We start from the raw sequence: 57671 nt of genomic DNA, 5'->3' as shown, positions 1-57671 counted from the left end.
GCCACCGGTGCTGGACCGCGAATAGAACTGGATTAGAAAGGTAATGCCTCCAGTGAAGGTGCTTCGACCCCAGCCTGACCCCGATGCGGTCAACCGGCGAATCACCAATGGCACTGAACTGGTCTTGATGCTCGACTATGACGGGACTCTCGCCCCATTCCAGGCTGACAGACATCTGGCGTACCCGTCACCCTGGGTGCTGCCCGTCCTCAAGTCGTGGATGAACGCCCCGGCCGTCCATGTGGCTATTGTCAGCGGGCGACCAGCCGATGAAGTGGCTGCACTGCTCCGCTTCGATCCCCTTCCCGATATCTGGGGTGCCCATGGGTGGGAGGTCCGCCGTTCCAGTGGACAACTGGACCGGCGGAAGCCCCCCGCACTCGCACGGGCCGGCCTTGACCTGGCCATGAAAGTCGCCAGCGATGCCGGCTTTTCCCCGCAGATTGAACGGAAAGCCGCCTCGGTGGCGATCCACTGGCGTGGGCTCTCTTCCGGAGAGATCGTCCGTATCCGGCACTGGACTGCTGCGGCATGGGGAGAGATCGCACATAACCATGAACTGCTGCTGCACCCCTTCGATGGCGGACTGGAACTGAAAGCAGGGGAAACCAACAAGGGAACGGCCGTCTCGCAAATCATTTCCGAATCTCCTCCCAATACCTTCGCCATTTATGCGGGCGACGATCTGACCGATGAGGACGCCTTTGCAGTGCTGCCGGATAATGCACTGGGGATACAGGTTGGCCCCGCCACCCGGCCTACCGCCGCCCACTGGCGCCTGGAATCGCCCGAAGAGCTTCAGGGATTACTGGAAAGCTGGCTCAGCCTCCGCTTGGGTACCGGAAAAATATCCAGGGTAACAGAGTAATGAAAAGGAATACTCAAAGGCTGGTCATCGTGGCCAACCGGCTGCCAGTAACCGTCGAACAGACCGGGAACCGCTGGCAGGCAAAACCCAGTTCAGGGGGCCTTGTGACGGCGCTGACGCCGCTACTTAGGAGCCGTGGCGGCATGTGGATCGGATGGCCCGGCACCTCCGATCCAAAGGCCAACACCGAGCAGCTCCTCAGCGACTATCATGACGACACCGGCTTTTTCCTGAAACCGGTACCACTCAGCCAGAACGACGTGGACAGATTCTATCTTGGCTTTTCCAACGAGATCATCTGGCCCCTGTTCCATGATTTCATTACACCCTGCAATTTCGACCCCTCGTACTGGGAAGCCTACCGGCGTGTGAACAGAAGGTTTGCCGACGTGATTATCCACTCCCTTGAGCCAGGAGACTTTCTGTGGGTGCATGACTATCACCTGATGAACGTAGCCCATGAGTTACGTAACCGGAAAGTACCCAACCGGATTGGGTTCTTCCTGCACACGCCGTTTCCGTCTCCGGACAACTTCATCAAGCTACCTTGGCGAGCCGATGTCCTGCGGGGCCTGTTGCAGTTCGATCTGGTTGGTTTCCAGACCATCCGTGATCACCGGAAGTTCCTCCAATGCGTCCGGATGCTGGTGGATGGAGTGAGGATCAAAACCCGTGGCCCGCTCTCCGACATCACCTTTGGCAGACGAAAACTTCGTGTCGGTAGCTTCCCTATCGGTATCGATTTCCATGAATTTTCCAGAGGTGCGCAGGAACCATCTGTTATTGCCCGTTCGGAAAAAATCCATCGTGAATTGCCAAACCGGCAGATCGTTCTCGGCGTGGACCGCTTGGATTATACCAAAGGGATCCCCCACCGGCTTCGGGCGTTTGAGGAAGCCCTGAAAAAGCATCCTGAACTGCAGGGGCACGTCACTTTCGTACAGGTCGTAGTTCCCAGCCGCCAGATCATCCCTCAGTACCGGCAACTCAAGACCGAAATCGAGCAGCTCGTCAGCAGGATCAACGGTCAGTTCAGCCAGCTCGGCTGGGTGCCGATCCACTACTTCTACCGGAATCTCAACCGGGCTGAACTGCTCGCCAACTACCGGGTCGCCGACGTAGCCCTGGTGACGCCGCTGAAAGACGGTATGAATCTTGTCGCCAAGGAGTATTGCGCCTGCAAGTCCGACCTGAATGGAGCACTGATCTTAAGTGAATTCGCCGGTTCGGCCGGCCAGCTCCAGTCCGGGGCCCTGCTCGTCAATCCCTTCGATATCGAAGGGATGGGTGCAGCTATTCACCAGGCGATTATCATGTCTCCGGAAGAAAGACGGACGCGTATGCGTAAGCTCCGCCGTATCGTCGAGCGGGATAACATCGGTCGCTGGGTGAACGACTTTCTGCAGGCCGTCATCGACCGGGATTTGCGCCATTTCCCGATCCGCGGGCCCGTGCCGGACTATACGCCCGGCATTTCAATCTGAGCCATATGACTTAAATCAGTTTCGCCCACCACGCGGCGCGGCATGCTGTTTCCAGAATGGCTATAAAGGACTCCACACGGACAGCCCTGACTATTGGCGCAGGTTGCGCCCTCATAGCCGGTGCAACGGCATGGCATCATTCGCCGTGGGCGCCGGATGGTGCGGCGATTGATGCGGCGCTGGTTTTGCCTGTGGTCATAGCCGTCCTGCAGCCGTACCGGGCCGTCACCTTCCTGCTGGCCCTGCTCTCGTCACTAGCGGCCGTCATTCTCCATGCTCCGGCCAGTGGAGAAACTCTGGCCGCCTCGCTCGCGGCCATGCTGCTGCCCCTCACCGGCATCTGGCTCACGGCATACATCGTTCTGCTCCGCCAGCGTATCGAGCCGGGAGCAGCGGCGAGTGCAACAGAACTCAAAAACTATCTGGACACTGCGGACATCATTTATGTCGTGCTCGATCCCGCAGGAACCGTCCTGCGGATCAATGAGGCGGGCAGCCGGCTGCTGGGTCTGCCCGAAGCAGAGATCATCGGAAAAAACTGGATCGAATCATTTATCCCGCCCAGCCACCGCGGCCAGATCGCCCTCGTCCACAGCATGAACCTGAGGAGCGACGGTACCCGGATTGAACGGTTTGAAAATCCGGTGCTTACCGGCACGGGCGAAATCCGGACTATTTCCTGGCGAAATACCGAGTTGAGGGACGGTCGCGGCCGCATTGCCGGGACCATCAGTTCCGGCATCGACGTGACCGATTCACGCCGCGCCCAGGACCAGCTCGCCCGGTCCCGCAGCGAACTCAGCCGTTACCAGGAAGACCTGCAGCAGTCATTTAAGAACCTGGAGGATTATAAGTTCGCACTCGATCAGGCCGCCATTGTCGCCATTGCCGATAGCAAGGGGCTCATTACCTATGCCAATGACCGGTTCTGCGAGATATCCGGTTACTCGCGTGACGAGCTACTTGGCCGCGACCACCGGATACTGAACTCCGGTCTGCACCCCAGGCCCTTTATGGAAAATCTCTGGAACACGATCCAGTCAGGGAAAACCTGGCGTGGGATCATTCGCAACAAGCGGAAAGACGGAAGCTTTTACTGGGTAGCCACGACCATTATCCCGTTTCTGGGGCGGGACGAAAAGCCCTATCAGTACGTGTCGATCCGGTTCGACATCACTCCGATGGTGGAGGCCGAAACGGCCCGGCAGCGCACGGTCAGGCAGATGCAGGAACAGGCCACACTGGCAAGGCTTGGGGAAATGTCGGCCGTCGTGGCCCACGAGGTGAAGAACCCGCTCGCCGGAATCAGCGGGGCCCTTCAGGTGATCGCCCGCCGGATGCCCGCCGACAACCCCGACCTCAAGATCATCCAGAGTATCCTTGACCGGATTGATACCCTCCATAAGACCATGACCGAGCTGCTCAACTATGCCCGGCCACGAGTGCCCCGGTTTATGCCACTCGATCTGGTTTCCCTCTTTCAGGAGACTGTCAGAAACGCATCACAGGATGCCGACTTCCGGCAAGTCCATGTCGAGTTATCCGGGGACCAGGCCCGCTGCACAGGCGATACGGAGCTTCTCCGCGGAGTGTTCCTGAACCTGCTCATCAATGCCGCGCATGCAATGAACAACTCGGGTACGATCCGCACACACATTGCCTGCGACCAGGAGTGGTGCCGCGTTACCGTAACCGATACCGGCAAGGGGATTCCGCCGGAAATGCAGGAGCGTATTTTTGAACCGTTTTTTACGACCAAGAACCGGGGAGCAGGCCTTGGCCTCGCCATCACTCACCGATCGGTCGAAGCCCATGGCGGCCGCATCGAGGTGAAAAGCGCCCCTGGTGAGGGCACGACAATGACGGTAATCCTGCCGGTCCGGCCCCCGTCCTTGGGATGAGAGGCCCGCCTATTTGTTCTTCATGCCGCGTCTTGGCTTCGCTGTCTTCGGTCCTTTTGACCGGGATGGTCCGTTCATGTCCCACTCGATATCGAGGAAGGCGCCGGGATTTTTCAGGAAATCCTGCCAGAACTGCCCGTAACGGGTGATCTTCCAGCCATCCACAGCGCGGTGATCAAAAAATGCCATGAGCGGCAACCGGTGCCGGATCACCACCTTTCCATTTTCGGCGACTGGCTTAGGCTCGACCCGCCCCACGATCATTGATCCCACCACACCCATGCCGGCAGGCGGCATGAGGGCGAGACCCGTGAACGTCGCTGCCTCATTCATGCCGAGTGAGCTGACTGAAAAACTGCCGGGGCTCATATCCATGTTCGGAACCAGCTCGGCGATATTGAAATTTGTCACGGCAAACTTCGCCACCCGAACGACCGCTCCCAATATGAACGGAGGAACGGCATCGATAATTTTTCCGATCTCGTTCTGGTTTTCCAGCTTCGAACTGGTCTCCTTTGTCGCCCTGACCCGTCCTTTCAGGTCAGTGGCGATTTCATCGAGCGTTTTTTTGTCCGCGTCCCGGATCAGGATCATCGCCGTCTCGCCCTGGCCTCCCAGGTTCACCGGCGCGGCGATATCGATCGTGGGAAGGTCGTAAAGACGTCCAGCCACAATCCGCCGGTTCAGTTCCGGGTATTTCTGGATACTGAGCGCCGCTGCCTTGATAAGCAGCGCAGTCATCGTGACGTGCGTTTCATGGGCGCTGTTGTACCAGTCCAGAAACCGAATGGCGTTCTCGACATCGTAGTCACGGGTCGCGCAGATCGTGGGCGACGTGGGCTCGCCCCAGACATGGAGTGCGATGCGCCTCCACAGCGACAGTTTTTCAGAGGGAACGGGTGTCGGGCGCTGGGCCATGCCTGAGGTCCGCCTTTCCTTGATGCATTTGAGGCAGCGACTCTATCACATGGAAGCGGGAGGTTCGCCGGAACCTTCCGGATCGTACCGGTACCCAAGGCCCCGCACCGTAACAAGATACTGGGGTTCCACCGGGTCTTTCTCGATAAACCGCCGGAGCCGGACGATGAAAGCGTCCGCCGTTCGGGTATTGGTGTCCGGCCGCAGATCCCATACCTTTTCCAGCAATTCGGCGCGGGGGACCAGCCTGCCGGGGTTGGTGGCAAACAGCTTCAGCAGCATCGCTTCCTTCATGGTCAGCGTATGATGCTCTCCCTCCCGGACCAGTTCGTGCCGGGCGAAATCCACCGTGGCTACCCCCATCCGGACCGGGCCTCCTGTACCGGTCGAACCATTCCCTTTCAGCCACTGCTCCCGGCGAAGCAACCCGTTGATATGTGCCAGCAGTACCCGGAAATCGAACGGTTTGGTAAGATAGTCATCCGCTCCGGCTTCGAGGCCTCGCATATGGTCATCCGGCAGGGAACGGGCCGTGAGCATCAGCACCGGCGTATAGTTATCGGCCTTGCGCATGCTGCGTACCACTTCGGTACCGTCCATTCCCGGCAGCATGCCATCGAGCACGACGAGATCGAATTTTTCCTTCTGCACGCGGTCACTCGCCACCCGGCCGTCATCCACGACCGTTACTTCGAAACCCTCCTGGTCCAAGTTGAACTGGAGTCCCCGCGCGAGTGCCGTATCGTCCTCCACCAGCAGCAGCTTAGGCATGGGTCTGCTCCATCTGCACACCGGAAACGGCGGCGAGCGCGGCCTCGTCCATCACAGGCAGAATGACCCGGAACGTCGTCCCCTTACCCTCGCCTTCTGACAGTGCCTCGATCTTTCCCTTGTGCAGGCCAACGGACCGGGCGGCGAGATACAGGCCAAGACCAGAACCAGACCGTCGTTTCACCTGATCGTCCGGGGCGCGATAAAACCGGTCAAACACATAGCCCAGCGCGGAAGTCGATATCCCGACACCTTCGTCGGATACCGTGACAACCGCCTGTCCGGGAACCGTGCAATCCATCGCGATCCGGATACGGATCCGGTCGCCGCTATACTTGACTGCGTTATCCAGCAGGTTGCGGAACAGCACCCGGAGCAGTTCCATGTCACCCCATACGGCCGCGTCTCCGGTCCGGCTCCAGTCACACTGCTCCGCAGCCAAACCGTACCGCTCCCTGGCATCCCGTACGCATTCATCAAGCAACTGCCCCAGTCCCACCGTCTGGAACCGGTCCCGGTAGTCAAATGCATCAATCGTCTGGACTTGGAGTACCTCGTCGATAACCCGGTTCAGCCGGTCGAGTTCCTTGCGCATGGTCCCGTAGAACTCGTTTCGTATTGGCGGGTCCACGTCACGGCTCTGCAGCGTTTCGAGATAGAGCGACAGCGACGCCAGGGGTGTCTTCAGCTCATGGGTGATCGAATCGATGAACGACTGTTGCTGCTCGTTCAGCCGTATCTGCCGGACCAGCCGGATGATGAACAGGATGAGTCCGGTGATGATAAGGGCGAAAAAAAGCGACCCGAACCCCAGCACCACCCAGTGCGAGGCTCCGATCCGCTCCTTAAGCTGGCGCAGGTGCAGATAGTCCCGCACCATCAGGATATTCCAGCCCACAGTGAGCGTCACGGCCGCGATGGTCAGCAGTACGCCGAACGTGACCGTCCGTGCGACACTTGCCCGCTGTTTGGTGCGAGGGATCAGACTGCTACCTCCGGCACGTCTGGACGTCCGGCTTGCTGGCCGAAACGCCCCATGACAGGCTAACGGTATTATGGCCGTACCGTTCGAGTCTATTCGAATCAGAGGTGAAGTCGCCGTCATACGGCTTCAGGGAGAGGCCGCACGGCTGACAGCCCGCAAACAGGATCGTTTCCCCCTGAAACCCGGCGATACCCTCCCGGCTGGTACCCGCTTCCGCCTGGAAGCCGGTGCCGTCATGGAGCTCCGTGGAGAACATGACCCGGCGTTCATCCTGAGCGGCCGGGAACGCGGGCAAATCTACTTTCTCTCGTTCCTTGATGAAAATGAGCTGGGTCACCGGCTGATGAAATAGTGCAGCCTCAAGTCCACCAGAAGTCAGTCTGCGTCTGGGCCGTACCCCAAGCCTAAAGAGGCCAGCCTCACTCCAGATTCGGCCAGGACAATCCTATCTTCCGGTGGCCTTGCCCTACCGAGTGAGGGGGGCTAAACAAGGCCCGGATTTAACGGCTCAAGGCCGTCAAGCACCCGGGATTCGCCTATGCCATCACCGCGCAAGAACCCTCCGGTTATTCAGGCCCTGATCCAGGCACACGAGCTGTCCTGGACGGCCGAAGACTGGTCAGTCCGGCTTGACGTGCTGGACCGGCGTTACCGGGAAACCGGACAGGAAAACGATTTCCGGCTCGGTTTGTCCCATTTCCTCGCCTCTGCCCGGCTCAAGCGGCCCGAGTTCGCCGACGAAATCCGGCGGCGTATCTGAGATACCAGTGACCGTAGCCAAGCGCGTTCTCGTCTGCGATGACGACCCCAATCTCTCGAAGCTCCTCAAGACAACGCTGGAGCGGATGCTGGACGTCTCCGTTACGACAGTGCCGTCAGGACTGGATGCACTGGAACTGCTCGAAAAGGAACAGTTTGACCTGATGGTTCTGGATCATCTGATGCCGAACATTGACGGTCTCGAAACGCTCAAACGGCTCCGGAACAGCCCCGCTGGGAAGGAGATGCCGGTACTTTTCTATTCGGCCATTGACCTCCGCATCGTCGCCGTCCGCGAAGGCGCAAACCAGTTTTTGCGCAAGCCGTCCAACGTCACCGAGATTTCACGCACCTGCGCCGGTTTGCTTGGAATCGGGATGAACGGGGCATAGCACTTCTTTTGTCCGTGATTCGCGCCGGCGTGTCTTTTGCCTGAATCCGGTATACTGGGCTCCACGATGAACCCTGACCCCTTGAACATCCCCGAGCGGCTCACCCGGGCTGGCTATTCCCGGCTTACCCAGCTTTCGCTCGAGCACGAGGCCCGCTACCGCTTCGCCGCCCAGCTCGCGCCTAGCCGCCGGGTTCTGGATGTGGGCTGTGGTGAGGGGATTTTCCTCGGTCTGGCGCGGGACACTGGTGCCACCGAACTATTCGGGCTCGACCGGTCACCAGAGGCCATTACCGCCGCACGCGAGCGGCTGGGCGAGAACGTTCATCTCCAGCAGGGTATGGCAGAAACGCTCCCTTATGCCGACCGGTCCTTTGATCTTGTCTGCGCCATGGAAGTGATCGAGCATCTGGAAGAGCCCGGCGCCGCCGTGGCCGAGTTCCGCCGTGTGGTCAGGCCAGACGGGCATGTCATTATTAGTGTGCCCAATGACGAACTCCTGACCGGTTCAAACCCCCATCATCGCGTGAAGTTCAGCCAGGGCCGTTTCATGGGTCTCCTTCGCCAGCACTTTCCCCACGTCCGGCTGTTCCGGCTCGTCACCTATGCTGGAGCAACCGTGCTGCCCGTCGGACACGAGGAAATGTCTGTCCGGCTTCCGGACCTTGAGCATCGTGGCTGGACGGCGGTCGCCTCCATGCGGAAACTCGGTGCCGGCATCCAGAACACCAGTGCACTGGGGCCCTTGTCCCGTTTTGAGGTAGAAAGTACCAGCGGATACCGGCAGGTGATCCACCAGCTCACGCAGGAGGTAACCGGGCTCAAGGCCGGCCTGAGGGACCTGCGCCAATCGGTTCTCTACCGGCTTCTTCACCAGATGGCGCGGGGAGCCTCTCGCCTCGACCTCGCCGTGCCCGAGTGGTTGCTCCCCGAAGGTTTCCGCCGCCGTCCCGGCGATACACCGGGGCCGGACGGCGTTCCGGACAGGACGGAATCCCGATGACCGGCGGTTTAAAAGCCTCGGGGCTTTCCAAATGGTTCGGGCGGGGAGTTCCGCCCGCCGCTACCAATAACCCGGCGGGCGGCATCTGGGCCCTGGCAGACGTGAATTTCACGATCCAGCCGGGCGAATCGGTCGGTCTCGTCGGCCCCAATGGGGCCGGGAAAACCACCCTGCTCCGGCTCGCTGCCGGAGTTCTTACTCCCACACGCGGCACAATTGCCCTGAGCGGCCGGGTATCAAGTGTCCTTGAGCTCACGGCCCCTTTCTCGGCCGTTCTGTCGGGCGCCGAGAACCTCCGTCTTGCACTCCTGCTTCGCGGCATCCCCGAAGATCGCATGGAGATTGCATGGAACGAGGCGGCCAGTTTCAGCGGTCTTGGCGACCGGCTGGGAAAACCACTCGCCACCTATTCACAGGGAATGATCCTGCGCCTGGGGTTCGCCGCCGCCACGGTTGAGACGGGTGACATCCTCCTGCTGGACGAAGTGCTGCTCGTGGGCGATGAGGAGTTCCAGATCAAGTGCAACCGCAAGATCGCCTCGATCCTTGATCGTGGCACATCGGTCATCTTCGCCTCCCATGACCTATACCGCGTGGAACACATGTGCCGCCGGACCCTGTGGCTGGAATCCGGGCGCCTCATGGCGGATGGACCCAGCGGCGAAGTAATCGATACCTACCAGCGTTCGGCCGGCGACCGGCGGCAGGTCGCCATGGGCATATGGGGACTTTCGGGCCAGTGGGTGAACTATCAGCCACAACATATCCCGGTACAAATCCGGAATTTCCGCCTGTTCGGACGCGACAGGGTACAGGCACGCCAGTTCCAGACCGGAGGCTGGTTCGGCTTCGAACTGGACTCGGTCGCCGACGGGACCGTGGCTGATTACGACCTCTTTTTTTACGTGCACCGGGAAGACGGTATCATGATCAGCCAGTTCGCCTATCCCGTACGTGGAGCGGCGGGCCGGACAATGCATGTGGAAGGCTGCATAGACAGCCTGCCGCTCGTTACCGGTAATTTTGGTCTGAATGTTGCTGTCATTCCTGAAGGGCTGCTGGTTGGCTACCACGATCCCATGCAGAACCGGCGGGTATTTGCCGTGAACAACAGCAAGGGCGACCGGGCCCATCGCTCCGGCGTCGTCACGCTCCCGGTCATCTGGAACCCGTTTCAGCGGGGCGGGAGCCAGCCCGGAGAGCCCCAGCCATGAAGGGTATCTGGCGGATTTACCGCAACCTGGTCATCACGGACCTCAAGATCCGCTATGGCGGAAGCTTCGCCGCCAAGTTCTGGGTGCTGTTCCAGCCGATGTTTTACCTGTTGTTCATGACCGTGGTCTTTTTCGGGGTTCTGGATGTCCGGTTCGGTGGCGGCGGACTGACTGGCTACGTGTCGGCCCTGTTCCTGGGCCTGCTACCCTTCCTGGCGCTGCAGGAGTCGCTCGTCCGGGCGAGCGTTTCCATGTTCGAGCGCGCCCAGCTCATCCGCTGCTACCCGGTCAACAAGTATCTGGTTCCGCTGGTCCCCTGCGGGCCTGCCCTCATCACCCAAGGGATCGCCACGACTGCGGGCATCCTGATTCTCACCGTCGTGGGTCGCGGACATCCCACCATGCTGCTGGTCCCCGCGGTGATCGGCATACAGATCGCCGGCCTGACCGGCCTGTCGCTACTGGCAGCCGCCTTTTTCATCGAGCGGCGCGAACTCCAGCCGCTCCTGCACTGGGCATTGCAGGGATGGCTGTTTCTCTCGCCTGTTTTCTATCCCCAGGAAAAACTCCCCGGCTTTCTCGGCACCGCCTCCCTTGGGTTCAACCCGCTGGCGCAGTGGGCGGTGCTGGGACGTCTCGTGGTGATCGAAGGGCGCGTGGGGCCGCCGGAAGTATGGGGTGTGGCCCTGCTCCTGAACCTCGCCCTGCTGGCGGCAGGGGTATTCTGGTACAGCCACCGCTACCCGGTGCTGGTTGACCGGGTCTGAATACAAGGTATCCCTTCCCGTCATGCCCACCCTCCGTTACCAGAGCCGGATGATCGAACTCACCGATGACGGCTTCGCCGCTGTCAAAAACGCACTGGATGCTTTCGTGCGCGGTGTCTCCATGGATACCTATCTGGACACGATCCCTCCGGAAGCAGCGGAGATGGTGAACAGTATCGTCAAGGATCTCTCCATGCAGGCGTTCGCCGGAGGTACACCCGGTGGCTACACACACCGCTGGCGCGGACTCGTCAAGAACTTTCTCGAAAGCCTGGGCAATCCTTGATGCCGGAAACTCCCGATAACACCGGTCCCACCCTCACCTGGCTCGGTACGGCCGGGCTCCAGTTCCAGATGGACGGCCATGTGCTGCTGGTGGACCCCTACTATACCCGGCTCACGCTGGCCGAATTCGTGACCGGCCGGGCGGCGAGCCGTGATGAAATCATCCGCCGCCACCTGCCCCTGGCCGCCGACGCCGTGCTCATCACCCATAGCCACTTCGATCATCTGCTTGATGCGCCCGTGGTCGAGAGGCTCACGGGCGCTACCATCGTCGGCTCCTCCACGACCTACAACCTGTGCCGGGGGCGAGGTGTTCCAGAGGACCGGCTGGTCATTGTCAGAGGGGGCGAACTCCTCGAGTTCGGGCCGTTCCGCGTGAAGGTCTACCGGTCACGGCACTCGCGGTTCCTGTTCGGGCGCGTTCCGCTGGAAGGAGAAGTCGATCATCCGATTACCCCCAAACGGGCATGGGACTACCGGGTGGGCCCGGTGTTTATCTACCGAATCGAGGCCGGGGGTGTGAGCACGCTGGTGCTCGGTTCGGCCGACCTGGAGGACGAGGCACTTTCCGACGCCCGGTCGGATATTCTCTGCCCCTGTGTCGCCGGACACCAGAGCACACACCAGTTCCTGCCCCGAATCCTGAAGCTATGCCAACCGAAAGCCCTCATGCCCATCCATTATGACAACTTCTTCCTGCCCTACGAGACAGGTGTAAAGGAACTTCCCGGCGCATCGTTCCGGAAGTTTGTGCAGCTGGCCCGCGAGGAAGCTCCCCTGCTCCGGGCTTACCGGCCGGACTTTTTCGAGCCGCTCGATTTGCGACGGATGGCTGAAGGCTGAACCGTCACATCTTCCGGATTGCAGGGTGGTAGTCCGAGCATCCACCTTGACCCCTGTCCCTCGTTCGCATAGTAAATGGGCAAACACGGTGCCTTTCAGGCCGAAACAGGAGATTCCATGCGCAATATCTTTTTGAGTGCCGTCACCGGCCTTGCATTGGCCCTATCAGCCGCAGCCTGCGGCAGCAACGGTGCGGCTCCCGGAGCAACATTCCTTCCCGGTGACTATGTGGCGGGGTTCGCCGCCGGGTATGAAGACAACTATGTGGATTGCAGCGGTTTTCACTATGACGTCGCAATGGAGACCTTTGGCCTCCTACAACTGACCGTGGATGAGGACGGCACCATCACCGGGACCTTTACCGATTATTACGGTGTTCCCCTGTCCTCCCTGCCGGGTGAAGATGACGGCTATGGCGATGAGTATGAGGTGGAAGGCACGGCTGTGGGCACCGACTTCGAGGCCGAAATTCTCGATCATGATCTGGAGCTGAGCATCACTGGCACAATCAGCGGAACAGGTGTGCTTCTGGGGAAAGGCTCCTCCGGAGCCGAAAGCGGCCTGCTGGCCCATGCCGCAGGCCTCGAAACCAGTGATGCCGATACGGCCATTGCCCGCGGGTATTTCAGTCTCTACAAAACCGAAGAGAGCCACCACGGACGCGTGGCGCTCATTTCCAGGGACAACGAACTCCACGGGGTGTTTCTGAGTTCGGAGTTTTTCGGGATTCTGGACACGGACCTCTCAGCCGCCGCTTGTCCGCTCTTTACGCCGAACAACTGCAGTGATGATGCAAAGCTGACAGGAACCCTGTTCGGTGATACAGATGTGGAGTTCGAGCTTGACGTCCTTGAGGTTGACGTGAACTACGCGTCCGAAATGAGCTATTTGTACGTGTTTAACACCGGCTTCTCAAACGCCGACTATGATGGTTTTTTAAACGCCGAAACTTCGTACTGCTATAACTGGGACTATTGACCGCTCCTGTTCTGGTTGACCTTCGGGGCCGCCTGACTCAGGCGGCCCTTTCACTTTGCTATGACTGGAACTCCTAGAAATGCCGCCAGCCGCCGTGGCCCCCAACAGGGAGCTTTCGCCCCTTCCCGTCAACCACCCGGATGCCACTCGAATGAGTGATCCTCCCGATACGGCTCACCCGGACGCCTGTTTCGGCAGCGAGTGCGCGGACCCGGCTGTCATTTGACGGCGGGGCGGTGAAAAGGAGTTCGTAGTCCTCGCCCCCGGTGAGCGCGATACGGAGAAGCCGGCTGGTACCTGACGGCCCTGCCGCTTGCCGGTAAAGAAGGTGGGCGACAGACGACGGCAGTTTATCCGCCTCCATGATCGCACCTGGAACACCGGACAACTCAATCAGGTGACCGAGATCGGCCAGCAGGCCGTCGGATATATCCACGGCAGCCGTGGCAGCCTTCTTTCCCCCCGCCTCCCCCGACAGGCGCCGGGCGAACTCCAGGGGTGGCTCGGGCTGGTAGTGGGCCAACCGGAACAGTTCGCGCACGGCCCGTGACCCGGCTTTCCGGCGCTTCAGGTCGAGCCACATGGCGGCCCGGCCCGGCACTCCGGTGACGTAGATGGAATCCCCGACCCTGGCGCCAGATCGTTTCAGCATCGCGCCCGGCTTCACTTCCCCAGTGAGAGTAATGGTGATTTCGAGCTTTCCAGAGGAGCGGGTGATATTCCCGCCCGCTATCCTGACACCTTGGGGGGAACCCGCCGCGAGAAGCCCCTCATAGATGCCGAGCACATCCCTGCCGCTCCAGCCCTTCATCGGGATGGAAAGGGCCACGAGCGCATAACGCGGGGTCCCGCCCATGGCGGCTATATCCGACAGGTTCGCACCCATCGCCTTGCGGCCGATCAGCCGGGGTTCGGCATCGGACCGGAGGAAATGGACCCCCTCCACAAGCGTATCGGTCGTGGCAATCTGGAGCTTTCCGTGCGCCGGTTTCCAGGCGGCGCAGTCGTCCCCCACTGTCAGCACAAGCGATGCGTCTGCCTTGGTGGCAACCCGGCCGAGCGCCCGGATCAGCGCAAATTCATGGGGAAGGCTGCCCACCTACTTCGCCTTCAGTTTGGGGAGAATGGCCCGGGCCAGTGGGGCCTTGGGGTGATCCGGAGCAAGCTTGAGAAATCGTTCGTACGACTGGACAGCCATGTTGTTCTTGCGGGTCGAGGAGTAGAGCTGGCCAAGGTAAAAATGTGTTTCAGCCCGGTTGGGATCGTGCAGAGCGGCGTTGGCAAACGCGTTCAGTGCACGACCTGTATTATCACTCTCGATCGACGCGATTCCGAGATCGAACCACAACTGGCCATCGTCCGGCTTCGTCTCGACCGCTTTTGCCAGCAGGTCGGAAGCCCGCTTGTGCTGACCACGCCGGAGCGCAGCGCGGCCTTCGGCCGCATAGTCAGGTTCAGCGCGCTCAGGGCGTGGCCGGGGGGTGGCGGCACTCACGCCAGCGACTGCCGGAGCCGCCGCTGGCTCCGCCAGTGCTTTCTGGATCCGGTCCAATTCCGGGCGGGTACGGTCCAGGGCCCGGGCCTGCTCGTACACCACGCGGGCTTCGGCCTTGCTTCCCCTCTCAGCAAGAATGAGCGCCTTGAGCGCCAGTGCCCAAGCGTGGAAATTGCTGTTGGAACGAACCGAGTCCCGGGCCAGCAGGCTGTCCACTTCGCTGGCAGCCAGTGTCAGCTCGCCTGTTTCCTTTACACGCAGATCGGCGCGTTCCAGCCCCGGCCGGGGATCCGACGGATCGGCTACCTCGGCACGGGCCAGTGCTTCCAGCGCATTTCCGGTGTCACGTGAACGGCGGAAGTTCCGCGCTGCCAGCAGATGGCCGGCCGAATGGTTGGGATTTTTCCGGACGAGATCGCCAGACCAAACAGTTGCGTCGGCCGCATTACCTGCCCCGGTCAGTATCCAGGCAAGTACGTACCGCGGCATGATCAGATCGGGAAAGCGGGTGGCCAGCGGGGACAGCATCTGGCTGGCTACTTCCGGCTGGCCCAGCTTCATAATGGCAAGGGCACGTACCGTTTCTGCCTGTGCGGTCTCGATGGGCCCCAGCGGGGGTGTCATCTCCTGGACAGCAGCGGCCAACTGGCGGGCCAGTTCGTTCCGATCACGGTAAACCTCGATTTCCGCCTGAACGAGCTTACCGGCGGCCGCCTCCCGCATGGCAGCCGGCAGCCGGTCGAACTCCAGCCCTGCCTGCGTCACCAGACGCATATCTTCCAGGAGGAAACCCAGCCGGGCCGTGGCAACGGCATGACGGATCAGAAGTTCCGGCTCACCGCCAGAACCGGTCCGGTCAATCTGCTGGATGGCGCTCCGGAGCTCTGCCGGAGCATAGGCCGCAATCAGCCGGTCGAGAGATTCAAGATCGTAAGCGGCCACAGCAGATGGAGACGCGACCCCGGCTTGACCCGCCATGCGGTCCAGAAGCGGCTTCAGATAGCTGCTGAATATGAATGTCCCGGCCCCAAAGACGACGAGCAGTGTGACCGCGACACTTGCCACCACCGCAATGATGACCGGCCGGCTTCCGGATTCGCCGATCTGGCCGACGGGAAGATTATCATCAACCTCTTCAGCTTCCACTTCGTCGAGCCTTGCAGTGGCCGGTTGCCTCACCGGCGGCGTGGGCGCCGAAACCTGCGAAACCACGGCAGGCGGTTGGGATTTCTCCGGCTGAGGGGGCAGGGATGCGGGCGGAGCAGGTGGAGTGGCTGCCGGAGGGACTGAAGGCCTGGCCGGAGGCCGCGAGACCGGCGCTGGCGGTACCATATTGGCTGGCCGCTTTCCGGCCGCCATCGTGGGGTCGGTTTCTTCGTCATGCTTTTCAGCGACCGCAGCCGATGGCACTGCCCGGAGGTGCCGCCGCTGCTGAGGCGTCTCAGGAGCATTAAACTCGATCTCATCATCGCCACCCGATTCGGTCTGGGCGACTTCATCGAGCATCTCACGCATACGGGATTCAGACAGCGGTGATTCCGCCTGTTTAGGAATGGCTGACGACTCCGCCGGCGCATCCGGTGGACGCACGAGTTCGGCGTCATCGATATCAATCTCGACACCCTGCCCCGCATTCACTATTCCGGCTTCACCTGCCGACGGCTCGTCGGGGACTACCTTGCTCATGGTCGCAGCCGGATTGGGACCGGGCATCGTGATGGCCCCATTGGGCTGTACCACTACATTGGCGCTCTCGGTGCGAAGTTCCTTCAGTAGGCCCTGAAAGTAAAACTTCGACATGATGTTGAGCGCTGGCAGGTCGTCCAGGCCACATTCGTCGGCTACTTCCAGAATCGTCCGCTTGCCGTTGAACAGCTGGATGATTTCGCCCGCCTTGCTCGGGAACCCCTCCGGGTACTGCTGGAGCAGTTCCTGGGGATCAATCACCAGAACCGAATCAAGTGGCGGAAGCTGCTCGGCCAGACGCTCGAATTCGTCCAGCCGCCGCATGCCCTCCATGATGAGCGCCTGAGTGGACAGCTCGATCGTTTCCTGCCGGTACACCGGTTTGAAATCGATCTTGAACGCACCGTCATTCCAGGTGAGCAGCCGGTATACGGCGCGGGCGCCACGGAGGTTACCGCAAATGGAATCGATCACCCGTCCATTCTGGACATACATCACACCACTCTTGTCGCCGGAAGTGAGCAGGATAAGCCCTGTCTTCCGGCCGATTTCGATCGTCTGCAGCAGGTCCACAACGCCAAGGTCCGACAGGGCCCCCTGGAACATGTTCTGCTGGTCCACACGCTCCAGCGTTTCTTTCTCCTTCTTCTGGAGCAGCAGACGCACCCGTGCGATCAGTTCGCGGATATAGATCGGCTTGGTCAGGTAGTCGTCCACGCCAAGCTCGAGCCCCCGAACCTTGTCCTCCACCGACCGCTGGGACGTGAGGAAGATGAACGGAATCGTAGCGAGCTTGGGATCGTCCTTGATGCGCTGGCAGAACTGGTAACCGTTCATCTTCGGCATCTTGACGTCGGAGATGATCAGTTCGGGAACCGATACGGCGACCTTTTCCAGCGCGTCGATCCCGTTGCTGGCAGTCGTGACGGAAAAGCCCGACTTCTTGAGTGATATCTCAAGCACCCTGAGACTCTTGGAGTCGTCATCAACAATCAGGATGTGCTGCTTGGCCATCGCTATAACCTGCGGACCGTCCCTGATGCGGCACCGCCTGCAATCTCCCTGGGCAGGTACCCGTGAGAACGGACCACGCCCCCTTAAAAGGGCCGAAAACTAACGCCGGATACGCTGGATGCGTTGACCCGCCGCATGTGTGCCCGGCCGCGCCTTGGGTGATGGCGACCGCCGTGCTGGCGGCCGCGAAACCGCCGGCTCGGTGCTGCCTGAACCCAAGCCGGCCAGCGTGACCGGAATCACGTCGTCCATGGTCTTGGCCGGGACGATTCTGAACGATTTCAGCAGGCTCGGGGGAATGTCAACAAGGTCCTTCTGGTTCTGCCAGGGGATCACAACGGTTGTAGTGCCTATACGCCGGGCGGCAAGAAACTTCTCCTTGAGCCCCCCTACCGGCAGAACCTTACCCCTGAGGGTGATCTCGCCAGTCATGGCAACACTTTTCCGCACCTTGCGTCCTGTGAGAATCGACAGTAGCGCCACGGCGATGGCGATGCCCGCCGAGGGCCCATCCTTTGGAATGGCACCTTCGGGGGCATGGATGTGAATCTCATTGGTATCGAGAAATCCCTGCGGGGCGCCCAGATCGGCCCTGGTGCGCACATAGGAAAGGGCTGTGTTCGCACTCTCCTTCATCACATCACCAAGCTGCCCGGACAGTATCAGCCCGCGCTTCCCGGCATGGGTCTGCACTTCCAGATAGAGCGGCTCGCCGCCATGGGGAGTCCAGGCAAGCCCTGTGACCACACCTACCTCATCCTCAGGTGGCTCGACATAGGGATCAAACTTGGGTGGCCCAAGCAGTTTTTCAAGCCGCTTCCGGCTGACAGCAAACGATGGGTTCGCCTCACCCTCGGCCAGCGGCAGCGCGAGCTTGCGGCAAACCGACCCCAGCACCCGGTCCAGGTTTCTCAGCCCTGATTCCCGCGTATAGGCATTGATAAGAAAGCTCAGCGCATCATCGGCAATCTCGAGCGAACCTGCCGGAAGTCCCGTCGCCTCGACCTGCTTGGGAATCAGATACTGCCGTGCGATATGGAGCTTTTCCTCCTCGGAGTACCCCGCCAGCTCAACCACCTCCATTCGGTCCAGCAGCGCCGACGGAATCGTGCTCGTATCGTTGGCCGTGGCGATGAAAAAAACGCCCGACAGGTCGAACGGGATACCGAGGAAATGGTCCGTAAAGGCCGCATTCTGCTCCGGGTCCAGCACTTCCAGCAGGGCCGAAGCCGGGTCGCCACGAAAATCACTGCCCACCTTATCGATCTCATCGAGCATGAACACCGGATTATTGGCCCCGGCTGTCTTGAGTCCCTGGATTATCCGGCCGGGCATGGCACCCACATAAGTCCGGCGATGGCCACGGATTTCAGCCTCGTCCCGAACACCGCCCACACTGATCCGGTGGAACTTTCGGCCCATCGCCCGGGCGATCGACTTACCGAGCGAGGTTTTCCCGACTCCCGGCGGTCCGACGAAGCAGAGTATCTGTCCGCGAAGGCTCTTTTTCAGCTTCAGGACGCCCAGATGCTCGACAATCCGCTGCTTGATCTTCTCCAGATCATAATGGTCTTCATTCAGTACCGTGCGGGCCTTGGTGATATCGATCTCGTCGGCGGATGCCTTCGCCCATGGCAGTTCGCACAGGCAGTCGAGGTAGTTCTTGATGATGGATGACTCGGCCGAATCGGAATGCATCTGGTCGAGCCGCTTGAGCTGCTTGCGTGCCTCAGCCTCGGCATAGGCAGGCAGCTTTGCCTCAGTGATCTTTTTTTCGTAATCGTTCACATCGGGCGAACGCGCGTCCTGTTCGCCCAGTTCGCTCCTGATGGCCCGGAGCTGCTCGCGCAGGTGAAACTCCCGCTGGGAGCGCCCAAACTCCTCGCGTGCGCGGTTCTGTATCTCGGCACGGATCGTGAGCACCTGTGCCTCGTGCGTCAGCACGGCCATCAGGGCTTCCAGCCGGTCAATCGGGTCTGCTGCCTCCAGTATCCTTTGTGCATCGGCTACCGGCAGGTAAAGGTTTGAGGCAACCGCGTCAGCAAGCGCTCCCGGCGTTTCGAGATGCTCAAGCGATGATACCAGCTCCGGGCTTACGCTCCGTCCAAGCTGCGAAATCCTTTCCAGTGTTTCGCGTACCGCGAGAGCCAGCGCATCGGCCCGGAGACGTGCTGCCTGCGTCAGTTGCGGGGAATGCAGCACTGCAACGCGCACCCGTGCCGTCGGGCCCTCGGGATGCCACTTTTCGATACGCCCGCGCTCCAAGCCCCGGACAAGCAGCTTGACGCGGCTATCGGCCAGCGGGACGATCCGCACGATCTGTATCAGCGTACCGGTGTCGTACACGTCTTCACGGGCCGGATGCTCCCGCTCGGCGTTCTTCTGGCAGACGGCGAAGATGCTCCGCTGGGACTCCAGCGCCTGCTCCGCAAGATCGACCGCCCATGGCGACGAGACAAACAGGGATACCGTCGCTTCAGGAAATACGACCATGTCCCTGACGGGAAGCGCGACGGTGGTGACGGTTTCCTTCTGCATATCGACGGCGGCCTCCGCTTGGATTCCTTTCGGCAGGCTGGTGCGGCGTGGGACCGGCACTAGCGGGCAAGCAGGACGAACTCCCGGCCGCGGGCCTCAAGCAGGACCAGCGGCAGGTCGGCCCGGCCATCCGGGTAAAACCGGATCCGGCCGCCAAGAGCAGAGTACCCACCGGGGGAGAGCAGACGCAAGGCCAAGCCCGTACGCGAAGGAATACCGAGCTGGCTGGATGCATCGACGATAAGACCGATGGCGTCATAGGCGCGAGCCTCGAACATCCCTGGCGGCCGGTCATCAGGTGCCGGAGAAGCGGCTGACGGCGGGCCGGCTGGCGTTCCGCCTGCTCCGGACGACGGTTTCACTGGCGGATCCAGAGGCGTAAACGCCCTGATAAACGCGGCAGCATCCGGATGCTCCAGTGCCGGGTGGAATCCATCCACGATAATCGCGCCATCTGCCTGTCCACCAGCCCGGAGGAACAGTTCTGGGTCGTTCCATTCGGAAAATCCGTAAAGCTGTGCGCCACGCACATCACGGAAGGTAATCTGTGGGAGGATAAGACCCACCCGCTGGGCCATGCCAGCGATAAACAGCGCGTCGTAGTCCACAACAGGCGGCAATTCCGGACGGGGTTTCAGCTTCATGTCCTCACGGCCGCTTACCTTCAGCCAGTGACGTTCGATCTCGTCCATTTTTCTGGGCGAATACGGGGTCCATCCCTTCAGGGACTTGTTGCGCTGCGCCTCATAACGCCGGGCGTCGGCCCACTGGAGTCCGGCAAGCCGGTAAAGCGGTGCCTTAAAGTCGGCGGCCCGCGTGTCGTACTTTTCAGCCCCGGTGAGGCGGCCACCAAACCGTTCCACCTCATCGACATAATGGCTGAACAACGCCTGGCCCAGCGGTGTATCGGGATACAGAGCCGCGAAATTCTTCAGCCCCAGGCTGCCGCGCGCATGGGCAACGATGGCTGACACCTGTTCATTTGCAGTTGGAATCATCCGGAAAACGAAACTTCCCGCACCGGGAAGGTCGTCGGCTGGTGACAACGCGAAAACAGGGATCCCCAGTTCGGCAGCCCGCTGGGCAACCGCCCTGACCTCCGAGCCGCCGACCGGTCCCACCACGGCGACCACCTTTTCGGTGCTGACCAGATCGTTCAGGGCCGCGACTGCCTGTTCGGCCCGTCCACCTGTATCTCTTACAATGATGCGAATCGTGTCTGCACCTGTCTTGCGGGAAGTGCGGGCAACAGCAGCATCAATGGCTTTCCGGGCACGCTCGGCAAAGTAGCCAAGCGCCCCGCGGGCAGACACTGGCAGCAAAACGCCCACCGCCCGGGTATCCACCTCGCTCGCCTGCATCAGGTCGCGGCGGCGGGTTTCCATGAGCCGTGCGCGCTTGTCCTTCGGAAACCGGAGCAGATACCGGTCGATCACATCGAGACTGCCCGCAAGGTTCTTCGACTGGATCCGGAGTTCCAGCAGCCGCTCCAGCAGCGCCGATTCATAAAATGGCGGGAGATTCGGAGCACGAAGCTTCTCTTCGGCCGCCTTTTCGTCTTCGATGCGCCTGATGTCATCGATCAGCAGCAGCTCAAGAGCAGTACGCTCGGTTCCCGGAACCAGGACCTGCCAGAGCCGAAGCCGGTCGAGCCGCGCCTCGTCTTCCTGCCCCAGCGCCTCGTAAGCAGCTGCCCGCCGCCGGTAAAGCGTCATCCGCTGTTCCGGATCCAGGTCGATCCACTCGATTGGTTCCAGAATACCGGGGATATCGCCGAAGCGCCCAAGCCGCCGGTAAACGCCCGACAGGTTCAGGCGAGCCTCTACTGAACGGGAAGCCTCGCCCGCCATCCTTACCGCCTGTTCGTAGGCAGCAGCCGACAGTTCATACCGTTCCTGGTGTTCGAGGATGATTCCCCGCTCCAAATGGGCCCGGGGTGCAGCCGCCGAGGCCGGATGGCTCTGAATGAACTTCTGCAGGTGTTCGAGTGCCCATTCATGATCCCCCCGGCGAATCGCATCATCAGCCTCCCGGAAGAGCTGTGCCTCATCGGGCGGCAGCTCCGCTACATCTGCCTGGGGTTCTTCGGGCCGGGCAGGAACTGTGGCCAGCATCAGGATCGCTGCAGCGACGGCGAAAAGATGCCTTGTCTGGTGACAGGAAATACTCATGTACCTTTCCTGATAATCTTTCCGGTAAGGCGTAGACAACAGTCCCTCTGGCTGGCAACGCTGTAGCCATCATGTCTCGTCGCCAGCCCAGCCGAGGCCACGCCATCGCCACCCGGCTCCGAACGGAGTTCCGGCGATGGGCCCGCGGGCTGTCGCCTGAGGGAATCCTCTACCTCCAGTCACTGTCAGACTACCGGATTGCCGGTGGCAACCATGTCGAAATGCTGGTGGATGGCACGCGGGCCATTCCGGCAATGATCGAAACGGTGCGCGCCGCCCGCCGCCGGATCCTGTATGAAACCTATATTCACCGGAACGATGCCACCGGGCGGGCCTTCGCGGATGCACTCCGCGAAGCGGCCCTCCGGGGCGTCGAGGTGTTCGTCATTTACGATGATTTTGGATCTAACGAGGCGCGCGAGCTTCTGGACGGGCTCGTCACAGTGGGTGCACATGTACTGCCATTTCATCCGGTAACTCTGCTCCAGTCGTTCCGTAAACTGAACGCCCGCAACCACCGGAAAATCCTCGTGGCAGACAACCGCATCGGCTTTACCGGCGGCTGCAACATCGGCGACGAATACATGGACGCACCGGGACGTCCGGCATTCCGCGACACGCACCTCAGGATTGAGGGGCCAGCGGTACATCAGCTTACGCTCTCCTTCTTCAAATGCTGGTTCGAGCAGACGGGCGAGCGGATCAACCCCATCAGCCCGCCAGTGCCTGCCGAAAGCGGACGAAGCAAGGTGCTGATTACCACTGAAACGCTCCGCCGCGAACGGGCTGCGCTCCGCCGGTCATATATCTTCGCATTCAAGGCAGCCCGTGAGCGGCTTCTGATTACCAACAGCTACTTCGTTCCCGACCGGAAAATCCGGGAGGCGATCATCAGTGCCGCCCGCCGCGGAATCCGGGTGCGGCTTATCATTCCCGGAGTTTCCGACGTGCCGATGACCCGTTTCGCCTCGTGGGGAATCTATGCCGAACTGCTCCGGGCGGGTGTGGAGATTTACGAATACCTGGGCCGGATCCTGCACGCCAAGACCGCCGTAATCGACCAGGGACTGGTGATTTGCGGTTCGACAAACCTCGACCACAGGAGCTTCCTTCACAACCAGGAACTTCAGGCGATGGTGTTCGACACGGGTGTAGCAGAACAGTTCGCCCTGCAGTTTGAACAGGATCTCCGCGATTCGGATCAGCTCACCCCAGAGGAATATGAACAGTGGCCATGGTGGAAACGTCTGCTTGGCCGCTTTGCCTGGTCGCTGCGGCGGCTCATGTGATCACATCTCAATAAGTAGATGTCCATCAATGATACTCGTCATGGTGATTTGAGTCGCTACAAGGACAATAAGGGGCATGAATGGCCTCTTCCGCACCTTGCTTTCGGGCATGCGGGGGGTATGATTGCCGCGTGTCCCCAGCAGGATGACCAGCGCGAATTATGAGTTTTATACCCATCGTCGTTGAACAGACGAACCGCGGCGAACGCGGATACGATATCTACTCCCGGCTGCTGAAAGACCGGATTGTCGTCCTCGGGACGCCTATTGACGACATCGTGGCGAACCTGATCATCGCCCAGCTCCTCTTTCTGGAGAGCGAAGACCCCGAACGGGACATCTACCTTTATATAAATTCACCTGGCGGACACGTGACGAGCGGGCTCGCCATCTACGACACGATGCAATACATCCGGCCGGACGTCATGACGATCTGCGTCGGACAGGCTGCCAGCATGGGCGCAGTGCTCCTGGCTGCCGGCGCCAAGGGAAAGCGTATTGCACTAAAACACTCCAGAATCATGATTCACCAGCCGATGGGTGGTTTTCAGGGGCAGGCGAGCGACATTCATATCCAGGCAAGGGAAATCCTCCGGATGAAGCAGGAGCTGAACGAAATCCTGTCCAGCCACAGCGGTAAACCTATTGAACAGGTGGAACGGGACACCGACCGGGACTATTTCCTCTCCGCGTCAGAAGCCGTTCAATATGGTATCATTGATCAGGTATGGGACCGCCGTCCTGCGCCTGTGGCGGGCGGCAATGGCGACCGCAAGTCCTGAGAAACCCATGGAGATGACGTGAATAAAGAGACCGACAAGAAAGGCGAAAACCTCACCTGCAGCTTCTGCGGCAAGAGCCAGCGTGAAGTGAAGAAACTCATCGCCGGTCCTAACGTCTACATCTGTGACGAGTGCATCGAGCTCTGCAACGACATCATCGCCGAGGAAACCGAGAATGAACGTGCGGGACGGCTGAAGAAGAAGCAGCTTCCGCTCCCCAGCGAAATCAAGCGGGTTCTGGACGACTATGTGATCGGACAGGAACGTGCCAAGAAGATCCTGTCGGTCGCCGTCCACAACCACTACAAGCGCATCTATTCCAAGGTGGGTGCCGGCGACGTCGAACTCCAGAAGTCGAATATCCTCCTGATTGGCCCTACCGGCAGCGGCAAGACGCTGCTTGCCCAGACGCTTGCACGGATCATTGACGTGCCATTCGCCACGGCCGATGCAACGACGCTCACCGAGGCGGGCTACGTCGGCGAGGATGTCGAAAACATCATCCTCAACCTGTACAACAACGCCGGGCAGGACGTGGAGCGCACGATCCGGGGGATCGTCTATATCGACGAGATCGACAAGATTGCACGCAAGGGTGAAAACCCGTCTATTACCCGTGACGTTTCGGGCGAAGGCGTACAACAGGCCCTCCTCAAGATTCTCGAAGGCACGCTCGCCAACGTTCCGCCCAAAGGCGGCCGCAAGCACCCCCAGCAGGATTTCCTCCAGATCAACACGACGAATATCCTGTTCATCTGTGGCGGCGCGTTCCACGGCCTCGATGACATTATAGAAAAACGGGTCGCCAACAAGGGCATCGGGTTTGCCAGCGACGTCCGCAGCCGCAAGGAACGGCGTGACCTCGGACAAACCCTTCAGCAGGTGGAAACCGAAGACCTGCTCAAGTTCGGCATGATCCCCGAGTTCATAGGACGGCTGCCCATCGTGGCCACCCTGCACGAACTCGACCCCGCTGCGCTGGTGGACATCCTTACCAAGCCCCGCAACGCCATCGTCAAGCAGTACAAAAAACTGTTTGAGATGGAAGGCGTCAAGCTCAAGTTCACCGATGGCGCCCTGAGCGCCGTCGCCGAAGACGCCATCCGGAAGAAGTCGGGTGCCCGCGGCCTTCGTGCAATCCTCGAGAACGTGATGCTCGATATCATGTACGAAATCCCCTCCCGCAAGGACATCCGTGAAGTCCTCATCAGCGAGGACGTGGTGCTGAAAAAGGAAGACCCCCTCGTCGTGCTCCAGAAGGAAACGGCCTGAGGCGATATCCTTTACGATGTTCCCGGCGTCTGCCTGAGGGCTCCGGGGCGGCAGACAGGTGACGACGCATGTTTTTCAAGACCGATTCCGCTGACGGCAAGAAGAAGGACGATCCATCGAAGGACGGCTCCGAGGGCGGCCAGAAATGGCCGTTACTGCCGCTACGCGACATCATAGTCTTCCCCTATTCGGTCATTCCGCTTTATGTCGGCCGGGAAAAATCCATAGCCGCACTTGAGGAAGCCATGAAAGGCGACCGGATGATCGTCATGGCCGCCCAGCGCGTGGCCAAGACCAACGATCCCTCACCGGAGGACATTCACAGTATCGGCACGCTCTCCCACGTACTCCAGCTCCTTCGTACGCCGGACCGCACCGTGAAGGTTCTCGTCGAGGGCCGCCGCCGCATCCGGATAAGCCGTTTCCTGGAAAATCCCCGGTTTTTCGAGGTGCAGGCTGAACCGCTCGACGAGATCCCCGCCATGCCGGAAAACGAACTGCGCGCCCTGTGCCGCAGCGTCGTGAGCACGTTCGAGACCTACGTGAAGATTTCCAAGCGCGTGCAGGCCGAGACCGTGCTCCAGGTGAGCCAGATCGATGAGCCGGCACGGCTTGCCGATACCGTAGTCCAGCATCTTCAGATCAAGCTGCCCGACCGGCAGGGACTGCTGGAACTGATCGATCCATCGGTCCGTCTCCAGAAGATTCTCGAACTGATGACGAGCGAGGTCGAGATCGTCCAGCTGGAACGCAAGATCAAGTCCAACGTCAAGAAGTCGATGGAACGCTCGCAGCGCGACTACTACCTGAATGAGCAGATGCGGGCGATCCAGAAAGAACTGGGCGACCGCGACGAGTTCAAGAACGAGTTCGCTGAACTGGACGAGAAGATCAAGGCCAAGGAACCGTTCCTTTCCGAGGAGGCTTTCAAGAAAGCCACCAAGGAGCTGAAAAAGCTCAAGATGATGTCGCCCATGTCTGCCGAGGCGACCGTTGTCCGTTCCTATATTGACTGGATTCTCTCGCTTCCCTGGAAGGAAACGACTGAAGACAAGATTGACCTCAAGGAAGCGGCGCGTATCCTCGACGAGGACCATTACGGCCTCGAGAAGGTGAAGGACCGGATACTGGAGTACCTCGCCGTACTTCAGCTTGTGAAGAAGATCCGCGGGCCGATCCTGTGCCTCGTGGGCCCACCGGGTGTCGGCAAGACCTCGCTTGGCCGGTCCATCGCCCGGTCCATGAACCGCAAGTTCGTCCGCATCAGCCTGGGCGGCGTACGCGACGAGGCAGAGATCCGGGGGCATCGCCGGACCTACATCGGCGCCATGCCGGGCAAGATCGTCCAGTCCATCAAGAAGGCCGGAGCATCGAACCCCGTGTTCCTGCTGGACGAGATAGAGAAGATGTCATCAGATTTCCGTGGCGATCCGGCATCGGCCATGCTCGAAGTGCTCGACCCTGAGCAGAACAATACCTTCAACGACCACTATCTTGATCTCGATTACGATCTCTCCAACGTGCTGTTCATCGCCACGGCCAACTCACTCCAGTCGATTCCGCCGCCGCTGCTGGACCGCATGGAAGTGATCCGCATCCCCGGCTATACCGAGCAGGAAAAACTCGAAATTGCCCGTTCACATCTTCTCAGCAAGCAGCTTGAAGCGAACGGGCTCGCCGCCGACCGCGTGGAGTTCTCGCAGGCGGCCATAGCCGAGATCATCCGTTACTACACACGCGAGGCGGGTGTCCGGAGCCTGGAACGGGAAATTGGCTCCATCTGCCGGAAAGTGGCCCGGAAGCTCGTCGAAGATCCTGCCCTGGACAAGGTGAAGGTGACGCCGGCCCAGGTGGAAAAGTTCCTTGGGGTTCGGAAGTTCCGCTATGGCCGCGCCGAGCTGGAAAACCAGATTGGCCTGACAACGGGACTTGCCTGGACTGAGGTCGGCGGCGAACTCCTGCAGATCGAGGTTTCCACCGTGCCCGGGAAGGGCAAGATCACCATCACCGGCAAGCTGGGCGAGGTGATGCAGGAATCGGCGCAGGCGGCGCTGTCGTTTGTAAAAAGCCGGTCAGCTTGGCTCGGTGTCACTGACGAAGAGATCGCCAAGACCGATACTCACGTCCACGTGCCTGAAGGCGCCACACCCAAGGATGGCCCATCGGCTGGCATCGCGCTGGCAACTTCCCTGGCCTCGGCCTTTTCGCGGATTCCGGTACGGGCTGACATCGCCATGACCGGGGAAATCACCCTGCGGGGCCGGGTTCTTCCCATCGGCGGCCTCAAGGAGAAAATCCTTGCTGCTCACCGCGGAGGCCTCAAGACCGTGCTGATTCCGAAGGAAAACGAGAAGGATCTTGGCGAAATACCGAAGCCTATCCTGAAAGCCCTCGAGATTATCCCCGTAGAGACGATGGATGAGGTGCTGACCCATGCCTTCGTGGAGCAACCCAAGCCGTTCATCAAGGGTTCCGATTCGGTCCCAGAGGCTGCGCCCGTCGAGACCCCAGCGAAAGACGGCGAAGAAGAGGAAGTCGTCCATTAGGGACGCCGGAGTCACATCCCGCCCGGTCCCTGGCGCATCATGCGCATCATGTCGGCCGGTCCCATCTTGCTGAACTGCTTCATCATCTTTTTCATTTGAACAAAGTTCTTGAGAAGCTTGTTCACCTCGTTGACGTTCGTCCCGCTCCCGGCGGCAATACGCTTGCGCCGGTTCCCGTTGATGATCGTATGGTCATTCCGTTCCTGGATCGTCATGGAGTTGATGATTGCCATGGTCTTCTTCAGTTCCGCCTCAGCACCCTGAAGCTGCTTCGCCTGCTTGAACATGCCGCCCAGGCCCGGAATCATTCCTACCAGCGACGAAAAGCTCCCCATCCGGTTCATCTGGACCATCGCCTCGCGGAAATCATCCAGGTTGAACTCGTTGGTAAAGAGTTTCTTTTCGATCCGTTGCGCTGCCTGCTGGTCAATGGCCCTTTGAGCCTTCTCGGCAAGCGTCTGGAGATCACCCATGCCAAGAATACGCTGGGCGATGCGGTTCGGATGAAACGGCTGGAGTGCATCGAGTTTTTCCCCGACACCGACGAATTTGACCGGAGTGCCAGTCACGGATTTGATGGAGAGCGCCGCTCCGCCACGGGCATCGCCGTCCATCTTGGTGAGAATCACACCATCCAGATCCAGGCGGTCATGAAACTCCTTGACGACGTTTACTGCTTCCTGCCCCGTCATGGCATCGGCGACGAACAGGATTTCATGAGGCTTCAGGACTTCCTGAAGCCGGTCGAGCTCCTGCATCAGCTCATCATCGATTTGCAGACGGCCGGCCGTATCGACCAGCACCGTGTCATAACCCTGCCGCTGTGCCTCCTCGACGGCCTTCTGCGCTTCGGCCACCGGGTCAGCCCCGGTTGCCGGAGTGTCGTGAACGGGTACTCCGAGCTGGCGGCCAAGGGTCTTGAGCTGTTCAACCGCTGCCGGACGGTAAACGTCGGCCGGGACCAGATAGGGCTTGCGTCCCAGATCGTCCCGAAGATGCCTTGCCAGCTTACCAGTGGAGGTCGTCTTGCCCGATCCCTGAAGACCGACCATCAGGATGATCGCTGGCGGTGCAACCCGGATGTTCAGTTCCGGGTCTCCCCCCCCCAGCAGCCCCACCAATTCGTCAAAAACCAGCTTGAGAAACATTTCCGACGGCTGGATACCGGCCGGAACCTCGGTACCGAGGGATTTTTCCCGCAACCGCTTGACCAGATCACGAACGACGTGAAAATTGACGTCAGCCTCCAGCAGGCTTGTCCGGACCTGCCCGAGTACCTCATCGATGTTTTTCTCGGACAGGCGGGTCTTGCCCGTCAAAGAGCGGATCGCGCCAGTTAGCCGGTCACTCAGGGAATCGAACATGAAACGGTCCTTCGCCACGGGTTTCAGCTATCAATTCCGTGGCGGTCTATTCATGCCAGAGAGAAGGCGAACTGGCAACCGGGCCCTTTTCGCAACCCTCGTTTTGCTGGCCTCGGGAGGCTGCTTCTACGCAGCTGACCAGGGCCGGAAACTGGAAGAGAAACTTCTCCGCTTTGAGCACGACCGCGTTGACATGGGCACCGTGGACAAACGTCTTGTCCAGCTTGAAGAACGGGATCGACAGTTCCGTGAGGATATCGACAGCATTCGTAAGTCGCTTGATGAAGCGCTCCAGGCGCTCGAACTGGTCCGCCAGACCCAGGAAAGCGGCATGATGGAACGTTCGGTGCTTGAAAACCGGGTCCAGCAGCTCGAAGACCGCCTCAAGGCCAAGCAGGCGCAGATCGCGGCATTGGAACAAAAAACCGGCCTCACGAAAAGTCCGGCACAGAAAGACGCCAGCCGCATCGGTGTCAGCCTGACCCCCTCTGCCCCTCCTGTTCCCGAGGGCAGCGACGCCTTCCCGGTCATTCTGGACTATATCCAGGCTGGTGATTGGGTGAAGGCCCGTGGCGGTGTAGATGCGGTTCTCAACCGCAACCCGAGTCCCCGTGAACGGGCCCAGGCCCTGCTCCTGCTCGGCCATATCCACTACCGGCAGAAGGCATACAGCGATGCGATCCTGGTCTTCGACGACATCACCAAGCGGTATCCCGATTTCCCCGAGGCCGCCGAGGCACTCTACTACGAGGCAAAATCATTCGCTGAAAAGGGTAATCGCGACACTGCCAACGCGTTTCTCAAGAAACTCATCAAGCGTTATCCGGATTCGCCATTCCGGGCCAAGGCCCAGGCTGATCTGAAATAGTCCGGACTGTCACTTGAAAATCCTCGGCATCGAAACTTCCTGCGACGAAACAGCGGTCGCCCTGCTCAATGACGGCCATGTGGTGTCATCGCTGGTTTATTCCCAGATCCGAGATCATGCACAGTATGGCGGCGTTGTTCCGGAACTGGCTGCGAGAAAACACCTCGAGATCCTGCCCGCACTTTACGGGAAACTCCGGCGGGAAACCGGTCTTGATCCGGCCAGCCTCGACGCCATCGCCGCCACAGCCGGGCCGGGTCTGGCTGGCTGCCTTCATGTAGGGCTCAACTTTGCCAAAGGACTTTCTTTCGCCACTGACGTTCCGCTTTACGGAATCAATCACCTCGAAGGGCACCTTGCCTCCATTGAACTCGCCCCCGGTGCGCCTCCTGCTCCCTGTATTGCACTGCTGGTCTCGGGTGGCCATACGAGCCTGTACGTTATCGAAGCGCCCGGAATGTGCCGGCAGATCGGCGCAACCCGCGACGATGCCGCCGGTGAAGCATTCGACAAGTGTGCCAAGGTGCTGGGGCTCGGATATCCGGGAGGTCCGGCCATCGACCTCGCCGCACGGAGCGGCGACGCTTCTGTTTTCCCGTTGCCCGTCCCCCGGATTACCGGGAGCCCCTATGACCTCTCGTTTTCAGGTCTCAAGACGGCGCTCCTGTACAAACACCGGGATGTGACACATGGCGGGGAAAAGCCGCTCACGGAAACCGGTACTGCCCATTTTGCCGCTTCACTTCAGCAAAGCGTGGTCAAAGCGCTGCTCAGCCGCTGCGAAAGGGCGGCCAAGGCATTCGGCATTCCTGCCATCGTGGTGGCTGGGGGCGTAGCGGCAAACTCCTGTTTGCGTGCCGAAGCGGAAAAACTCACGAAAAAGGGGCTGACGTTCTTCTTCCCGCCGCTCAGCTTCTGCACCGATAATGCGGCAATGATCGCCCGTGCCGCCCATGGCCGTATCCAACGGGGAGAAAAACCCGACGGCCTGGCCATCAGTGCCCGCTCCCGCTGGCCGGTTGCCGACACTCTCCCCGCCGGGTCGGAAATCCCTGCCCGGAAGAAGCCCAGGACGGGGAGGTAATCGGCCCATGCCGGCTGCGACGACATTCAGGCCGTCAAAAAAACTCGGCCAGAATTTTCTCATCGACCGCAACATCAGCCGCAAGATTGCCGCGCTCGCATCAGAGAACCTCCCTGCCGGCTCCACGATCATCGAGATCGGTCCCGGAGATGGCGCGCTCACGCGGGAACTTCTCGCGCATGGCATGAGGGTCAAGACGGTAGAGGTAGACCACCGGCTGGCTGAACGGCTCCCTCAAATCCTCCCGAACCCGGCCCTTTCGATTGTCCGGGCCGATGCACTGGATATCGACTGGGAGACATTTTTTGCCGATAGTGGCGCCTGCCGGATCGCGGCCAACCTGCCCTACTCCATTTCGACGGAAATCCTGTTCAGGCTGGTCGAATCGGCCCGCCGATGGGAATTGGCGGTACTGATGCTCCAGAACGAGGTGGCAGCACGACTTGCTGCCCGTCCATCAACGAAAGAATATGGAGCGCTCTCGGTGGCCATGCAGCTCCAGTGTGCCGTAAAAAAGGAGTTTCTGGTTCCGCCGCAGGCGTTCCGGCCAGTGCCCAAGGTCCAGTCGGCTGTGGTCAGTCTCCGGCCGCTTCCCTCAGCCGTGGAGGGCCATGAGGCCCGGCAGCGCAGCCGGGTGGTACGGGCGGCCTTCGCCTACCGGCGCAAGACCATCAGCAACTCGCTGCAACGGGGGCTTGGCGCAGGCTCGACGGAAACCGCAAAACTGCTGGAAACGGCCGGGCTGGACCCGAAATCGCGGGCCGAATCACACCCGCCTGCGGCGTTTATTCGTCTCGACGCAGCGTGGAAACAGCTTCCTCGTCAAACAGCGACCGCTGACCCGGGATCTCTTCCTCGTATTTCTTCAGAATCAGACTAATCCCTTGGCGGATATATTCCGCCATTGGCACCTTGGTACGCTGGGACAGGGCCTTCAGCTGCTCTTCCTGGTCCCGGGTGATGTAGATGGTCGTGACGACCTTGTTCGAGGCCATGACAAAACGGTCCCTCGGCCGGGATGTGCGACAGGGAAACAATATATGGCCATATGGGCCCAAAGGTCAAATCCCCTTTTAATTTCGATAGGTTAGAATCAACCTGCAACCAGAACCCCACAAAATCGTTCCTAACTGACAGGAGCAGAGCGCCTTCGTGGCTGAGCCCCCCATACCCCGCCCTGTGGAACAGCGGGAACCGGTTGAGGATGTCGAGGCACTCTGGGAGCGGCTATCGGGAGTGCTTGCCCGCTACTCGGCAAAACTGCTGGGCAATACCACTGCAGGAGAGGACACCGTTCAGGATGTATTCCGGCGGTATCTGGAAAGCGGTCCCATATTCGAATCGCGCATTCAGCAGGATGCCTGGCTCTGGCGCACAACGCGGAATGCCGTGATCGATAGGCTTAGGAGCCGGAAACGGCAAAAGACCGAATCACTGGATGCAATAATGGATATGGAAAACAAGACAGAAAGCGGTGGATGGGAGCCGACCGATGCCAGCGCGAACCCTGAACGGCATGCATATCTCCGTCAGCGGCTGGCCCGCATCCAGCAGGCGTTTGAAACGCTTTCTGATTCCGACCGCGACCTGTTGTGGCTCGTTGAAGTCGAGGGGTTCACACTCGAACGGCTCGCCAGAATCGTCCGCCGCCCGTCGGCACTGGTGAAAGTCCGTCTCCACCGGGCCCGGAAAAGACTGAAAATGGCAGCCATCGGGATGGGAGCGGAGGGATCATGACCGAGAAAAGAGATAGCCAGCTAGACACCGATATCGCCCGGTTTTTCCAGGAGCAGCGGCATACCGGTTCGACGCCGCTTTCCCGCACACGGCTTGCCGCCGCACGCGCTGCAGCGGCCGAACGTCCCCGGTCATCGCGGTTCATGCTGGGGCCAATAGCTGCTCTGGTAGCGGCTGTCGCCGTACTGTTCGTCACTATCGGTGTACCGGTGTTCCCGCCACAACCCGATGTTCTTCCCGCTCCGTACGCCATAGATGAAACCGCTAGCCCAGCCGAACAGATCGTCTGGACCTGGAATCTGGAAAGTGATCCCGAAAACGGACTTGCAGCACCCGATGAAACTTCTGCCCTCTTCGGACGTCTGGATGAAGAGATCGCCGCCATTGACCTGACGTTGTGGTCGATCTCCGGCGGCGAGAGCGAAAGCTCCGCAGACGACGATACGAATCTGGCCGGCATTGCATGGGTATTCCTTGGCGATGCCTGACGGCCAAACCAGCGGCCTCCTTAATGGCCGGGAGAAAACAGAAAATGATGCACCGTAAACCTGTTCTTTTCACATCCATAATTGCACTTGGCGCGCTCGCACTGGGGGCTATCCACGCACCCGCCCATGCGCGCAGTCATGAGACTTCGATGAAACCGCCAGCAGCCGCATCTGAAAGTGCCCGGCGGCACGGGCGGCACCACCAGTCTGGCTGGCTGGCGCAGCACGAAGACTATTCGGCCCGAATCATGCGTCTTCTGGACCGTCTTGACCTCACGAAAGAGCAGCGCTCCCAGATTCACAAGATTCTCGATGAAACCGAAGACCAGCGCATCCGCATCCGGCGCAAGATGCACGCCGCAGGCGACACCCTGAAGGGGACTGTCCGCAAGGAACTGACCGCTGTGTTCAGCGACAAGCGCAAGGAACAGATCAGCGCGATCCTCGATGACGAAGAGGCCCGCTCCGAAAGCGAACGGCGCGACCGCCGTGGCCCCGGCCGTGAAGCACCTGCCGGTGAGCAAGCAGACAAGGACCGCCCCGGCAAAGAGCACCGCAAGGGCAAGGATATGGGGAAGGCCATGCGTGCTTATAGCCAGCTCCGTGACCGGGTATTCAATGAGGTAAAGATGTCCGATGCCGATGCCGAAAAAATGATCTCCGCCTTTGGCAAGGTCCGAGAGCAGGTGCGCACTCACGGTGAAGGTGTCCGCGAGGAGTTTTCCAGCCTCCGCGAAACGACCCGGAAGCGCATTCTGGAGGTGCTAAAGCCCGAACAGCGCGAGAAGTTCGAAAAGGCCATCAAGGAGATGAAGGACCGCCGTGAACGGGGAGATACTCCACCCGAAAACTGACCCTGTGCTAGAGTAGCGGCATGGAAGTTCCCTGCCCCGCCTGCGGAAAAACCATCTCCGTCACTGAACCGGTCGGCCGCCGCGACACCTGCCAGGTGTGCGGCGCCGACCTTCATGTCTGCCTGCACTGCAGGCACTATGACACCAGTGCCTACAATGAATGCCGAGAGCCCCAGGCTGACCGCGTGGTGGACAAGGACCGGCCAAACTTCTGCGACTGGTTCCATATCCGCACCAGCGGTGATCCCTCTGGAAAAACGGACCCCAAGGCAAAGGCCAAGGCCGCGCTCGAAGGACTGTTCGGCAAGAAATAGGTTCGGTTTACCTTCCCCCGATTGCTTCTATACTCGAAACCGTCATGGCTCCTTACGGTCCACATCAGACGCAATACCGTTTTCAGGGCCCTCCGGGCTGGAGTGCCATCCCCGGCGTCACCCGTATCGTCATCGTCACCATCGCATCGGTCTATCTGCTGTCGCTCGTATCGCCTGCATTAACTGCTTTTCTCATCCTGGACCCGGTGGCCGCGCTCCAGGGATTTCAGGTCTGGCGGCTGCTCACCTTCCCGTTTGTCAACACGTCCATCATTACCACCCTGCTCTATGGCTACATGCTCTGGGTATTTGGAGCCCGCCAGGAACGGATCGATGGCTCGGAACGTTTCGCCTGGTTTCTCTGCTTTTCGGCCCTGTCCGCAGGACTGCTAGGAGCCATCGCAGCCGCCTTCACAGGGAGCCATACAGCAATTGCCGCCGGAGCAGGAGGACTTATTGTCAACTTCCTCATCCTCTGGGCACTGCGCGAACCGGAGCAGGAAATCCTCGCCTTCTTCGTCCTGCCCATCAAGGTGAAATGGCTCGTCATCGTTATCGTGGCGGTCGTCGTGTTCAGCGAGATCGAGCGCCAGTTCTCCCTGGCCCGTATCCTGTATGTCCTCGGGGGGGCTCCGGTCGCCTGGTACTGGGCCCGCGGACGGCACCGCTTCCGCGGGTTCGGCCTGCGGGAACGCTACTACCGGGCCAAACTGAACCGGTTGCGGAAAAGACAGGGCTTCAGAGTGGTAGACAGAAACGATGAGCCCCCGTCCGGGGGCTGGGTAAACTAAACATTTCCGGGCGTATCGTTCCGGCTCACCGAAGCCATCCCGAACTGCCCAAACGCTCTTGAATTCCGCACCCTTGCGCGCGTAGACTCCCCCAAACGCGCCGCACGTTTCCGGCTCACCGGGAAACTGGCTGCCTTCACCAGAAAAAGGCACCGGTATGCGCGTACCGGCGTATTTTAAGGCTATCCAGGGGGCGCATCGGATCTTGAAGACGTGCTGGAACTGCGGTGATTCGATTCCGGACCCGGCTCCCGTCTGCGACACCTGCGGCGCCGAGCAGCCTTCAGCGGACGGTAGTGGCGGCGGCCAGATCAAAACCGGTGACATTCTCGCCCAGCGTTACGAAATCCGTGGAGATATCGGCGAAGGCCTGGTTGGCCACGTTTACCGGGCCCACGACCGTGACGTGGACGCACAGATCGCTCTCCGGATCGTCAATTCCGAATGGCTTAGCGACGAGGGCTCCCGCAAGCAGTTCAAGTCCCTGTTCCGCAAGAGCCGTGACGTACTGCATGCCGGGTGCGTCAAGCTCTATGAAGCGGGAACGGACGGTGCTCGCGCCTATGTCACAATGGAGTTCATCGGCGGCCTGTCGCTACGCAAGCTCCTCGACGTTCGGCTCTCCGAGCGGCGGCCTTTCAAGCTGAGCGAGGTTGAGCCGATTCTTGCGCAGATCGTCTCGGCCTTCGAGGCCGGGCATGCCGCAGGTGTCCCGCATCTGGCGCTGACACCTGCCAACATCCTCATTCAGCCTGAAGGGCTGAAGCTGACCGAGTTTGGCCTCTCGGCCCTGATTCCTCCGGCCAGCCGCCAGGCAGCGGCCGCCCGGCACCGGACAGCGGCTTACGCATCCCCGCAGTTCCTCTCGGGAGAAACGCCTTCTCCCTCGGACGATATCTACAGCCTGGGTGCGGTGCTGTTTGAGATGATCTCGCTGCAAACCCCGGCACCCGGGATTTCGCCCTCGGACGTCATGGAAGAAGTCCCTGACGAGATCGACGATCTTATCGCCGACTGCCTTTCCGAAGACCCCCGGCAGCGGCCCACTACCGCGGGCGAAGTGCTCACTCGCTGGCGAGACGCCCTGCTTGCCGCAGAAAAGGTCGCGGCCCCGCCGACGCCCAAGCCCGTATCGAAGCCGCCAGTGCCAAAGAAGGCCGCCCCCCCACCGCCACCGCCTCCTCCTCCCCCGGCGGAAAGGGCTGCCTCCAAGCCACTAGAACCGCCAAAACCCGCCGAGCCGCCTCCACCGGCAAAAGCAGAGCCGCTGCCCAGGACCGAGCCCGAACCACCGCCACGGCCTCAGACGCCAGCGCCCCAGCCACCACCTCCGGCCCAGGTGCCGCCATCTGCTCCTTCCGCACCGAGACCCGCTGCGCCTCCACCGGCAGCCATACCAGACACTTGGCAGCCACCGGCGGCCAAGAAGGGCCCACCGGTCGCCCTGATTGTGGCAATGGTCGCTATACTGGCCGCGGTGGGCGCCTATTTCGCGCTGAAGGGTGGCGATGAGCCCGTTCCAGTCGCCAGTTCCGAGCCTGTGACCAGCGTGAAAGAAGAAAAGCCCACAGCGCCTCCACCTCCAGCCAAACCTGAACCAGTAAAGGTCGAGGAAACTCCTCCCGCGCCGCCAGCCCCCACCGCATCCGTCTCAATCTCGACGCCTGAACCGGCCGCGAAACCGCCAGTTGAAACCAAACCGGCGAAAGTCGAAACGGCACCCAAGCCACCTCCTCCGCCTGTGCCAAAGCCCGAGCCCAAGGCACCACCGAAAGAGCCGGAAAAGCCCAAGCCTGTTGCTGCCGCCGATCCGCCCCCGCCTGCTCCTTCTGGCAGGTGCCCAGCCGGAATGGCCTTTGTACCGGGCGGCAGTTTCAAGATGGGGTCGGCGGCGGACGACAGCGCCCGTGATTTTGCCGAAAAGACACTGGTTCCGACTGGTGTGCCGGATTTCTGCATCGACAAATATGAATCGCCCAACCAGGAAGGCTCCCAGCCCCGGGCCAACGTGACCTGGAACGACGCAAAGTCTGCCTGCGAGAGCGAGGGCAAGCGCCTCTGTTCCGAAGCTGAATGGGAAAAGGCCTGCAAGGGGCCCAAGGAAACCCGCTACCCGTACGGCGACCTGTTCAATCCCCGCGCCTGCAATACCCGCGACCAGTCCGGCGCAGACCGTCCGCTGGCCCCGGCCGGTCGATTCAACCAGTGTACCAATCCTTACGGGGCCTTCGATCTGTCAGGCAATCTGAGAGAGTGGACATCAACCGCCTGGTCGGAACAGAGTGGTGACAAGGTGGTGCGCGGCGGTTCCCATGCCCGGCCCGACTGGGCGACCCGCTGTGCCTACCGTGAGAGTTTCCAGCCCTCGACCCGGGATCCACAGATCGGATACCGGTGCTGCAAGTAAAGGGACCCGGCCCATGCGCCACATCCGCCATTTTGCCGCTCTTGGCACGTTAACCGCCCTGTTTGTTCTCCTCGTGTTACCTGGAATAACCCGAGCACAGGAACCCGTAAGGGTGCTCTACTCCGACGCCGATTCGCAGATGCTGGCTCTTATCGAGGGGTTCAAAAAGGGCATGGCCCTCATCCGTCCCATCGAACTGGTGGAGCTGCCATCCGAACGCGAAACGCTCCGCAAGCAGCTCCAGGAGCTAAACAAGGCAAAACCTGCCCTTGTCGTGGCTCTGGGCACCCGGGCCGCAATGGTCGCCCGGGAGCTGCTCACCGATACACCAGTGCTCTTTACCTATGCCGTGGATACCCAGACCACCCAGCTCAGGGGACCCAGAATGCGCGGCATCAACTACACGATTCGTGCCCAGGAACAGATCGCCATGCTCCGCAAGATCTATCCCGGCATGCGGCGGGTGGGCGTCGTCTACAATCCCAGCAACTCCGGGTTTGAAGTGAACTGGATGGAAGAGGCCGCCCGTGAGGCTGGCGTCGCCATGTTCAAGTTCAAGGTGGACGTCGATCAGGATGTCGAGCGCGCACTCGCAAACCTCGCAGGCAAGGTGGAGATGCTCTGGGTTCCCGATGACCCGATGATCCTGAAGTCTGACAACCTGCGTGAACTGTTGAGATTCTCGCTCCGGGAAAGCACGCCGCTATATACCTTCAACCCGGTCCATGTGAATGCCGGAGCTTCCATCTCGCTGTCCCCATCCGGCCATGCAGCCGGACTCCAGCTTGCAGAAATGGCCAGTCGGGTACTGCTTGGCAGTCCCATTGAGCAGTTACCCATGGAATGGCCCAAAAACTACGAACTGGGAATCAACCTCGCCATCCTGAAGCGGATTGGCCGGCTGGAAGATGTCGCAGTAAATGCGCTCGTATTCGCTGCCGAGGAAAAACACGACGTGAAAGTCGTGCGCTAACCCGCCAGCCTCTCGCCGTACAGCTTCCGGTAGTAGTCCCGGTAGGGGCCATGAATGATTGCCTCCCACCATGCACGGTTATCCACGTACCAGCGAACCGTCTGCTCAAACGCTCCGCCAAAATCAGCCTGAGGCTCCCATGCGAGTTCTTCCCGCGCACGGGTGGCGTCAATGGCATATCGCAGATCATGTGCCGCCCGGTCTGTGACGAACCGGATCAGTGACCTGGGTTTCTGGAGAATGTCGAGAATGCGCTCCACCAGTTCCAGATTCCGGCGTTCATTGTGTGCACCAAGATTATAGATCGCCCCGGCCCGGCCACGGAACAGCGCTGCAACAATCCCGCGGGCATGGTCACGGGCATGTATCCAGTCCCGGATATTTCGTCCATCCCCATACACAGGCAGGGGCTGATCATTGAGGGCATTGATCGTCATCAGCGGGATCATCTTCTCGGGAAACTGGTAAGGGCCGTAATTGTTCGATGAACGGGTCACCACCACGTCCATCCCGAAACTCTTGGCGAAACTCAGCGCTGCCAGATCAGAAGCTGCCTTGCTCGCCGCATAGGGACTAGTGGGATCCAGCGGTGTCGTCTCCCGGAAACGGGATGCGCTGTCATCCGGCAGGGAGCCGTACACCTCGTCAGTCGAGACCATCACGAATCGCCGGACCTTGTGGCGGCGGGCAGCGTCAAGCATTACGGCCGTGCCCATCACATTCGTCCGGAAGAACGCCTCCGGCCCCATCAGCGAACGGTCCACATGGCTTTCGGCTGCCAGATGCAGCACGGCATCGAACTGGCCATGCCGGAAAATATTGTCCATCCGGGCGGCATCGCAGATATCGGCATGAATCAGGCGGTAGCGGGTGTCACCTTCCAGATCGGCCAGGTTCGAACGGTTCCCGGCGTATGTCAGGGCATCCAGGTTCGCAATAAACTCAAGCCCCGGGACCAGGTTTTCTTCCGTCAGCACACGAATCAGGTTCGAGCCGATGAAACCACAGCCACCTGTGACCAGAATGTTGGCAAACCTTGTATCGTCTGTTGTCTCAGCCACCGGCAAGCCTCCCGCCATAGCTACCAGAAGGGGCACCCACCGTAGCACAGCGGCCTGTCGGGGCAACCATCCTACTTCTTCGAGGCGGGCCGCGTGATCCGGTAGGCAAGACGGGCGATAACACCTTGCGGAACCACAGCGGCAAGTGCGGCACCAATCTTGTTCAACGTGCCGGGAACACCGAACGTCGCGCCAGCATCAAGCTGCTCAACGGCATAACGGGCCACTTCCTTGGGCCCCTGCATCAGGCCCGGCGGCAGTGCGCTGTGGTTCGCTCCCTGCACGTCAAGAAACTCCGTCTGGGTAACCCCGGGACAAATGCACAATATCTGGATGCCGTTCCGGCCATATTCGGCATCCAGCGAGCGCGAAAAGGATACCACAAAAGCCTTCGTCGCACTGTAGGTGGCCATGCCAGCCATCGGCATCAGCCCTGCCATCGAGGCGACATTCATGACAAAACCCTTGCGAGCACTCTTGAACCGGGGGATATAAAGGTGCGTGAGACGCGTCAGCGCACGAACGTTCAGGGTGATCATCTGGTCTTCGGTTGAAGCGTCGATCGTATCGAACTCGCCGATCGTCCCAAAGCCGGCATTGTTGACAAGCCCTGTTACGCTAATCCCGCGCCCATCGAGGATCCCCGGGAGCCTGTCAATGGAAGCCATGTCGGTCAGATCCAGCGCTACCGGAACGGCATTGACGCCATGCCTCTGCTTGAGTTCGGTAGCCAGTTCTTCCAGAAGCTTCTGCGTGCGTGCCACCAGAACGAGATCATGCTTCCGCCTGGCCAGCTCTCTGGCGATCTCCTTCCCAATTCCTTTCGATGCACCTGTAACAATGACATGAGGCATGGTGTCCGCTCCTCTCCTCTTGTCCTCTTCCCATCATCGCCCGCCATGTGGATTGTGTAAACAGGCACCTGTCATATCCGACAATGAAAAAGGGCGTCTCAATAGAGACGCCCTTTTCCGGCTGAACCGGTTTCAACTTCAGTCGAATGCACCCTGGGTCACCCGGGACTCGGTGCTGATCTTGTCCATATCCTTGACGAGACCGATCTCCCGGTATTTACCCGCCGTGCGCTCGGTAATGAGGCCGAGCTTCTTCAGGTGCGGAATCACGGCGTGGGTATACATGAGCGACTTCGCCTCGATGGCATCCTTGCTGTGGTACAGCACCGGTGTCACGGCCGAGGCGTTAATGCCATATTTGGGGCCCAGCTCCGACAGGGGTCCATGATACTGGCCGGCATTCAGGCATTCCAGAATGCCGAAAGCCCAGTCCTCAAGTTCAGCTTTCAGTTCCGGCGAAGTCTCCGCCGACTCCATCGTCATTTTCATGCTGATGATACCGAAAGCTGCATGACGGGACTCGTCCAGCCGGACGCGCTTCAGCATCTCTTTCAGGAAGGGGATATCCGTTCCATCCTCCAGCATGCCCATGATGCCGAGAGCCATTCCCTCGAACAGGGTCTGCATGCCGAGAGTCTTTTTCTGCCATGAATCGGCCTTGAGCAGTTCCTCGAGCAGAAACTTGATGTTGGGATCGACGGGATAGATCTTTCCCACCTTTCTCTGAAGGAACTTGGCGAAAGCCTCAATATGGCGAACTTCATCGAAAGTCTGCGCGCCAGCGTAGAACTTCATGTCGATGTCGGGGCAGGTATTGGTAAGCTGGCCGCATATCTGGAGCGCTGCCTGCTCTCCATGAAGAAGCTGGGAGCAGATATAGGCCATGTTTTCCCAGGCAGCCTCGCGCTGCTGTGCTTCACTGGCACCGCCCAGCTTGAGAAGCTGGCAGATGACCGAATACTTCGGGTCCATGCCCCAGTGGGCGGCGGGATCTATGCTGATTTTCCAGTCGAGATCGGTTTCCGCATTCCACTGGCGGACCTTGCTGATCTCGTATAACCGGCGAAGTTCCTCCGCCTCCCCCACGTAGTCCCAGTCCCATGAAACCTCCAGCGGCGCATCAAAGTCGAGCTGGGAGCGCATCCGCTTGATCTCCGTCTGGTCGTTCCATTCGATACCGGCGAACTTGCCATACATCTTGCGGTGTTCAGGATTGAGCAGTTCCATAATGGGTCTCCTTGGGTGGGTTAACTGTCCTTCGCTCCCGGCCCGTATCCGAGTCCGTGGCGGAGGAAATTCTTCATTTCGGTCTTGCGCGCCTCCACGCGGCGGGGCTCAAAAATGTCGCCCCCCAGCATGTCCTTCCCGAATTCGCCCGAGGCGAAATGGAATATCGTTGCGCCAATCAGTGTCTGCACGAAGTGCCCGACCGGCTGCTGGCGGAAGGCACCCTGCTCGATTCCGGTTTTCATCAGCACAATCACGCGCTGGATGATCAGCCGCATGTAAAGTCCGTGACGCCGGGCCAGTTCCTCGCGGGTAAGCCCTTCATCCTCGAAGTCACGCTCGACCATCGACCGGAGCAGGAGCTTCGCCGTATTCGGGTTGTCGGCCATGAAACCGACCCAGATATCCACTACCCGGTCGAGTTGTGCCCAAGGCCCGGCGGCCACATTGATCTCGGCTTCCAGTGCCTCATGCAGCCGCTTGAAAAGGCGTTCCAGCACCGAGGCATAGATCTCCGTCTTGCTCTTGAAATGGTGAAACAGGCTCGACTTGGAAAGTCCCGCCCGCTCGGCAACTTCAGCCAGCCCCACGCCTGAGAAGCCCCGGTCTGCAAAAAGCTGCTCGCAGACGTCCAAGATGCGGTCCTGGGAAGGGTGCCGCACGATATGGGGGGTTTTGGTAGTCTCGGCCGCCGACATGACGTTGAGTAATTACCTCCACGTAACTGACCCAAGTCACCTTACCGACCGTTCGGTCGGGTGTCAAGTAAATAAGCAGAATCTGGGGGAGCGTGCCCCAAAACGGGTTTAAGCCTCTCAAGGGCGTAGGAGAATATGCCCTAGATTCTTCCTACAGCCGGCCTTTCAACTGATGCATTGCCGCATCAGCCAGGAATTTCACGATCGGGCCGTAGGTTGCGGCCTTTGTCGAACTGGCATTTCCATCAAGCCCGCGCTTGTACACCCCCTGCACGATGGCAGCGAGCCGGAACATCCCGAAAGCGACGAAAAAATCATAGTCTGCCACCCCGCCGCTATCACCCATCTCCGCCGCATAGGCACTGATGAAATCCTTTTCCGGAGGGATGCCAAGTCCCACAAAATTCGTCCCCATAAGGCCGCTGGAAGCGCCCAGATTTCCGCTCGAAGGGTTGGGTGGCAGGTGATACAGCATGCAGCAGTACGCCAGGTCGGCCAGCGGATGGCCGAGAGTCGAAAGTTCCCAGTCCAGAACGGCGACTGCGTGCGGCTCCTGCGGGTGAATTATCAGGTTTTCGAGCCGGTAGTCGCCGTGGGCGATCGTCAGGTGCCCGGCATCCGGCACGTTATCCGGCATCCAGCGAATCAGCTTTTCCATGCTGTCGATAGTATCCGTCCGGGTGGCTTCATACTGGGCCGTCCACCGCTCGATCTGCCGGAGCATGTAGTTGCCGGTCTTGCCGTACCCTTCCAGTCCGGCAGCTTTCCAGTCCACCTTGTGAATCCGGGCAAGTACCCTGGCCATATCCAAATAAATCCCACGGCGCTCATCGGGCGATCTGGCTTCCGGCATGGTGGGATTTCGGAATATCCTGCCTTCAACCCGTTCCATCACATAAAAAGGCGTCCCGATAACAGCAGGATCCTCACAAAGCACATGGACCTTCGGTACCGGCACGCCCGTGGGTTCCAGCGCCTTCAATATCCGGTATTCACGCTCAATGGCATGTGCAGATGGAAGAAGCTGTCCCGGCGGTTTCTTGCGAAGGATGTATTGACGGCCCGGCGTCTGCAGCAGGAAAGTCGGATTTGACTGCCCGCCCTCGAACTGCTGCACCACAAGCGGCCCCTCAAAACCGGGGACATGCCGGCGAGCGAACTCGCCAAGTGCGGCCTCATCAAAGCGATGCGCCTCCCGTACGGGTCCAAGCCCGCCAGCGGGACTGTCAGGTGTGCTCAATTCCGGTCCCTCCTCATCCTCCGCCACAGCCTGGCCGGGGGAACTACCGCTGTCTTTTCACATAACTGTCCAGTATCCGCTTGCCGAGACTCGTTTTGTGGACCTCATCGGCCCCGTCATAGATCCGGGCTGCCCGCTCGTGCCGCCAGTAATATGACAGTATGGTGTCATCGGTCATCCCGAGTCCGCCATGAACCTGAATGGCGCGGTCGATGATCTGCTGCATGGTGTTGGCCACGGTAAACTTGATGGCGGATATTTCGTTCCGGGCAGCCTTGGCACCCTGAGTATCGATCTTCCATGCGGCATGCAGCGTCATCAGCCGGGCCGCCTGGATTCCAGCCTCCGCCTCAGCAACCCAGGTCTGGATCGTCTGCCGGGTCGCGAGCGTCCGGCCATCTTCGTCAATCCTGCGTTCGGCCGCCCGCGCGCACAACAGTTCCAGCGACCGGCGGCAGATGCCAATCCACCGCATGCAATGATGGATGCGTCCCGGCCCGAGCCGGTCCTGCGCGATCACGAAGCCCATTCCCTCACCACCGAGCCGGTTCGTGACCGGCACACGGCAGGACTGGTACAGGATTTCAGCGTGGCTTGCATACCCTTCCCCCGCATGGCCCATGATCGAGATGTTCCGCACCCGGTTGAAACCGGGGGCATCCGTCGGAACGATGATCATGCTGGCCCTGAGGTGCGGCGGAGAGTCCGGGTTCGTGACTGCCATGACAATGGCAAACTTTGCTCCATCGGCCGAACTGGTGAACCACTTCTGTCCATTGATGACGTAGCTGTCGCCATCCTTTACAGCTGTTGTCTCCAGCATGACCGGGTTCGATCCGGGCATCTCCGGTTCGGTCATGGAAAAGCAGCTCCGGATTTCCCCCGCGATGAGCGGTTCCAGATACTGTCTTTTCTGCTCCTCCGTCCCGTAACGGTGGAGTATCTCGACATTTCCAGCATCCGGGGCCTGGCACCAGAAAACGAAATGGCCGAGCGGACTACGGCCCAGTGCTTCCGAAACCGGCGCAAACTCGGCGACCTTTAGCCCCAGTCCACCCAGATCCTTCGGGAACCCCGGTGCCCACAGCCCCATCTGCCGGACCAGCCGCTGCTTTTCCCGTATCACCGGCATCATCGCATTGAATCCGCGCGCCAATAGTTCCCCCTCGAGCGGGATCAGCTCCTTGTCAACAAACTCCGTCACCATGCCGACGGCGGTTTTCACCTGTTCAGAAAACTCGAAATCCATAATGAACGGCCTTTCCGGGCAGCGTGCTGTTGGTCATCCTTTCACGGGATGCGCACAAGCGCCAGCGTTCCACCCGTTTCGGTAGGGCCACAAATACGGCATCAAAACGGTGGCGGGAGATTCCGCTGGAGTCTGCCCGGCGAAACTACCGGGAAAGTTCCGTTTCTATGGCCTTAATGAGTTTTCCCGATTCCGGCTTGGTCAGGGCGGAATAGTAGGCTTTCACCTGCCCGTCCTTGCCGACAAGGTATTTGCCGAAGTTCCAGCCCGGGACTTCTCCGCTTTTCGTCAGGAACGCATAAACCGGTGATTGTTCAGGGCCGGGCTTGGTCCTTACCTTTTCGAACATGGGGAATGTCACCTGGTATTTCCGCTCGCAGAATGTGCGGATTTCTTCCGGAGTGCCGGGCTCCTGGCTGCCGAACTCATTGCTCGGAAACCCAAGGACGACCAGCCCCCGGTCCTTGTAGTCCTGGTACAGCTTTTCGAGCCCCGCATACTGGGACGTGAACCCGCACCTGCTCGCCACATTCACGACCAGAGCGACCTTGCCGGCATACTGCCCCAAACTCACCGGCTCCCCTTCCAGCGTGCGGGTTTCAAGACCAAAAAATCCCGGCTTGGCGTCTGGCGGGACCGGGTCCGCACTGGAAACCGGACTGCTCCAGGTGCAGAGGGAAAACGCAGCGATTGCCATGGCCAGTCGTCTCATCATGGGGACTCCTAAATCCGGAACGGCTCCCGATCCTGAAACTACCCTAGCGCCAAATACCACGATGCCAGAACAGGGATGGCTCCAGCAGAACATGAACTAGTCCGTAGTTTCAACGACTTGGACTGGTGGCTGGGGAGGGACTCGAACCCTCGACCTACGGCTTATGAGACCGGCCGAGGGAGTTTCCACAGATGTCAATGACGATCCGGAACCGTCCGGAGATCAATAGGTTACGCAGGTTTTGAAATCCGCCGGCGTCTGCCTGAAAACACCGGTTTCCGCCGGATAGGTTGTACTTAGGTTGTACGGAGTCGCGTAAAAATCTCAGTGTCGGTGTGATTTCCCAAGTCCGAGGAGGAGAAGGATAGGAGTTGAGGTGCCGACTTAGAGCAGGTAAGCAGGTGATACATATTGAATATTAATAAAAATAAAACTATACGTATAGTATCATGCCTCTGCTCCATACCAATGTCTCCCGTCTCCTCAAGATTGCCGAAACGGGTCCGTTTCGCGCCCGGGATCTCGACCGGTACGGAATCCCAAGGGCGTATCTGAAACGGCTATCTGATCGAGGCCTGATCGAGCGCGTTGACCGGGGGCTTTACCGTTCGGCGAAGGCGCCCGCTTCCGAACTGCATACGCTTGCCGAGGCCTGCAAGCGCGTCCCGCACATGACGATCTGCCTGCTGAGTGCGCTGCAGGTACACGGTCTCACAACCGAGTCGCCGCATGCCGTTTGGGGCATGATCGAGACACGCGCCCGCACTCCGAAAGTTGCGTATCCTCCGTTGGTGATCGTACGCGCCAGCGGCTCTGCCTGGACTTATGGCGTTGAGTCGCGGACTGTTGAGGGGGCTACCGTGCGGGTCACGACGCCGGCAAAGACGGTTGCCGACTGCTTCCGGTACCGGAACGATGTTGGCCTTGAAACCGCGCTTTTGGCACTGAAGGATTATTTGAGGAAATACCGGGCCGGTGTGGGAAACCTTACCACGGCCGCCCGTGCCGATGGAATTTACACGGTAATGAAACCGTACCTGGAGGCACTCGTATGAGCGGCACATCCGGGAAATCCGCCCGATCCGTCAAGGCGCGTCTTCTTCGGCTCGCCAAGGAACGCGGAGAAGATTTCCAGCTCCTGCTGGTCCGTTATGCGAACGAGCGGCTCCTCTACCGGCTCTCGGTATCGAGCTACCGGGAACAGTTCGTCCTCAAGGGTGCGTCCCTGTTCGTCCTGTGGAGCGGCAAGCCGCATCGCCCAACGCGCGATCTCGATCTGTTGGGTTTTGGCGATCCCGGGGAAGCGCGTATTCGCCGGATATTCGGGGAAATTGCGGCCATTCCGGCGACGGACGACGGAATCGAGTTTGACCGGGGTTCGCTGGAAGTGGGACCGATAAGGGAAGATCAGGACTACGGTGGCGTGCGAGCGGTAATGCTCGCACATCTCGATACTGCGCGCATTCGCGTGCAGGTGGACATCGGATTTGGAGATGCGATGACACCGGACGCGGAAAATGTGGAGCTGCCCGCACTGCTGGATGCCCCGCCTCCGAAGATAAGGATTTATTCCCGGGAGACAGTCGTAGCCGAGAAACTGGAAGCGATGGTCAGGCTCGGACTTGTGAACAGCCGTATGAAGGATTTCTACGATCTGGCGTTCCTTTCACGAAACTTTTCGTTCGAAGGCGGCCTACTTGTTCAGGCGGTCCGGGCGACCTTCGAGCGGCGTGGAACTCCGCTGCCGGATACATTGCCTGAAGCGCTCGGGCCGTCATTCTACGAAGATACGGGGAAGCAGAGGCAGTGGGCTGGGTTCCTGAAAAAATCCGGGCTGGATGGCGAACCGGGATTGCCCTCGGTCATTGCAGAGATCACTGGTTTCGTTCGACCCTTGATTGAAGCGGCGAAGGGAACCGGAAAAACATGGATAGCCCGATGGCGTGCAGGCGGACCTTGGCGTTTCTAGGTGTGAAGAGCCGTCAGAAACCCGACCGGCCCTCGATTCACCCTGATATTATCCGGATCATTCAGGACATCAGCCGAGCCAACCCGCTCTGGGGTCGCCACGAATCCAGGGCGAACTGGCCATGCCTGGTATCCACGTCGCCAAGTCGACAATCGAGAGATACCGGGTCCGCCATCCCCGCAGACCGCCGCCCCAGATCTGGAAAACCTTTGTCACAAATCATGCCGAGGATATTGTCGCCTGCGACTGCTTTACCGTTCCCACGGTCACCTTCGATGTACTCTATGGTTTCGTAATGCTGTCCCCCGACCGGCGGGAAATCATCCACTTCAATGTGACCGATCGCCCCACTGCCGAATGGACCACTCGTCAGCTTGTTCAGGCGTTCCCTAACGACACCGCACCGCGTTTTCTGATCCGTGACAACGACAGCATCTACGGGGAGGAGTTCCGCCAGGCAACGGCCAACCTGAATATCCGGGAGTTGCCGATCCGTCCCCGGACGCCCGTCGTGAACGCCTATGCTGAACGGGAGATCGGCACGATCCGACGCGAGTGCACCGACCGTGTAATTGTCCTGAACGAGGAGCACCTGCGAAAGACTCTCCGGCAATATGTCGAGTACCGCAATCGGAACCGAACCAGTGTTCCGGATCTGGCCACTCCGTTGGCAACGTAAAAATTATGACGCGCACCCTTTGACGCACTGATAGAGTTTTGGGACATACACCGGTCCAGGTCGCTAGAATGAACGGCTATTGACTTAATGAATACAAGTTCATAATACTTTGTCCATGCCGCGGTATTCCAGCAAACAGCGACAGAAGGACGAGGCATTTCGCCATCGGCAGGAAATCCTTGAGACAGCGCTGAAGGTTTTTGCGGAGAAGGGCTTCTCAGCCGCCACCATGCAGGACGTCGCCCGTGCCGCGCGGTTTTCAGTGGGCAAACTGTACCTTCATTTTCCTAGCAAGGATGCCTTGTACCGGGAACTGCTAAAAATGTACGTGGACGAACTGCTGGGCCGGGTTGAAAAGGCACTGGCAGTACAGGGTTCGGCACCGGTCCGGATAGCCGCGGCTGTCCATGAGGAACTCCAGTATTTCGAAGAGCACCCCATGCTGCTCAGGCTTTTCGTGAGCGAAACCTTGGGTTTTGAACTCCGGCTTCATGCCCAGTTCGGTCAAAATATCGTAGCCAAATACCAGCGTTTTCAGAAGGGCCTCACGGAGGTTTTTGCCGAGGGTATTGCCGCCGGCGAATTTCAGGGATTTTCAGACACCGAGCTGACTCTCAAGCTCTCAGGTATCCTGAATGCGGTCATAACCGCCGAAATCCATCAGCCATCGGGAAGAAATGTCGGCGAAATGACCAGCCTTGTGCTTCGGCTATTTGGGGAATCGCCATTGGCCGAGGTCGCAAAGTCCCGTCCCCTGAAGAAGAGGAAATAACCATGCTGCGTAAATATGTCGAATTCATTGTTCGTTACCGGGCGTGGGTAGTCGCGGCAAACGTGGCGGTCACGCTGTTCCTGGGGTTCAGTTTGCGACACCTGCGGGTCGAAGTGGACCCGGACAAGAACCTTCCTCAGGGCCATCCTTATATAAAAGCGCAGAACGAGATTGACAGTATCTTTGGCGGGAAGAACGTGGTCGTGATCGGTATCGCGCCGAAGGACGGCGATATCTTCCAGCCGGCCCTGCTCCAGAAGGTCCAGCGCATCACCGACAAGCTGCTGCTCGAACCGGGTATCATCCGGGCGAATGTGCTCTCCGTGTCGGCCAACCGGGCGAAGGATATCGTAGGTACCGAAGAGGGTATGACGGTGACGCCGTTCATGGAATACGCGCCCGAGTCCCCCGGAGAACTGGCCACCCTCAAGACGAAACTGCTCAGGAATCCGCTCTATTCCGGTTCCATCTTCTCGAAAGACATGAAGTCGGCGGCGATCCTCGCGGACTTCCATTTCACGCCCGAGCTGCCCGATTTTCCGTCGGTTCACCGGGAGATCGAGAAGATCATTGGGCCTGAAGCGGACGGAACGGTCGAGATCCACTACTCCGGGTTTCCGATCGCCGCTTCGTGGATGGCGAAATACTCCGAACGGATGGCGATCTACTTTCTGATCGCCGTCGTGGTGATCGGCCTTGTTCATTACGAGGCGTTCCGTACGTTCCAGGGGCTCATCCTGCCGCTGCTCACCGCGCTGCTCGCGGTCATCTGGGGCCTTGGGCTGATGGGGCTTGCCGGTATCGCGCTTGATCCGTTCAACGCGACGACGCCGATCCTGATACTCGCCGTGGGCGCCGGGCACGCGGTCCAGATTCTCAAGCGCTACTACGAGGAATTCGCCGTTAGCAAGGACAACCACCGGGCCGTCATCGATTCCACGGTGAAGGTGGGAACTGTCATGATGACCACCGGCGTGATCGCGATGCTGGCGTTTTTCTCGCTGCTGACGTTCCAGACCACAACGATCCGCACCTTCGGTCTTTTTACAGGCCTCGGCATCTTCGCCGTCCTGATCATCGAGATGACGCTCATCCCGGCGATGCGGGCCATGCTGCCGAGCCCCAAGCTCGCCGAAACCAACGCCGAGTCGGTGGAACGCAAGCTGCTGGACGGCACGCTCGAGCGGCTCGCTCCGTTCGTAAGCGGTGGCGGGAGCAGAACCATCATCGTCGTCGCGGCGATCGCCTTCTTGGCTTGGGGTTACGGTTCGTCGCGCGTGAATATAGACAACAGCCTGAAGCCGTACTTCAGCTCGAAGGACCAGTTTTTCCAGGACGATACCTGGCTGAACGACCGTTTCGCCGGTACCAACACGCTGCTTTTCGTCGTGGAGGGGCCGGGCGAGGACTCCCTGAAGGACCCGAAGGTGCTCGAGGCGATGGAGGGGCTCCAGAATCTGCTCCAGAAGGAGGAGGTCGTCGGCAAGACGATGTCCATCGTGGATTTCGTGAAGAAGATGAACCGCTCGATGAACGCTGACGACCCGAAGTTCGATTCGATCCCCGATTCGCGGGAACTTGTGGCCCAGTACCTGTTCCTCTACTCCATCTCCGGGGGCCCCGACGATTTCGACGCCTATGTCACCAAGACTTACGACAAGGCGATCATCCAGGCGTTCCTGAAAAAGGACAACACCTCCATCGCCGAGGCGATTATCGGCAAGGTGAAGGGCTATCTCGCGACAGAATTCCCGCCGGGGTACAATGTGAAAATCGCCGGTTCCATCGCCTCTTCGGACGCCATGAACCAGGTCATGGTGCAGGGCAAGATCCGCAACATCGGCCAGATCTGGCTGATCGTCATCCTCCTGTCCGCGATCGTACTACGCTCGTTTGTGGCGGGTCTGCTGGTGACCGTACCGCTCGTCCTATCGGTGTTCGGGGAGTTCGCGTTGCTGGGCTATGCCGGCTGGAATCTCGACATCGGGACTTCCGCCATCCTGCCGATGGCGGTCGGTATAGGCGCCGACTACGCGCTCTATTTCATCTTCCGGATGAAGGAAGAGCTGCACAAGAATCCGGATTTCGACAAGGCGCTCCTCGCGTCCATGCGGACGTCGGGCAAGGCGGTATTCTTCGTGTCGAGCGCGATCACGGCCGGCTATCTCTGCCTCGCGCTGTCGCCGTTCGGCTTCCACCGCAAGCTCGGCATCCTGGTGGCGCTGGCGATGGTCATCAGTTCGCTCGGCGCCATCACGGTTCTGCCGGCGCTTCTCAAATACATCCGTCCCAAGTCGTTCATGCCATCCGGCAGTGACCCCGAAAAGCACTGACAGAAAGCCAGGAAAATCCGAAGGAGATCCCTATGAAGCCCCAGACCCGCCCCCTTGCGATCGTTATTGCGGCTCTTGTCGCCGCGGCATCCGGTTACCGGTCGAATGCCGTTGCCGAAGAGAGCCCGCCCGACGTCATCGAGATCATGAAGAAGAACTTCATGGCTCAGAAGGTGAAGGACTCGACGCAGAAGATGACCATGACGCTCATAGACGCCCGAGGTATCAAGCGGGAGCGGAAAGTGGAGTCCTATTCCAAGCTGCTCGAAAACCAGATTGACCAGGCCCGGGTGGCGCGGTTCCTAAGCCCGCCGGATGTGATCGGCACAGCCACGCTGACGAAGGAGAACTCCGGCGGCGACGACGATATCTGGATCTATCTGCCCGCTCTCAAGAAGATCCGCCGGCTGGTCGCCTCGAACAAAAAGGACAGTTTCATGGGGTCGGATTTCTCCTACGGCGACGTGATCACGCCGCGGGTCGAGGATTGGAAGCACACTTTGCTACGTATAGAAAAATGCGGTGCGAACGACTGCTACGTCGTCGAGTCGGTTCCCGTGAGCAAGGACGTGGAGCGTAATGCGGGCAGTAACAAGCGAGTCCAGTGGATCCGCACCGACGCATTCATGTCGGTGAAGGGGGAATACACGGACCTTGCCGGACGTCCGTTCAAGGAGTTCCACGCCGAAGACATATGGGAAGTTGACAAGACGCTTCACCGGTGGATGCCGAAAAAAATCACGATGAAGAACGTCCAGACCGGCGGGATCACGGAGATCACGTTCGATGACGTGAAGGTGAACACTGGCGTGAAGGACGAAGTGTTTACGGAACGCTATCTGACCCGGTGAGGTGACCATGCAAAATATCCGTACACTGGCAGTGATACTGCTCGCGGTGCTCGTGCCGGTCATGTCCAGGGCGCAAACCGATGTTCCGCCTGCTGGTGCACCGGCCGCGGAAGTCCCGGCGGCGGCGTCAGCGGATGACCCTGCGGTGGCGACACGTCCGGATGCGGCGCCGGAACTGCCCGAGGGCCGGGAGACGCCCTTCATGAAGCTCTGGAACCCGGTCCGCGATGCCGGAATCCACGGTTCAGCGTCGTTCGACTATTTCAGTTCCGACAAGCGGTTGAGCAACAGCAATCATTATCCCGGGCTGAACCTGACCTTGAAATCCGCACCTCAGTACGGCGAACACGTCAAGCTGTACGGCGAGGCCCGTATCATGGCGCAGAACCTGAACCACTCGACGGTACCCAATCATTTCGATGCCCGCACGCAGACGCTGCAGGACGAGGTCATGCTGGAGCTTCGCGAGGGGTACGCGACTCTCCAGTTCGGCGACCTGGAACTTCGCGTGGGCAAGCAGATCATCGTCTGGGGGCGCGCCGACGAGATCAATCCGACCGACTGGCTCTCCGCCCGCAACATGACGCTACTGCTGCCGGAGCCTTTCGATCAGCGGACCGGTGTGTTCGGCGTGAAGGCGGACTACTACCTGCCGTCCGATTTCCGGCTGACCGGTGTCTGGCAGCCGATCCCGACTGCGTCGGTGATCCCGCTGCCTGCGGTGCCCGGAATCCTGTTCGCGCCACAGCTGCCGGACGTGAAGTTCTCGAATGGCGAGTACGCGGCGAAAATCGATCATTCGTCGGGCGGGTTCGACTGGTCGGTTTCCTATTTTACCGGTTTCAACCGGTTGCCGGAGGTCAGTCTGCTACTGCCGCCAGGAATCTTGTCTCCCACGTCGCCCGGGTACGTCGGCCTGTCGCACCACCGGATTCACGGCGTGGGCGGCGACTTCGTGACCGTACACGGGACCTGGGGGTTCCGGGGCGAAGCGGCCTATGTGCATTCGAAAAACGGGGACGGGAACCGACGCGATATCCAGACGCCATTCGTCTCCTATGTCGCCGGGATCGAGAAGGACTTCGGCGAAAGTGCGAACCTGATTATACAATATTTTGGCAAATACGTTTTTCACCGGTACGACACTTCGATGGGCCTGCCGGACGATCAGTTCGCCCAGTACAATGCCCTGTTTACGGGCCAACTCGATACGGTCCAGAACGGGGTGTCGGTCCGGCTGGACAAGAAGTGGTGGAGCGACACGCTGGATCTCGACCTGATGGGAGCCGTGAATTTCGAACGCACGAACTGGCTGATCCGTCCGAAGCTCTCCTATGCCCTGACCGACGAATGGAAGGCGACCGTCGGCGGCGAGGTCTACGGCGGCAAGAAGGTCTCGCAGTTCGGCTTCCTCGAGGACAACACAACGGCTTTCGCCGAGATGAAGTGGAGCTTCTGATCCGGCTGGAGTGATGAGCTGCCTGTAGGTATGTAAGTCATCACCCGGCGTTACGCACGGTCGACCATCTCATGCTATGTAAGACTGCATGATATTGGGGACTTCGCCCGCGAGAACTCCAGATACCGGTCCTCGATCGCGCAGCATCGGGATGTCCCGATAGTAATCGTGGGTGAGTTTCCAGGGGCCATGCTTGCCCGGACGGGGCATCTTATCGATGGCACGGTAGATTAGAACATCGAAATCTTGGCTCTGCATGTCAACCGTCTTTCGTAATTCGACTCGGACAACTGCATATTTTCCCGCAAACTGAGCCTTCCAAGCCTCGAATCGCTGATGGTTATCTTGAGGTGACGCTAAGGATGAAATCTCTTTCTTAATAACCGGTCCGGTTTTTCGGGAGAAGGTCACTCCGCCTCGCTGGTACACTTTCAGTCCGCCCTTGACACTAATTTCATCGTGCCCGTCCCGAGAGGAATCACTATTAATTGCGTCGAGCTTCATGCCGTATTAGCGGGCAGTCTTTCAAATAAGTAGACGTGGCCATCAAATTCGGAGCGAACCTTGTGTTGTTTTGCCATAACCTCGAGGTTTCCAAGGAGCTCGCAGACTGCAAGAAAAACTTGCATGCCCTGCGCTTTGGGAAACATGAGTTCGGCGAGTCGCTTGACCGTTATTGGTCCTTCTTGGTTCATTACCTTCAGCATCTTGTGCTGGCGAAGTTCATAGAAGCCCAGTAGGGAGGAAATAACAGCATCGTGTCCCGAAAAGGGCAACCCGTGACCGGGCAAAACGCATCGTACATCCAGTTTCCTGACCCGCTCAATTTGCTCGTAATAACTTACTAGTGACTCAAACTTACAAGAATAGTCCTTTTCCCCGTCGGGGCCAAGGTCAATGATCGGATTCGGGCTCGTCTCTTGAAGCAGGTGGTCGCTCGAAAATATAAATTTCTGCTTCGGCTCAAAATAGCAGACGATTTCACGCGTGTGGCCCGGCGTGTAGAGAACCTGAAGGCTAAAATCCTCAAAAGGAATGACGTCGCCGTCTTTCACCGGGATGACCTCCCCATGTATTTGTGGCGCCATCGACCGCATCATCTCGCCCATCATTGCCAGCGACGCGAATATCTGGTCATCAAGACCCAGGCGGATAAAATAGTCCCGGTACACCTGCCGGTGCTGGGCGACCACATCCGTATCGCTTAACGCGAACGTGGAGAAGGAGTGTTCGCCGATATAAACCTGTGCTCCAGAGAGTTTGCGTACCCGTTCCGCAAAGCCGAAATGGTCGGGGTGTGCATGGGTGATCAGTATCCGTTCGAACTGTTCCGGCCGGTAGCCCATCGCGTTCAACTGCTCTTCAAACGAGTGCCACGAAGCGGGGCTATTCAGGCCTGCATCGACCAGAGTCAGCGGACGTTCGATCACGTAACAGTTGACTGTCGGGACGCCCGGGAACCCCAGTAAAGTACGTATCTGATGCACACCTCGTGGCGGAGGTACGGCGTACGCCTTCGGCGGATGCGCTGAAGGCCCCAGGTCTGGCGACAATTTATCAGACATGCGACTTCCTCATCTGGGGTGGCATTACGGCCACGTTCCTGCTGGCAATATATTTTTGAGTCAGATCGGCCTCCATGTCCTGCATGTCGCCCATGTGCCGGAGGTAGAATTTTTCTATCGCTGGGCCAATCACACTGAACCTGCAGCTGAACTCGCCCTGAAAACGTCGGATAGTACCACTGAGCCCTTCGGGCAGGTATACGACTTCTCCGATTACTTTGCCAAAGTGCGAGGTTCCCTCAATTTTTTCCACCATCCGTGTCTTGTCGAGCCGGTAATTCATCTCGAAGTAACTTTCGGGATCCTTGAAGGCGCGTTCGATCCATGAGGGCAGGTTCATTTTAGGATAGACTCGAATCGTCTTGAAACGCTCGTAGCCGGTGTCGTCAAAGCGGATCCGTTCGGATGCATGAACATTGGCTAGGTTGTCGACGAGATACTGCCGGAAAGCCAGATCATCCAGCAGCCGGACCAGATGAACTGGAGGCAGGGAGAACCGGTGTTCAAATTTAAAAGACTGCATCATTACCCGCCGGAGTTATTATCGTCATAATCCTAGGCGTGTGATCCGATCGCCTGATACGCGTGCTGTCCGAAATTCGATCCAGGGTCACGGAGAATGACCTGCTCCCAGGCCTTCTGGGCTTCCTTTGCTTGGCCTTTGTGGTGGTAAGCCTCCCCCAGAAAGAAATAGACATTGATACGGTAGATTTCGTTGAAACCGTTAAACGGCAGATCCAACGTCTTTTCATCCGATTTGTCCACACGGGCAAGAAGCTCTGTAAGGGCTTCGATGCCCTCATCCACCTTTTCTAACGGCGCAGGCAGAATCGTGTAAGCTCTGCCCTTCATAAACAGCATTTCGAGGAGATCCTTGGGCCGCCTAGGAGTGAGTGCGAGACTCTTCTGGAAAAGAGAAAGTGACTTTTTGAGCCATTGAGCCGGGGATATCACACCACCCACACGTGCTGCCTGAAGCAAACATGCCATCGCATAGTACGCTACGGTTCGCGCATCATCCGGCCGTAGCCGGTAAGCGTGCTCATGGGTTTTAACTGCGTCGTCTGTGCGTCCCAGCAGTGAGTACACTGTCCCCAATGCTACCAAGGCATCGGCTTCTCCCTTATCATGCTTTAACAAGGTTTTGGCTTCGCCAGCTGCCTCCTCGTACTTGCCAATTGCCAAGTAGGCTTCCGTCAGCGCGAGGCGTAAATGGCGGTCTTTCTTTTTCCGCTGCAAATCATCCTCAATCGAAGCGATTTGCTCTGGTATTTTATACTTCTCCAGAAAAGCGTTGCTCGGCACGTAGATTCGCTTCTGAAGCTTCCCTATTGTCAAAGGACTCTGCTCATACGACTTTTCGAAGTGAAGCCTGAGCTGACGGGTCTTAGTGGCCTCGATAAAAAAGTTGATCAACCGGTCGATCTCGCCGACTTTCTCCGCGACCTGGCGGAAACTGGCATCGCCGTCGATCGCTTCGAGCAATGTGGCGGATTGGCGTGATACGATAGCCTGTATCGGTTTCAGGACTTGGGCAAAAAATACCAAGGGAACGCCCTTTTCGTGAGCGGAACGTACGCTCCAGACGATTTTCCTTTCCTCTCCGCTTAGAGGCCCGTCGGTCCTGTTGATCAGCCCCATATCCGCCAACGTGTTCCGGAACTCTGGTGAAACGGAATTATCGTCGGCCATTGCAACTTGGGCAATATCAATTTCTCCTGGCAGGAAACCTGTGCCGGCAGCGACACGATCATACATGCCGGCGACCAGACTGAGTTCCAGGGCTTCCGGGTCGTAGTTGGCTTGTCGGAACAGTTGACCGATAAAAGCCAGCGGTAAATGTTTCTCCTGTTGCAGCTTTTGCACAAGCCTGAGCAACCGAAGGTGGGTCTCGTCGTAAAGCGCGAGTTTCTCTCGAATTTTCTGCGCGGGCGGAAGAATGCCTTCGCGAACGTAAAAATGGATAGTCTTGCCGGCTACTCCGGCCGTATTCGCAAGCTCCGACAAGCGGAAGCGTGATTTCTGTTTTTCGCTCATACAGTTTTTACCTCATCTATTATGTATGCCTGCACCTGACCATTGTGTGTGAGATAAACCCGTAGCTTCATTTTCCCGTTATTCAAACCTGCTCCTTTTTGAATGAGTCAGGGAAGCGTGGC

The 57671-nt window shown here is 59.4% G+C and carries 54 protein-coding genes (1 of these 54 running past the window's edge); 34 read left to right on the top strand and 20 right to left on the bottom strand.

What is annotated here, in order from left to right:
- The 4 genes in view from KIT79_13760 to KIT79_13745 are tightly spaced (at most 56 nt apart) and all read left to right on the top strand, a layout consistent with a single transcriptional unit that may run on beyond the window.
- Positions 1–36, top strand: the 3' portion of a protein-coding gene (locus tag KIT79_13760) for a glycosyltransferase (protein ID MCW5830368.1). The gene continues 1209 nt to the left of window position 1, outside the view; only the last 36 of its 1245 coding nucleotides appear in the window; its start codon lies off the left edge, out of view; its stop codon occupies positions 34–36.
- Between the two features lie 7 nt (positions 37–43).
- The gene (otsB, locus tag KIT79_13755) at positions 44–868 is read left to right on the top strand and encodes a trehalose-phosphatase (GenBank protein MCW5830367.1); all 825 of its coding nucleotides are present in this window, start codon (positions 44–46) and stop codon (positions 866–868) included.
- A complete protein-coding gene (locus tag KIT79_13750) occupies positions 868–2352 on the top strand; it encodes a trehalose-6-phosphate synthase (protein MCW5830366.1) in 1485 nt (494 codons plus the stop codon). Before otsB ends, KIT79_13750 begins: the two co-directional genes overlap by 1 nt.
- 56 nt (positions 2353–2408) lie before the next feature.
- A complete protein-coding gene (locus KIT79_13745; protein ID MCW5830365.1) occupies positions 2409–4253 on the top strand; it encodes a PAS domain S-box protein in 1845 nt (614 codons plus the stop codon).
- Between the two features lie 9 nt (positions 4254–4262).
- Here KIT79_13745 and KIT79_13740 read toward each other — a convergent pair whose 3' ends face one another.
- Genes KIT79_13740 through KIT79_13730 form a run of 3 tightly spaced genes read right to left on the bottom strand, consistent with a single transcriptional unit; the run spans position 4263 to position 6852 of the window.
- On the bottom strand, positions 4263–5171 hold the full coding sequence (locus tag KIT79_13740) for a 2-oxo acid dehydrogenase subunit E2 (GenBank protein MCW5830364.1): 909 nt from the start codon (positions 5169–5171) through the stop codon (positions 4263–4265).
- Between the two features lie 45 nt (positions 5172–5216).
- On the bottom strand, positions 5217–5942 hold the full coding sequence (locus KIT79_13735) for a response regulator transcription factor (GenBank protein ID MCW5830363.1): 726 nt from the start codon (positions 5940–5942) through the stop codon (positions 5217–5219).
- On the bottom strand, positions 5935–6852 hold the full coding sequence (locus KIT79_13730; protein ID MCW5830362.1) for a HAMP domain-containing histidine kinase: 918 nt from the start codon (positions 6850–6852) through the stop codon (positions 5935–5937). Before KIT79_13730 ends, KIT79_13735 begins: the two co-directional genes overlap by 8 nt.
- A gap of 145 nt (positions 6853–6997) precedes the next feature.
- Here KIT79_13730 and KIT79_13725 point away from each other — a divergent pair, with 145 nt between their 5' ends.
- The 9 genes from KIT79_13725 to KIT79_13685 all read left to right on the top strand — a co-directional run bounded on the left by KIT79_13725 (position 6998) and on the right by KIT79_13685 (position 13167).
- Positions 6998–7279 carry a hypothetical protein gene (locus KIT79_13725; GenBank protein MCW5830361.1) on the top strand — a complete coding sequence of 94 codons (282 nt, stop codon included), beginning with the start codon at positions 6998–7000 and terminating at the stop codon, positions 7277–7279.
- 186 nt (positions 7280–7465) lie between these two features.
- Positions 7466–7687: a hypothetical protein gene (locus KIT79_13720; protein ID MCW5830360.1), complete on the top strand. Its 222-nt coding sequence runs from the start codon at positions 7466–7468 to the stop codon at positions 7685–7687.
- 7 nt (positions 7688–7694) lie between these two features.
- A complete protein-coding gene (locus tag KIT79_13715; GenBank protein ID MCW5830359.1) occupies positions 7695–8078 on the top strand; it encodes a response regulator in 384 nt (127 codons plus the stop codon).
- 66 nt (positions 8079–8144) lie between these two features.
- Positions 8145–9080 (top strand): class I SAM-dependent methyltransferase, encoded by a 936-nt coding sequence (locus KIT79_13710; protein MCW5830358.1) that lies wholly within the window; start codon positions 8145–8147, stop codon positions 9078–9080.
- Positions 9077–10294: an ABC transporter ATP-binding protein gene (locus KIT79_13705; protein MCW5830357.1), complete on the top strand. Its 1218-nt coding sequence runs from the start codon at positions 9077–9079 to the stop codon at positions 10292–10294. Before KIT79_13710 ends, KIT79_13705 begins: the two co-directional genes overlap by 4 nt.
- Positions 10291–11061 carry an ABC transporter permease gene (locus KIT79_13700; GenBank protein MCW5830356.1) on the top strand — a complete coding sequence of 257 codons (771 nt, stop codon included), beginning with the start codon at positions 10291–10293 and terminating at the stop codon, positions 11059–11061. The genes KIT79_13705 and KIT79_13700 overlap by 4 nt, the downstream gene beginning before the upstream one ends.
- A gap of 22 nt (positions 11062–11083) precedes the next feature.
- Complete coding sequence (locus tag KIT79_13695) at positions 11084–11347, top strand: hypothetical protein (protein ID MCW5830355.1); 264 nt, start codon at positions 11084–11086, stop codon at positions 11345–11347.
- Entirely contained in the window at positions 11347–12189 is an 843-nt protein-coding gene (locus KIT79_13690) for an MBL fold metallo-hydrolase (protein ID MCW5830354.1), read from the top strand. Before KIT79_13695 ends, KIT79_13690 begins: the two co-directional genes overlap by 1 nt.
- A 75-nt stretch (positions 12190–12264) precedes the next feature.
- Positions 12265–13167, top strand: a complete 903-nt coding sequence (locus KIT79_13685) for a hypothetical protein (protein MCW5830353.1) — start codon at positions 12265–12267, stop codon at positions 13165–13167.
- Positions 13168–13240: 73 nt separating this feature from the next.
- On the opposite strand, the gene thiL is transcribed toward KIT79_13685, so the two are convergent.
- The 4 genes from thiL to KIT79_13665 all read right to left on the bottom strand — a co-directional run bounded on the left by thiL (position 13241) and on the right by KIT79_13665 (position 22071).
- Positions 13241–14266 (bottom strand): thiamine-phosphate kinase, encoded by a 1026-nt coding sequence (gene thiL, locus KIT79_13680; protein MCW5830352.1) that lies wholly within the window; start codon positions 14264–14266, stop codon positions 13241–13243.
- A complete protein-coding gene (locus KIT79_13675) occupies positions 14267–17362 on the bottom strand; it encodes a response regulator (GenBank protein ID MCW5830351.1) in 3096 nt (1031 codons plus the stop codon).
- A 99-nt stretch (positions 17363–17461) separates the two neighbouring features.
- Positions 17462–19900: an endopeptidase La gene (gene lon, locus KIT79_13670; protein ID MCW5830350.1), complete on the bottom strand. Its 2439-nt coding sequence runs from the start codon at positions 19898–19900 to the stop codon at positions 17462–17464.
- Positions 19901–19959: 59 nt separating this feature from the next.
- Positions 19960–22071: a penicillin-binding protein activator gene (locus KIT79_13665; GenBank protein ID MCW5830349.1), complete on the bottom strand. Its 2112-nt coding sequence runs from the start codon at positions 22069–22071 to the stop codon at positions 19960–19962.
- A 71-nt stretch (positions 22072–22142) separates the two neighbouring features.
- Between KIT79_13665 and KIT79_13660 the strand changes: the two genes are divergently transcribed.
- The 4 genes from KIT79_13660 to lon (KIT79_13645) all read left to right on the top strand — a co-directional run bounded on the left by KIT79_13660 (position 22143) and on the right by lon (KIT79_13645) (position 27960).
- Positions 22143–23360, top strand: a complete 1218-nt coding sequence (locus KIT79_13660) for a cardiolipin synthase ClsB (protein MCW5830348.1) — start codon at positions 22143–22145, stop codon at positions 23358–23360.
- Between the two features lie 161 nt (positions 23361–23521).
- A complete protein-coding gene (gene clpP / locus KIT79_13655) occupies positions 23522–24142 on the top strand; it encodes an ATP-dependent Clp endopeptidase proteolytic subunit ClpP (GenBank protein MCW5830347.1) in 621 nt (206 codons plus the stop codon).
- Positions 24143–24160: 18 nt separating this feature from the next.
- Positions 24161–25414 carry an ATP-dependent Clp protease ATP-binding subunit ClpX gene (gene clpX, locus KIT79_13650; GenBank protein ID MCW5830346.1) on the top strand — a complete coding sequence of 418 codons (1254 nt, stop codon included), beginning with the start codon at positions 24161–24163 and terminating at the stop codon, positions 25412–25414.
- A gap of 68 nt (positions 25415–25482) precedes the next feature.
- Positions 25483–27960 (top strand): endopeptidase La, encoded by a 2478-nt coding sequence (gene lon / locus KIT79_13645; protein MCW5830345.1) that lies wholly within the window; start codon positions 25483–25485, stop codon positions 27958–27960.
- Between the two features lie 11 nt (positions 27961–27971).
- Here the strand turns inward: lon (KIT79_13645) and ffh are convergent, their stop codons facing one another.
- Positions 27972–29324, bottom strand: coding sequence for a signal recognition particle protein (ffh, locus tag KIT79_13640; GenBank protein ID MCW5830344.1), 1353 nt, complete (start codon positions 29322–29324; stop codon positions 27972–27974).
- A gap of 52 nt (positions 29325–29376) precedes the next feature.
- Here ffh and KIT79_13635 point away from each other — a divergent pair, with 52 nt between their 5' ends.
- From KIT79_13635 to rsmA, 3 genes are read left to right on the top strand one after another with little or no spacing between them, the layout of a single operon-like run.
- Positions 29377–30192, top strand: coding sequence for a tetratricopeptide repeat protein (locus tag KIT79_13635; GenBank protein MCW5830343.1), 816 nt, complete (start codon positions 29377–29379; stop codon positions 30190–30192).
- A gap of 13 nt (positions 30193–30205) precedes the next feature.
- The gene (gene tsaD / locus KIT79_13630; GenBank protein MCW5830342.1) at positions 30206–31276 is read left to right on the top strand and encodes a tRNA (adenosine(37)-N6)-threonylcarbamoyltransferase complex transferase subunit TsaD; all 1071 of its coding nucleotides are present in this window, start codon (positions 30206–30208) and stop codon (positions 31274–31276) included.
- 7 nt (positions 31277–31283) lie between these two features.
- Positions 31284–32156: a ribosomal RNA small subunit methyltransferase A gene (gene rsmA, locus KIT79_13625; GenBank protein ID MCW5830341.1), complete on the top strand. Its 873-nt coding sequence runs from the start codon at positions 31284–31286 to the stop codon at positions 32154–32156.
- Here rsmA and KIT79_13620 read toward each other — a convergent pair.
- Positions 32062–32271 (bottom strand): ribbon-helix-helix domain-containing protein, encoded by a 210-nt coding sequence (locus KIT79_13620; GenBank protein ID MCW5830340.1) that lies wholly within the window; start codon positions 32269–32271, stop codon positions 32062–32064. The two genes, rsmA and KIT79_13620, sit on opposite strands and share 95 nt — an antisense overlap.
- A 157-nt stretch (positions 32272–32428) precedes the next feature.
- On the opposite strand from KIT79_13620, the gene KIT79_13615 reads away from it, so the two are divergent.
- The 7 genes from KIT79_13615 to KIT79_13585 all read left to right on the top strand — a co-directional run bounded on the left by KIT79_13615 (position 32429) and on the right by KIT79_13585 (position 38840).
- Positions 32429–33013: a sigma-70 family RNA polymerase sigma factor gene (locus KIT79_13615; protein MCW5830339.1), complete on the top strand. Its 585-nt coding sequence runs from the start codon at positions 32429–32431 to the stop codon at positions 33011–33013.
- Positions 33010–33501 carry a hypothetical protein gene (locus tag KIT79_13610; protein ID MCW5830338.1) on the top strand — a complete coding sequence of 164 codons (492 nt, stop codon included), beginning with the start codon at positions 33010–33012 and terminating at the stop codon, positions 33499–33501. The genes KIT79_13615 and KIT79_13610 overlap by 4 nt, the downstream gene beginning before the upstream one ends.
- Before the next feature lie 44 nt (positions 33502–33545).
- Complete coding sequence (locus KIT79_13605) at positions 33546–34355, top strand: hypothetical protein (protein ID MCW5830337.1); 810 nt, start codon at positions 33546–33548, stop codon at positions 34353–34355.
- Positions 34356–34375: 20 nt separating this feature from the next.
- A complete protein-coding gene (locus KIT79_13600) occupies positions 34376–34669 on the top strand; it encodes a hypothetical protein (GenBank protein ID MCW5830336.1) in 294 nt (97 codons plus the stop codon).
- A 44-nt stretch (positions 34670–34713) separates the two neighbouring features.
- The gene (locus KIT79_13595) at positions 34714–35460 is read left to right on the top strand and encodes a rhomboid family intramembrane serine protease (GenBank protein MCW5830335.1); all 747 of its coding nucleotides are present in this window, start codon (positions 34714–34716) and stop codon (positions 35458–35460) included.
- A 205-nt stretch (positions 35461–35665) separates the two neighbouring features.
- Complete coding sequence (locus KIT79_13590) at positions 35666–37867, top strand: SUMF1/EgtB/PvdO family nonheme iron enzyme (protein MCW5830334.1); 2202 nt, start codon at positions 35666–35668, stop codon at positions 37865–37867.
- Between the two features lie 112 nt (positions 37868–37979).
- Positions 37980–38840, top strand: a complete 861-nt coding sequence (locus KIT79_13585) for a hypothetical protein (GenBank protein ID MCW5830333.1) — start codon at positions 37980–37982, stop codon at positions 38838–38840.
- Here the strand turns inward: KIT79_13585 and rfbB are convergent.
- The 7 genes from rfbB to KIT79_13550 all read right to left on the bottom strand — a co-directional run bounded on the left by rfbB (position 38837) and on the right by KIT79_13550 (position 45884).
- Positions 38837–39919 (bottom strand): dTDP-glucose 4,6-dehydratase, encoded by a 1083-nt coding sequence (rfbB, locus tag KIT79_13580; GenBank protein MCW5830332.1) that lies wholly within the window; start codon positions 39917–39919, stop codon positions 38837–38839. The two genes, KIT79_13585 and rfbB, sit on opposite strands and share 4 nt — an antisense overlap.
- Positions 39920–39972: 53 nt before the next feature.
- Entirely contained in the window at positions 39973–40755 is a 783-nt protein-coding gene (locus KIT79_13575; protein MCW5830331.1) for an SDR family oxidoreductase, read from the bottom strand.
- Between the two features lie 138 nt (positions 40756–40893).
- Entirely contained in the window at positions 40894–41982 is a 1089-nt protein-coding gene (locus KIT79_13570; protein ID MCW5830330.1) for a ferritin-like domain-containing protein, read from the bottom strand.
- A gap of 20 nt (positions 41983–42002) precedes the next feature.
- Positions 42003–42680: a TetR/AcrR family transcriptional regulator gene (locus tag KIT79_13565; protein ID MCW5830329.1), complete on the bottom strand. Its 678-nt coding sequence runs from the start codon at positions 42678–42680 to the stop codon at positions 42003–42005.
- A gap of 151 nt (positions 42681–42831) precedes the next feature.
- Entirely contained in the window at positions 42832–43920 is a 1089-nt protein-coding gene (locus KIT79_13560; GenBank protein ID MCW5830328.1) for a phosphotransferase, read from the bottom strand.
- Between the two features lie 43 nt (positions 43921–43963).
- Positions 43964–45169 (bottom strand): acyl-CoA dehydrogenase family protein, encoded by a 1206-nt coding sequence (locus KIT79_13555; GenBank protein MCW5830327.1) that lies wholly within the window; start codon positions 45167–45169, stop codon positions 43964–43966.
- 145 nt (positions 45170–45314) lie between these two features.
- Positions 45315–45884, bottom strand: a complete 570-nt coding sequence (locus KIT79_13550) for a glutathione peroxidase (GenBank protein ID MCW5830326.1) — start codon at positions 45882–45884, stop codon at positions 45315–45317.
- Positions 45885–46333: 449 nt separating this feature from the next.
- Here KIT79_13550 and KIT79_13545 point away from each other — a divergent pair, with 449 nt between their 5' ends.
- The 7 genes from KIT79_13545 to KIT79_13515 all read left to right on the top strand — a co-directional run bounded on the left by KIT79_13545 (position 46334) and on the right by KIT79_13515 (position 53947).
- Positions 46334–46939 (top strand): type IV toxin-antitoxin system AbiEi family antitoxin domain-containing protein, encoded by a 606-nt coding sequence (locus KIT79_13545; GenBank protein MCW5830325.1) that lies wholly within the window; start codon positions 46334–46336, stop codon positions 46937–46939.
- Positions 46936–47853, top strand: a complete 918-nt coding sequence (locus KIT79_13540; GenBank protein ID MCW5830324.1) for a nucleotidyl transferase AbiEii/AbiGii toxin family protein — start codon at positions 46936–46938, stop codon at positions 47851–47853. The genes KIT79_13545 and KIT79_13540 overlap by 4 nt, the downstream gene beginning before the upstream one ends.
- A 121-nt stretch (positions 47854–47974) precedes the next feature.
- Entirely contained in the window at positions 47975–48532 is a 558-nt protein-coding gene (locus tag KIT79_13535) for a DDE-type integrase/transposase/recombinase (protein ID MCW5830323.1), read from the top strand.
- A 115-nt stretch (positions 48533–48647) separates the two neighbouring features.
- On the top strand, positions 48648–49304 hold the full coding sequence (locus KIT79_13530; protein MCW5830322.1) for a TetR/AcrR family transcriptional regulator: 657 nt from the start codon (positions 48648–48650) through the stop codon (positions 49302–49304).
- A gap of 2 nt (positions 49305–49306) precedes the next feature.
- Positions 49307–51637, top strand: coding sequence for an MMPL family transporter (locus KIT79_13525; protein ID MCW5830321.1), 2331 nt, complete (start codon positions 49307–49309; stop codon positions 51635–51637).
- 32 nt (positions 51638–51669) lie between these two features.
- Positions 51670–52488 (top strand): outer membrane lipoprotein-sorting protein, encoded by an 819-nt coding sequence (locus tag KIT79_13520; GenBank protein ID MCW5830320.1) that lies wholly within the window; start codon positions 51670–51672, stop codon positions 52486–52488.
- A gap of 7 nt (positions 52489–52495) precedes the next feature.
- Positions 52496–53947, top strand: a complete 1452-nt coding sequence (locus KIT79_13515; GenBank protein MCW5830319.1) for a hypothetical protein — start codon at positions 52496–52498, stop codon at positions 53945–53947.
- 69 nt (positions 53948–54016) lie between these two features.
- Here the strand turns inward: KIT79_13515 and KIT79_13510 are convergent, their stop codons facing one another.
- The 4 genes from KIT79_13510 to KIT79_13495 all read right to left on the bottom strand — a co-directional run bounded on the left by KIT79_13510 (position 54017) and on the right by KIT79_13495 (position 57549).
- Complete coding sequence (locus KIT79_13510) at positions 54017–54451, bottom strand: hypothetical protein (GenBank protein ID MCW5830318.1); 435 nt, start codon at positions 54449–54451, stop codon at positions 54017–54019.
- The gene (locus tag KIT79_13505; protein MCW5830317.1) at positions 54448–55377 is read right to left on the bottom strand and encodes an MBL fold metallo-hydrolase; all 930 of its coding nucleotides are present in this window, start codon (positions 55375–55377) and stop codon (positions 54448–54450) included. The genes KIT79_13510 and KIT79_13505 overlap by 4 nt, the downstream gene beginning before the upstream one ends.
- A 127-nt stretch (positions 55378–55504) precedes the next feature.
- On the bottom strand, positions 55505–56038 hold the full coding sequence (locus KIT79_13500) for a DUF2505 family protein (protein ID MCW5830316.1): 534 nt from the start codon (positions 56036–56038) through the stop codon (positions 55505–55507).
- A 29-nt stretch (positions 56039–56067) separates the two neighbouring features.
- Complete coding sequence (locus KIT79_13495) at positions 56068–57549, bottom strand: MerR family transcriptional regulator (GenBank protein MCW5830315.1); 1482 nt, start codon at positions 57547–57549, stop codon at positions 56068–56070.
- Positions 57550–57671 lie beyond the last annotated feature (122 nt).

This window comes from Deltaproteobacteria bacterium (assembly GCA_026129095.1).
In the GTDB taxonomy this organism is placed as follows: Bacteria; JAGRBM01; JAGRBM01; order JAGRBM01; family JAHCIT01; genus JAHCIT01.
The sequence above is the reverse complement of the archived record's forward strand: the minus strand, read 5'-3'. Positions and strand labels throughout refer to the sequence as shown.

What these genes read in the sequence shown, in the direction of transcription:
- otsB (MCW5830367.1), top strand. Translation starts at nt 44, where the DNA reads ATGCCTCCAGTGAAGGTGCTTCGACCCCAGCCTGACCCCGATGCGGTC.
- KIT79_13750 (MCW5830366.1), top strand. Translation starts at nt 868, where the DNA reads ATGAAAAGGAATACTCAAAGGCTGGTCATCGTGGCCAACCGGCTGCCA.
- KIT79_13745 (MCW5830365.1), top strand. Translation starts at nt 2,409, where the DNA reads ATGGCTATAAAGGACTCCACACGGACAGCCCTGACTATTGGCGCAGGT.
- KIT79_13740 (MCW5830364.1), bottom strand. Translation starts at nt 5,171, where the DNA reads ATGGCCCAGCGCCCGACACCCGTTCCCTCTGAAAAACTGTCGCTGTGG.
- KIT79_13735 (MCW5830363.1), bottom strand. Translation starts at nt 5,942, where the DNA reads ATGCCTAAGCTGCTGCTGGTGGAGGACGATACGGCACTCGCGCGGGGA.
- KIT79_13725 (MCW5830361.1), top strand. Translation starts at nt 6,998, where the DNA reads ATGGCCGTACCGTTCGAGTCTATTCGAATCAGAGGTGAAGTCGCCGTC.
- KIT79_13720 (MCW5830360.1), top strand. Translation starts at nt 7,466, where the DNA reads ATGCCATCACCGCGCAAGAACCCTCCGGTTATTCAGGCCCTGATCCAG.
- KIT79_13710 (MCW5830358.1), top strand. Translation starts at nt 8,145, where the DNA reads ATGAACCCTGACCCCTTGAACATCCCCGAGCGGCTCACCCGGGCTGGC.
- KIT79_13705 (MCW5830357.1), top strand. Translation starts at nt 9,077, where the DNA reads ATGACCGGCGGTTTAAAAGCCTCGGGGCTTTCCAAATGGTTCGGGCGG.
- KIT79_13700 (MCW5830356.1), top strand. Translation starts at nt 10,291, where the DNA reads ATGAAGGGTATCTGGCGGATTTACCGCAACCTGGTCATCACGGACCTC.
- KIT79_13695 (MCW5830355.1), top strand. Translation starts at nt 11,084, where the DNA reads ATGCCCACCCTCCGTTACCAGAGCCGGATGATCGAACTCACCGATGAC.
- KIT79_13690 (MCW5830354.1), top strand. Translation starts at nt 11,347, where the DNA reads ATGCCGGAAACTCCCGATAACACCGGTCCCACCCTCACCTGGCTCGGT.
- KIT79_13685 (MCW5830353.1), top strand. Translation starts at nt 12,265, where the DNA reads ATGGGCAAACACGGTGCCTTTCAGGCCGAAACAGGAGATTCCATGCGC.
- KIT79_13675 (MCW5830351.1), bottom strand. Translation starts at nt 17,362, where the DNA reads ATGGCCAAGCAGCACATCCTGATTGTTGATGACGACTCCAAGAGTCTC.
- lon (MCW5830350.1), bottom strand. Translation starts at nt 19,900, where the DNA reads ATGCAGAAGGAAACCGTCACCACCGTCGCGCTTCCCGTCAGGGACATG.
- KIT79_13665 (MCW5830349.1), bottom strand. Translation starts at nt 22,071, where the DNA reads ATGAGTATTTCCTGTCACCAGACAAGGCATCTTTTCGCCGTCGCTGCA.
- KIT79_13660 (MCW5830348.1), top strand. Translation starts at nt 22,143, where the DNA reads ATGTCTCGTCGCCAGCCCAGCCGAGGCCACGCCATCGCCACCCGGCTC.
- clpP (MCW5830347.1), top strand. Translation starts at nt 23,522, where the DNA reads ATGAGTTTTATACCCATCGTCGTTGAACAGACGAACCGCGGCGAACGC.
- lon (MCW5830345.1), top strand. Translation starts at nt 25,483, where the DNA reads ATGTTTTTCAAGACCGATTCCGCTGACGGCAAGAAGAAGGACGATCCA.
- ffh (MCW5830344.1), bottom strand. Translation starts at nt 29,324, where the DNA reads ATGTTCGATTCCCTGAGTGACCGGCTAACTGGCGCGATCCGCTCTTTG.
- KIT79_13635 (MCW5830343.1), top strand. Translation starts at nt 29,377, where the DNA reads ATGCCAGAGAGAAGGCGAACTGGCAACCGGGCCCTTTTCGCAACCCTC.
- rsmA (MCW5830341.1), top strand. Translation starts at nt 31,284, where the DNA reads ATGCCGGCTGCGACGACATTCAGGCCGTCAAAAAAACTCGGCCAGAAT.
- KIT79_13620 (MCW5830340.1), bottom strand. Translation starts at nt 32,271, where the DNA reads ATGGCCTCGAACAAGGTCGTCACGACCATCTACATCACCCGGGACCAG.
- KIT79_13610 (MCW5830338.1), top strand. Translation starts at nt 33,010, where the DNA reads ATGACCGAGAAAAGAGATAGCCAGCTAGACACCGATATCGCCCGGTTT.
- KIT79_13605 (MCW5830337.1), top strand. Translation starts at nt 33,546, where the DNA reads ATGATGCACCGTAAACCTGTTCTTTTCACATCCATAATTGCACTTGGC.
- KIT79_13600 (MCW5830336.1), top strand. Translation starts at nt 34,376, where the DNA reads ATGGAAGTTCCCTGCCCCGCCTGCGGAAAAACCATCTCCGTCACTGAA.
- KIT79_13595 (MCW5830335.1), top strand. Translation starts at nt 34,714, where the DNA reads ATGGCTCCTTACGGTCCACATCAGACGCAATACCGTTTTCAGGGCCCT.
- rfbB (MCW5830332.1), bottom strand. Translation starts at nt 39,919, where the DNA reads ATGGCGGGAGGCTTGCCGGTGGCTGAGACAACAGACGATACAAGGTTT.
- KIT79_13575 (MCW5830331.1), bottom strand. Translation starts at nt 40,755, where the DNA reads ATGCCTCATGTCATTGTTACAGGTGCATCGAAAGGAATTGGGAAGGAG.
- KIT79_13570 (MCW5830330.1), bottom strand. Translation starts at nt 41,982, where the DNA reads ATGGAACTGCTCAATCCTGAACACCGCAAGATGTATGGCAAGTTCGCC.
- KIT79_13565 (MCW5830329.1), bottom strand. Translation starts at nt 42,680, where the DNA reads ATGTCGGCGGCCGAGACTACCAAAACCCCCCATATCGTGCGGCACCCT.
- KIT79_13555 (MCW5830327.1), bottom strand. Translation starts at nt 45,169, where the DNA reads ATGGATTTCGAGTTTTCTGAACAGGTGAAAACCGCCGTCGGCATGGTG.
- KIT79_13550 (MCW5830326.1), bottom strand. Translation starts at nt 45,884, where the DNA reads ATGATGAGACGACTGGCCATGGCAATCGCTGCGTTTTCCCTCTGCACC.
- KIT79_13545 (MCW5830325.1), top strand. Translation starts at nt 46,334, where the DNA reads ATGCCTCTGCTCCATACCAATGTCTCCCGTCTCCTCAAGATTGCCGAA.
- KIT79_13540 (MCW5830324.1), top strand. Translation starts at nt 46,936, where the DNA reads ATGAGCGGCACATCCGGGAAATCCGCCCGATCCGTCAAGGCGCGTCTT.
- KIT79_13535 (MCW5830323.1), top strand. Translation starts at nt 47,975, where the DNA reads ATGCCTGGTATCCACGTCGCCAAGTCGACAATCGAGAGATACCGGGTC.
- KIT79_13530 (MCW5830322.1), top strand. Translation starts at nt 48,648, where the DNA reads ATGCCGCGGTATTCCAGCAAACAGCGACAGAAGGACGAGGCATTTCGC.
- KIT79_13525 (MCW5830321.1), top strand. Translation starts at nt 49,307, where the DNA reads ATGCTGCGTAAATATGTCGAATTCATTGTTCGTTACCGGGCGTGGGTA.
- KIT79_13520 (MCW5830320.1), top strand. Translation starts at nt 51,670, where the DNA reads ATGAAGCCCCAGACCCGCCCCCTTGCGATCGTTATTGCGGCTCTTGTC.
- KIT79_13515 (MCW5830319.1), top strand. Translation starts at nt 52,496, where the DNA reads ATGCAAAATATCCGTACACTGGCAGTGATACTGCTCGCGGTGCTCGTG.
- KIT79_13510 (MCW5830318.1), bottom strand. Translation starts at nt 54,451, where the DNA reads ATGAAGCTCGACGCAATTAATAGTGATTCCTCTCGGGACGGGCACGAT.
- KIT79_13500 (MCW5830316.1), bottom strand. Translation starts at nt 56,038, where the DNA reads ATGATGCAGTCTTTTAAATTTGAACACCGGTTCTCCCTGCCTCCAGTT.
- KIT79_13495 (MCW5830315.1), bottom strand. Translation starts at nt 57,549, where the DNA reads ATGAGCGAAAAACAGAAATCACGCTTCCGCTTGTCGGAGCTTGCGAAT.